The sequence below is a fragment of the Pseudomonas sp. NPDC089428 genome, assembly GCF_044749325.1.
Classification (GTDB): Bacteria; Pseudomonadota; Gammaproteobacteria; order Pseudomonadales; family Pseudomonadaceae; genus Aquipseudomonas.
Genome location: NZ_JBIVHT010000010.1, coordinates 145,177 through 193,192, shown reverse-complemented (window position 1 = coordinate 193,192; position 48,016 = coordinate 145,177). Strand labels below are relative to the sequence as shown.

General features: G+C 64.0%; 50 protein-coding genes (1 of these 50 cut by a window edge). 40 read left to right on the top strand and 10 right to left on the bottom strand.

Annotation, left to right across the window (positions count from 1 at the left end; all coding sequences use genetic code 11):
- The first annotated feature begins 218 nt into the window (after positions 1 to 218).
- The 22 genes from fliL to ACIPZ5_RS19300 all read left to right on the top strand — a co-directional run bounded on the left by fliL (position 219) and on the right by ACIPZ5_RS19300 (position 19,971).
- Positions 219 to 716 (top strand): flagellar basal body-associated protein FliL, encoded by a 498-nt coding sequence (gene fliL / locus ACIPZ5_RS19405; RefSeq protein WP_261943215.1) that lies wholly within the window; start codon positions 219 to 221, stop codon positions 714 to 716.
- Positions 717 to 725: 9 nt separating this feature from the next.
- Positions 726 to 1,694 (top strand): flagellar motor switch protein FliM, encoded by a 969-nt coding sequence (fliM, locus tag ACIPZ5_RS19400; RefSeq protein ID WP_027921190.1) that lies wholly within the window; start codon positions 726 to 728, stop codon positions 1,692 to 1,694.
- 47 nt (positions 1,695 to 1,741) lie between these two features.
- Complete coding sequence (gene fliN, locus ACIPZ5_RS19395) at positions 1,742 to 2,206, top strand: flagellar motor switch protein FliN (RefSeq protein ID WP_110636814.1); 465 nt, start codon at positions 1,742 to 1,744, stop codon at positions 2,204 to 2,206.
- Between the two features lie 12 nt (positions 2,207 to 2,218).
- A complete protein-coding gene (gene fliO / locus ACIPZ5_RS19390) occupies positions 2,219 to 2,665 on the top strand; it encodes a flagellar biosynthetic protein FliO (RefSeq protein ID WP_343596074.1) in 447 nt (148 codons plus the stop codon).
- Positions 2,665 to 3,444 (top strand): flagellar type III secretion system pore protein FliP, encoded by a 780-nt coding sequence (gene fliP / locus ACIPZ5_RS19385; protein WP_400810146.1) that lies wholly within the window; start codon positions 2,665 to 2,667, stop codon positions 3,442 to 3,444. The genes fliO and fliP overlap by 1 nt, the downstream gene beginning before the upstream one ends.
- Positions 3,445 to 3,465: 21 nt before the next feature.
- A complete protein-coding gene (gene fliQ, locus ACIPZ5_RS19380; protein WP_027921194.1) occupies positions 3,466 to 3,735 on the top strand; it encodes a flagellar biosynthesis protein FliQ in 270 nt (89 codons plus the stop codon).
- Positions 3,736 to 3,742: 7 nt separating this feature from the next.
- The gene (gene fliR / locus ACIPZ5_RS19375) at positions 3,743 to 4,519 is read left to right on the top strand and encodes a flagellar biosynthetic protein FliR (protein WP_400810144.1); all 777 of its coding nucleotides are present in this window, start codon (positions 3,743 to 3,745) and stop codon (positions 4,517 to 4,519) included.
- Positions 4,520 to 4,521: 2 nt separating this feature from the next.
- On the top strand, positions 4,522 to 5,664 hold the full coding sequence (gene flhB, locus ACIPZ5_RS19370; protein ID WP_400810142.1) for a flagellar biosynthesis protein FlhB: 1,143 nt from the start codon (positions 4,522 to 4,524) through the stop codon (positions 5,662 to 5,664).
- Positions 5,665 to 5,879: 215 nt separating this feature from the next.
- Positions 5,880 to 8,009, top strand: a complete 2,130-nt coding sequence (flhA, locus tag ACIPZ5_RS19365; protein ID WP_261943219.1) for a flagellar biosynthesis protein FlhA — start codon at positions 5,880 to 5,882, stop codon at positions 8,007 to 8,009.
- 11 nt (positions 8,010 to 8,020) lie between these two features.
- Positions 8,021 to 9,328: a flagellar biosynthesis protein FlhF gene (flhF, locus tag ACIPZ5_RS19360; protein ID WP_261943220.1), complete on the top strand. Its 1,308-nt coding sequence runs from the start codon at positions 8,021 to 8,023 to the stop codon at positions 9,326 to 9,328.
- Between the two features lie 93 nt (positions 9,329 to 9,421).
- Complete coding sequence (gene fleN / locus ACIPZ5_RS19355; protein WP_054884183.1) at positions 9,422 to 10,255, top strand: flagellar synthesis regulator FleN; 834 nt, start codon at positions 9,422 to 9,424, stop codon at positions 10,253 to 10,255.
- Positions 10,252 to 10,992 carry an RNA polymerase sigma factor FliA gene (gene fliA / locus ACIPZ5_RS19350; RefSeq protein WP_027921199.1) on the top strand — a complete coding sequence of 247 codons (741 nt, stop codon included), beginning with the start codon at positions 10,252 to 10,254 and terminating at the stop codon, positions 10,990 to 10,992. The genes fleN and fliA overlap by 4 nt, the downstream gene beginning before the upstream one ends.
- Positions 10,993 to 11,111: 119 nt before the next feature.
- Entirely contained in the window at positions 11,112 to 11,486 is a 375-nt protein-coding gene (locus ACIPZ5_RS19345) for a chemotaxis response regulator CheY (RefSeq protein WP_197891551.1), read from the top strand.
- Positions 11,487 to 11,505: 19 nt separating this feature from the next.
- The gene (locus ACIPZ5_RS19340) at positions 11,506 to 12,294 is read left to right on the top strand and encodes a protein phosphatase CheZ (protein ID WP_261943222.1); all 789 of its coding nucleotides are present in this window, start codon (positions 11,506 to 11,508) and stop codon (positions 12,292 to 12,294) included.
- 12 nt (positions 12,295 to 12,306) lie between these two features.
- On the top strand, positions 12,307 to 14,532 hold the full coding sequence (locus ACIPZ5_RS19335; protein WP_343596059.1) for a chemotaxis protein CheA: 2,226 nt from the start codon (positions 12,307 to 12,309) through the stop codon (positions 14,530 to 14,532).
- 47 nt (positions 14,533 to 14,579) lie between these two features.
- A complete protein-coding gene (locus ACIPZ5_RS19330) occupies positions 14,580 to 15,710 on the top strand; it encodes a chemotaxis response regulator protein-glutamate methylesterase (protein ID WP_400810139.1) in 1,131 nt (376 codons plus the stop codon).
- Entirely contained in the window at positions 15,710 to 16,450 is a 741-nt protein-coding gene (locus ACIPZ5_RS19325) for a flagellar motor protein (RefSeq protein ID WP_261943225.1), read from the top strand. The genes ACIPZ5_RS19330 and ACIPZ5_RS19325 overlap by 1 nt, the downstream gene beginning before the upstream one ends.
- Before the next feature lie 3 nt (positions 16,451 to 16,453).
- Entirely contained in the window at positions 16,454 to 17,311 is an 858-nt protein-coding gene (gene motD, locus ACIPZ5_RS19320; RefSeq protein WP_343596054.1) for a flagellar motor protein MotD, read from the top strand.
- Between the two features lie 67 nt (positions 17,312 to 17,378).
- A complete protein-coding gene (locus tag ACIPZ5_RS19315; protein WP_054884175.1) occupies positions 17,379 to 18,170 on the top strand; it encodes a ParA family protein in 792 nt (263 codons plus the stop codon).
- Positions 18,167 to 19,051, top strand: coding sequence for a chemotaxis protein CheW (locus ACIPZ5_RS19310; RefSeq protein ID WP_400810137.1), 885 nt, complete (start codon positions 18,167 to 18,169; stop codon positions 19,049 to 19,051). Before ACIPZ5_RS19315 ends, ACIPZ5_RS19310 begins: the two co-directional genes overlap by 4 nt.
- 43 nt (positions 19,052 to 19,094) lie before the next feature.
- Positions 19,095 to 19,574, top strand: a complete 480-nt coding sequence (locus ACIPZ5_RS19305) for a chemotaxis protein CheW (protein WP_016393802.1) — start codon at positions 19,095 to 19,097, stop codon at positions 19,572 to 19,574.
- A 1-nt stretch (position 19,575) separates the two neighbouring features.
- Positions 19,576 to 19,971, top strand: a complete 396-nt coding sequence (locus tag ACIPZ5_RS19300) for a DUF2802 domain-containing protein (protein WP_261943229.1) — start codon at positions 19,576 to 19,578, stop codon at positions 19,969 to 19,971.
- A gap of 36 nt (positions 19,972 to 20,007) precedes the next feature.
- Here the strand turns inward: ACIPZ5_RS19300 and ACIPZ5_RS19295 are convergent, their stop codons facing one another.
- The 3 genes from ACIPZ5_RS19295 to ACIPZ5_RS19285 all read right to left on the bottom strand — a co-directional run bounded on the left by ACIPZ5_RS19295 (position 20,008) and on the right by ACIPZ5_RS19285 (position 24,722).
- Positions 20,008 to 22,761 carry a dermonecrotic toxin domain-containing protein gene (locus tag ACIPZ5_RS19295; RefSeq protein WP_400810135.1) on the bottom strand — a complete coding sequence of 918 codons (2,754 nt, stop codon included), beginning with the start codon at positions 22,759 to 22,761 and terminating at the stop codon, positions 20,008 to 20,010.
- 66 nt (positions 22,762 to 22,827) lie between these two features.
- Positions 22,828 to 23,169: an EscU/YscU/HrcU family type III secretion system export apparatus switch protein gene (locus ACIPZ5_RS19290; RefSeq protein ID WP_343596045.1), complete on the bottom strand. Its 342-nt coding sequence runs from the start codon at positions 23,167 to 23,169 to the stop codon at positions 22,828 to 22,830.
- Entirely contained in the window at positions 23,166 to 24,722 is a 1,557-nt protein-coding gene (locus ACIPZ5_RS19285) for a flagellar hook-length control protein FliK (protein ID WP_400810133.1), read from the bottom strand. The genes ACIPZ5_RS19290 and ACIPZ5_RS19285 overlap by 4 nt, the downstream gene beginning before the upstream one ends.
- Before the next feature lie 132 nt (positions 24,723 to 24,854).
- On the opposite strand from ACIPZ5_RS19285, the gene ccmA reads away from it, so the two are divergent.
- From ccmA to ACIPZ5_RS19205, 16 genes are all read left to right on the top strand, one after another.
- Positions 24,855 to 25,487 carry a cytochrome c biogenesis heme-transporting ATPase CcmA gene (ccmA, locus tag ACIPZ5_RS19280; RefSeq protein ID WP_261943233.1) on the top strand — a complete coding sequence of 211 codons (633 nt, stop codon included), beginning with the start codon at positions 24,855 to 24,857 and terminating at the stop codon, positions 25,485 to 25,487.
- Positions 25,475 to 26,152, top strand: a complete 678-nt coding sequence (gene ccmB / locus ACIPZ5_RS19275; RefSeq protein ID WP_371263234.1) for a heme exporter protein CcmB — start codon at positions 25,475 to 25,477, stop codon at positions 26,150 to 26,152. The genes ccmA and ccmB overlap by 13 nt, the downstream gene beginning before the upstream one ends.
- Positions 26,153 to 26,195: 43 nt before the next feature.
- Positions 26,196 to 26,963, top strand: coding sequence for a heme ABC transporter permease (locus ACIPZ5_RS19270; RefSeq protein WP_343596035.1), 768 nt, complete (start codon positions 26,196 to 26,198; stop codon positions 26,961 to 26,963).
- Positions 26,960 to 27,136: a heme exporter protein CcmD gene (ccmD, locus tag ACIPZ5_RS19265; protein ID WP_261943234.1), complete on the top strand. Its 177-nt coding sequence runs from the start codon at positions 26,960 to 26,962 to the stop codon at positions 27,134 to 27,136. The genes ACIPZ5_RS19270 and ccmD overlap by 4 nt, the downstream gene beginning before the upstream one ends.
- Entirely contained in the window at positions 27,133 to 27,588 is a 456-nt protein-coding gene (gene ccmE, locus ACIPZ5_RS19260) for a cytochrome c maturation protein CcmE (protein ID WP_085677802.1), read from the top strand. The genes ccmD and ccmE overlap by 4 nt, the downstream gene beginning before the upstream one ends.
- An 11-nt stretch (positions 27,589 to 27,599) precedes the next feature.
- Positions 27,600 to 29,573 carry a heme lyase CcmF/NrfE family subunit gene (locus ACIPZ5_RS19255; protein WP_400810150.1) on the top strand — a complete coding sequence of 658 codons (1,974 nt, stop codon included), beginning with the start codon at positions 27,600 to 27,602 and terminating at the stop codon, positions 29,571 to 29,573.
- On the top strand, positions 29,570 to 30,106 hold the full coding sequence (locus tag ACIPZ5_RS19250) for a DsbE family thiol:disulfide interchange protein (protein ID WP_261943236.1): 537 nt from the start codon (positions 29,570 to 29,572) through the stop codon (positions 30,104 to 30,106). The genes ACIPZ5_RS19255 and ACIPZ5_RS19250 overlap by 4 nt, the downstream gene beginning before the upstream one ends.
- Positions 30,103 to 30,579 (top strand): cytochrome c-type biogenesis protein, encoded by a 477-nt coding sequence (locus tag ACIPZ5_RS19245; protein ID WP_343596030.1) that lies wholly within the window; start codon positions 30,103 to 30,105, stop codon positions 30,577 to 30,579. Before ACIPZ5_RS19250 ends, ACIPZ5_RS19245 begins: the two co-directional genes overlap by 4 nt.
- Positions 30,572 to 31,762: a c-type cytochrome biogenesis protein CcmI gene (gene ccmI, locus ACIPZ5_RS19240; RefSeq protein WP_313710706.1), complete on the top strand. Its 1,191-nt coding sequence runs from the start codon at positions 30,572 to 30,574 to the stop codon at positions 31,760 to 31,762. Before ACIPZ5_RS19245 ends, ccmI begins: the two co-directional genes overlap by 8 nt.
- Positions 31,763 to 31,774: 12 nt before the next feature.
- Complete coding sequence (locus ACIPZ5_RS19235) at positions 31,775 to 32,194, top strand: hypothetical protein (RefSeq protein ID WP_313710705.1); 420 nt, start codon at positions 31,775 to 31,777, stop codon at positions 32,192 to 32,194.
- A gap of 230 nt (positions 32,195 to 32,424) precedes the next feature.
- A complete protein-coding gene (locus tag ACIPZ5_RS19230; RefSeq protein WP_343596027.1) occupies positions 32,425 to 33,363 on the top strand; it encodes a 2-hydroxyacid dehydrogenase in 939 nt (312 codons plus the stop codon).
- Between the two features lie 45 nt (positions 33,364 to 33,408).
- On the top strand, positions 33,409 to 34,197 hold the full coding sequence (locus tag ACIPZ5_RS19225) for a PhzF family phenazine biosynthesis protein (protein ID WP_343596025.1): 789 nt from the start codon (positions 33,409 to 33,411) through the stop codon (positions 34,195 to 34,197).
- A gap of 78 nt (positions 34,198 to 34,275) precedes the next feature.
- A complete protein-coding gene (locus tag ACIPZ5_RS19220; RefSeq protein ID WP_343596023.1) occupies positions 34,276 to 34,683 on the top strand; it encodes a GFA family protein in 408 nt (135 codons plus the stop codon).
- A gap of 106 nt (positions 34,684 to 34,789) precedes the next feature.
- On the top strand, positions 34,790 to 35,128 hold the full coding sequence (locus tag ACIPZ5_RS19215) for an FKBP-type peptidyl-prolyl cis-trans isomerase (protein ID WP_343596021.1): 339 nt from the start codon (positions 34,790 to 34,792) through the stop codon (positions 35,126 to 35,128).
- Between the two features lie 508 nt (positions 35,129 to 35,636).
- Positions 35,637 to 36,299 carry a histidine phosphatase family protein gene (locus tag ACIPZ5_RS19210; protein WP_313710700.1) on the top strand — a complete coding sequence of 221 codons (663 nt, stop codon included), beginning with the start codon at positions 35,637 to 35,639 and terminating at the stop codon, positions 36,297 to 36,299.
- A 45-nt stretch (positions 36,300 to 36,344) separates the two neighbouring features.
- A complete protein-coding gene (locus tag ACIPZ5_RS19205; protein ID WP_400810130.1) occupies positions 36,345 to 37,538 on the top strand; it encodes a D-amino acid dehydrogenase in 1,194 nt (397 codons plus the stop codon).
- 133 nt (positions 37,539 to 37,671) lie between these two features.
- Here the strand turns inward: ACIPZ5_RS19205 and ACIPZ5_RS19200 are convergent, their stop codons facing one another.
- The 3 genes from ACIPZ5_RS19200 to ACIPZ5_RS19190 all read right to left on the bottom strand — a co-directional run bounded on the left by ACIPZ5_RS19200 (position 37,672) and on the right by ACIPZ5_RS19190 (position 40,926).
- On the bottom strand, positions 37,672 to 38,400 hold the full coding sequence (locus ACIPZ5_RS19200; RefSeq protein ID WP_343596016.1) for an aspartate/glutamate racemase family protein: 729 nt from the start codon (positions 38,398 to 38,400) through the stop codon (positions 37,672 to 37,674).
- Positions 38,401 to 38,416: 16 nt separating this feature from the next.
- Positions 38,417 to 39,949 carry an NCS1 family nucleobase:cation symporter-1 gene (locus ACIPZ5_RS19195; protein WP_313710697.1) on the bottom strand — a complete coding sequence of 511 codons (1,533 nt, stop codon included), beginning with the start codon at positions 39,947 to 39,949 and terminating at the stop codon, positions 38,417 to 38,419.
- Between the two features lie 539 nt (positions 39,950 to 40,488).
- On the bottom strand, positions 40,489 to 40,926 hold the full coding sequence (locus tag ACIPZ5_RS19190) for an Lrp/AsnC family transcriptional regulator (RefSeq protein WP_079230586.1): 438 nt from the start codon (positions 40,924 to 40,926) through the stop codon (positions 40,489 to 40,491).
- Between the two features lie 133 nt (positions 40,927 to 41,059).
- Between ACIPZ5_RS19190 and ACIPZ5_RS19185 the strand changes: the two genes are divergently transcribed.
- Together ACIPZ5_RS19185 and ACIPZ5_RS19180 are read left to right on the top strand one after the other, a co-directional pair.
- Complete coding sequence (locus ACIPZ5_RS19185; protein WP_400810128.1) at positions 41,060 to 41,956, top strand: DMT family transporter; 897 nt, start codon at positions 41,060 to 41,062, stop codon at positions 41,954 to 41,956.
- Positions 41,957 to 41,989: 33 nt separating this feature from the next.
- Positions 41,990 to 42,916, top strand: a complete 927-nt coding sequence (locus ACIPZ5_RS19180; protein WP_400810126.1) for a class I SAM-dependent methyltransferase — start codon at positions 41,990 to 41,992, stop codon at positions 42,914 to 42,916.
- Between the two features lie 121 nt (positions 42,917 to 43,037).
- Here ACIPZ5_RS19180 and ACIPZ5_RS19175 read toward each other — a convergent pair whose 3' ends face one another.
- The 4 genes from ACIPZ5_RS19175 to ACIPZ5_RS19160 form a co-directional block, all read right to left on the bottom strand.
- Positions 43,038 to 45,062, bottom strand: coding sequence for a mechanosensitive ion channel domain-containing protein (locus ACIPZ5_RS19175; RefSeq protein WP_343596006.1), 2,025 nt, complete (start codon positions 45,060 to 45,062; stop codon positions 43,038 to 43,040).
- A gap of 168 nt (positions 45,063 to 45,230) precedes the next feature.
- Entirely contained in the window at positions 45,231 to 46,232 is a 1,002-nt protein-coding gene (locus tag ACIPZ5_RS19170; protein WP_186603284.1) for a sulfate ABC transporter substrate-binding protein, read from the bottom strand.
- Positions 46,233 to 46,437: 205 nt separating this feature from the next.
- Complete coding sequence (locus tag ACIPZ5_RS19165; RefSeq protein WP_343596003.1) at positions 46,438 to 47,259, bottom strand: ion transporter; 822 nt, start codon at positions 47,257 to 47,259, stop codon at positions 46,438 to 46,440.
- A 45-nt stretch (positions 47,260 to 47,304) separates the two neighbouring features.
- Positions 47,305 to 48,016: the 3' portion of an urea transporter gene (locus tag ACIPZ5_RS19160; protein ID WP_313710692.1), read on the bottom strand. Its footprint extends 161 nt past the window's final position; 712 of the gene's 873 nt are visible here — the last part of the coding sequence; its start codon lies off the right edge, out of view — the gene reads right to left on this strand; its stop codon occupies positions 47,305 to 47,307.

Sequence of the window (48,016 nt, the reverse complement as noted above, 5' to 3'; positions counted from 1 at the left end):
GGCTGACAACCATGGCCTGACAGGCATGGCCACGTTGCAACAAATGTAGGAGCGGATTTATCCGCGATGCGCCGCGCGGGCGGCGCTCGATCTCATAGGCGCCACACCTCTCAATCCAGGCACTCTCAATCCAGGCACTCTCAATCCAAACCTGGCATAACACTTGCTCAAGCCACGTCATCCTCCTTTGAAACCCCGATGGACGACGGATTATTGGCATGGCGAAGAGCGACGCAGTGAAAGACCCCGCCGCAAAAGGCAAACTCAAGCTGATCCTGCTGCTGGTGCTGGCCCTGTTGCTGGCGGTCGGCCTGTCGGTCGGTGCCACCTGGTTCATCATGCACAAGAGTGAATCGGCGCCCGCCCCTGAAGCGGCTGCTACCAACGTCAAGGCTCCCGCGATCTACGTGCCGCTGGCCCCCGCCTTCGTGGTCAACTTCAACCAGAACGGTCGCCAGCGCTACATGCAGCTGAGCATCACCATGCAAGGCCGTAGCCAGGCTGACCTGGACGCACTCTCGGTGCACATGCCGGTAATCCGCAACAACCTGGTGATGATGTTCTCCGGGCAGGGCTTCGACACCTTGGCGGCCAGTTCGGTGGGCCAGGAGATGCTGCGTCAGAAAGCCACCGCGGTGGTTCAGGAAGTGGCGCAGAAGGAAGTCGGCAAGCCGGTGGTCGACCAGCTGCTGTTCACCAATTTCGTATTGCAGTAGGAGTCCGCAATGGCCGTACAGGACCTGCTGTCCCAGGATGAGATCGATGCCCTGTTGCATGGCGTCGACGATGGGCTGGTACAGACCGAGAGCGTTGCCGAGCCCGGCAGCATCAAGAGCTACGACCTGACCAGCCAGGATCGGATCGTACGCGGTCGCATGCCGACCCTGGAAATGATCAACGAGCGGTTCGCCCGCTACACCCGCATCAGCATGTTCAACCTCTTGCGGCGCTCGGCCGACGTGGCAGTGGGCGGCGTGCAGGTGATGAAGTTCGGCGAGTACGTGCATTCGCTGTACGTGCCGACCAGCCTCAACCTGGTCAAGATCAAGCCGCTGCGTGGTACCGCACTGTTCATTCTCGACGCCAAGCTGGTGTTCAAGCTGGTGGACAACTTCTTTGGCGGTGACGGCCGTCACGCCAAGATCGAAGGCCGCGAATTCACCCCCACCGAGCTGCGCGTGGTGCGCATGGTGCTGGACCAGTGCTTCGTCGACCTCAAGGAAGCGTGGCAAGCGATCATGCCGGTCAACTTCGAGTACATGAACTCCGAGGTCAACCCGGCCATGGCCAACATCGTCGGCCCGAGCGAGGCGGTGGTGGTGTCGACCTTCCATATCGAACTGGACGGCGGCGGGGGCGACCTGCATGTGACCATGCCGTATTCGATGATCGAGCCGGTGCGGGAAATGCTCGATGCCGGCTTCCAGTCTGACCTCGACGACCAGGACGAACGCTGGGTCAAGGCCCTGCGCGAGGACGTGCTGGACGTTTCCGTGCCGCTGACCGCCACGGTTGCCCGTCGCCAGTTGAAGCTGCGCGACATCCTGCACATGCAGGCCGGCGACGTGATCCCGGTGGAGCTGCCCGAGCACCTGGTGCTGCGCGCCAATGGCGTGCCGTCGTTCAAGGCGCGCCTGGGCTCGCACAAGGGCAACCTGGCCCTGCAGATCATTGACCCGATCGAACGCCGCTGACGGCGTGCCGGTCGCTCTTTACGAATTGAATGCCTGTCGAGGACATCATGGCTAACGAAAACGAGATCACTTCCCCGGAAGACCAGGCCCTGGCCGATGAGTGGGCCGCGGCCCTGGAAGAAACCGGTGATGCCGGCCAGTCCGACATCGACGCGTTGCTCGCCGGTGACAGCGGCAAGCCCGGTGCCGGTCGCCTGCCGATGGAAGAATTCGCCAGCTCCCCGCGGCCGAATGAGAACGTCAGCCTCGAAGGGCCGAACCTGGATGTGATCCTGGATATTCCAGTGAGCATTTCCATGGAAGTGGGCAGCACCGAAATCAATATCCGCAACCTGCTGCAGCTCAACCAGGGCTCGGTGATCGAACTCGACCGCCTGGCCGGTGAACCGCTCGATGTGCTGGTCAATGGCACGCTGATCGCCCATGGCGAAGTGGTCGTGGTCAACGAGAAGTTCGGCATCCGCCTGACTGACGTGATCAGCCCAAGCGAACGCATCAAGAAGCTGCGCTGAGTGAAAGGCACGATGCGGGCCGTGACGGCCTTGGCCGCGCTGTTGGCCAGTGAAGTGGCCATCGCGGCCGCCAACCCTGCTGCCAGCCCGGTTGCGGCGCCGGCGGCTGCGCCCGGCAGCCTCGGCGGGCAGCTGGCACAGATGGTGTTCGGCCTGTTGCTGGTGGTGGGCCTGATCTTCTTGCTGGCCTGGGTGCTACGCCGCATGCAGGGCGCCACGCCCAAGGGCGGGCAGGTGATCGAGATCGTCGGCAGCCGCACCATTGGCCCGCGTGACCGGCTGTTGCTGGTTCAGGTTGGCAAGGAGCAGATCCTTATCGGCCATGCCCCGGGCAGCATCGAGGCGTTGCATGTGCTGGCCGAACCCGTCGAAGTACCCGCCAGCGCGCGCCAGGCGACGCCGGAGTTTGCCCAGCGGCTGATGGAGCTGATGGGCAAGGACCAGAAGGACAAGAAGTGATGACCCGCGCCTTGCGCCTGCTGTTGAAAACGTCGTTGAGCACCTTGGTGCCGCTCGCCCTGCTGCTTGCTGCACCGCTGGCACTGGCCGCCGACCCGTTGTCGATTCCGGCCATTACCCTGTCCAACACTGCGGACGGGCAGCAGGAGTATTCGGTCAGCCTGCAGATCCTGCTGATCATGACGGCGCTGAGCTTCATTCCGGCGTTCGTCATCCTGATGACCAGCTTCACCCGCATCATCATTGTGTTCTCGATCCTGCGTCAGGCCCTGGGCCTGCAGCAGACGCCGTCGAACCAGGTGCTGACCGGCATGGCGCTGTTCCTGACGATGTTCATCATGGCGCCGGTGTTCGACCGGGTGAACCAGGATGCCCTGCAGCCATACCTGAGCGAGAAGATGACGGCCCAGCAGGCCATCGAAAAGGCCCAGGGGCCGCTCAAGGACTTCATGCTGGCGCAGACCCGGCAGAGTGACCTCGATCTGTTCATGCGCCTGTCCAAGCGCACCGACATTGCTGGCCCCGATCAGGTGCCGCTGACGATCCTGGTGCCGGCGTTCGTCACCTCGGAACTGAAAACCGCGTTCCAGATCGGTTTCATGATCTTCATCCCGTTCCTGATCATCGACATGGTGGTGGCCAGTGTGCTGATGGCCATGGGTATGATGATGTTGTCGCCGTTGATCATCTCGCTGCCGTTCAAGATCATGCTGTTTGTCCTGGTCGATGGTTGGGCGCTGATCATGGGTACCTTGGCCGGCAGTTTCGGCGGCGTCTGACGCCGCCAGGGAGAGCCCCGCATGACACCTGAAGTAGCTGTCGACCTGTTTCGTGACGCGCTGTGGCTGACCACCTTGATGGTTGCCGTGCTGGTGGTGCCGAGCCTGCTGGTCGGCCTGATCGTGGCGATGTTCCAGGCCGCCACACAGATCAACGAACAGACCTTGAGCTTCCTGCCGCGCCTGCTGGTGATGCTGGTCACGCTGATCGTTGCCGGGCCCTGGCTGGTGCAGAAGTTCATGGAGTACATCACCGGCCTGTACACCAGCATCCCGCAGCTGATCGGTTGAGCCTGCCATGCTGGAGCTGACCGACGCCCAGATCGGTACCTGGGTCGCCACCTTCATCCTGCCGCTGTTCCGGGTGACTGCGGTGTTGATGACCATGCCGATCTTCGGCACGCGCATGCTGCCGGCGCGCATCCGCCTGTACGTGGCGGTGGCCATCACCGTGGTGATCGTGCCGGCCCTGCCGCCGTTGCCGGAGTTCGACCCGCTGAGCCTGCGCGGCCTGCTGCTGTGTGGCGAGCAGGTCATCGTCGGCGCGTTGTTCGGCTTCTCCCTGCAGCTGCTGTTCCAGGCCTTCGTCATTGCCGGGCAGATCATTGCCGTGCAGATGGGCATGGCCTTTGCCTCGATGGTCGACCCGGCCAACGGGGTCAACGTCGCAGTGGTCAGCCAGTTCATGACCATGCTGGTGAGTGTGCTGTTCTTGCTGATGAACGGCCATCTGGTGGTGTTCGAGGTCATGACCGAGAGCTTCACCACCTTGCCGGTGGGCCACGCCCTGGTGGTCAATCAGTTCTGGGAAATGGCCGGCCGACTGGGGTGGGTGTTCGGGGCCGGCCTGCTGCTGATCTTGCCGGCGATCACCGCGCTGCTGGTGGTGAACATCGCCTTCGGCGTGATGACCCGTGCCGCGCCACAGCTGAACATCTTTTCCATCGGTTTTCCGCTGACACTGGTGCTGGGCATGGGCATCTTCTGGGTAGGGCTGGCCGATGTGCTTTCCCACTACCAGACGTTGGCCAGCGAGGCGCTGCAATGGCTGCGTGAGCTGGCAAGGGTGCGCTGAGCATGGCAGAAAGCGAGAGCGGTCAGGACAAGACGGAAGACCCCACCGACAAGCGCAAGCGCGACGCGCGGGAAAAAGGCGAGATCGCCCGGTCCAAGGAGCTCAACACGGTTGCCTCGACCCTGGCCGGTGCCGGCGCGCTGCTGGCCTTCGGCGGCAACCTGGCCGAAACCTTGATGAAGCTGATGCAGATGAACTTTTCCCTGACCCGCGAGGTGCTCACCGACGAGCGCTCGATGGGCATGTTCCTGCTGGCTTCGGGCAAGATGGCGATCTGGGCGGTACAGCCAATTCTCATGCTGCTGTTCGTCATCGCCTTCGTTTCGCCCATTGCCCTGGGTGGGTTCATTTTCTCGGGCAGCCTGTTGCAACCCAAGTTCAGCCGCATGAATCCATTGTCGGGTATCAAGCGGATGTTTTCGCTGAACTCGCTGACCGAACTGCTCAAGGCCATGGCCAAGTTCATGGTGATCCTGGTGGTGGCGCTGGTGGTGTTGGGCAATGACCGCCAGGCGCTGCTGGCCATTGCCAACGAGCCACTTGAGCAGGCGATCATTCACAGTGTTCAGGTGGTTGGCTGGAGTGCCTTGTGGATGGCGGCCGGTCTGCTGCTGATTGCCGCGGCCGACGTGCCATACCAGCTGTGGCAGACCCACAAGAAGCTGAAGATGACCAAGCAGGAGATCAAGGACGAGTACAAGGACAGCGAAGGCAAGCCTGAGGTCAAGCAGCGCATCCGTCAGCTGCAGCGTGAGGTGTCGCAGCGGCGCATGATGGCCGCCGTGCCCGAGGCCGATGTGATCATCACCAACCCGACGCACTATGCCGTGGCCCTGCAGTACGACCCCGAGAAGGATGGGGTGGCGCCGCTGCTGGTGGCCAAGGGCACCGACTTCATCGCCTTGAAGATTCGCGAGATCGGCGTCGAGCACAAGGTGCAGATCCTTGAGTCGCCAGCCCTGGCGCGGGCGATCTACTACTCCACCGAGGTCGAGGGAGAAATCCCGGCGGGGCTGTACCTGGCGGTGGCACAGGTGCTGGCCTACGTGTTCCAGATCCGCCAGTACCGCGCTGGTAAAGGCAAGCGGCCGGAGCCGCTCAAGGAAGACCTGCCGATTCCGCCAGACCTGCGGCGCGACAATTGATTCCAGCCTGTACCGGCCTCTTCGCGGGGCAAGCCCGCTCCCACAGGTACTGTGCACACTTAGGCCTGGTGATGTACCTGTGGGAGCGGGCTTGCCCCGCGAAGAGGCCGGTACAGGCAACATAAATCCTTAGCCGCACAAAGTTGGAAGGCTTCTTGCAAAGCCACGCCCAAGCGCCCCTTGGGCGTCAAAGTTTTGCATCAAGAGGACTCGCGGTGGATCGCACTCAGTTAATCAGCAACGCCCGCAACAACCTGGCCGGGCTCGGCCGGGGCAACCTGGGCGTGCCGTTGCTGCTGCTGGTGATGTTGGCAATGATGATGTTGCCGATACCGCCGTTCCTGCTCGACGTGTTCTTCACCTTCAACATCGCCCTGTCGATCGTCGTCCTGCTGGTCTGCGTGTACGCCCTGCGTCCATTGGATTTCGCCGCGTTCCCCACCATCCTGCTGGTGGCGACCTTGCTGCGCCTGGCGCTGAACGTGGCTTCCACGCGAGTGGTCATGCTTCATGGTCAGGAGGGCCACGGCGCTGCCGGTAAAGTGATCCAGGCCTTCGGCGAGGTGGTGATCGGCGGCAACTACGTGGTCGGTGCGGTGGTGTTCGCCATCCTCATGATCATCAACTTCGTGGTGGTCACCAAAGGTGCCGGGCGTATTTCCGAGGTGAGCGCACGCTTCACCCTCGACGCCATGCCTGGCAAGCAGATGGCCATCGACGCTGACCTCAACGCTGGCCTGATCGACCAGGCCCAGGCCAAGGCGCGCCGCGCCGAGGTGGCCCAGGAGGCCGAGTTCTACGGTTCGATGGACGGTGCCAGCAAGTTCGTCCGCGGTGACGCCATCGCCGGCCTGCTGATCCTGTTCATCAACCTGATCGGTGGCATGCTGATCGGTATGCTGCAACACAACATGTCGTTCAGCGATGCGGGCAAGGTTTACGCCTTGCTGACCATTGGTGACGGTTTGGTGGCGCAATTGCCATCACTGCTGCTGTCCACCGCTGCGGCGATCATGGTCACCCGAGCCTCGGGCTCCGAGGACATGGGCAAGCTGATCAATCGCCAGATGTTCGACTCGCCCAAGGCGCTGGGTGTGTCTGCGGCGCTGATGATCATCATGGGCCTGGTGCCGGGCATGCCGCACATCGCCTTCCTCAGCCTCGGCCTGCTGGCCGGGGGCGGTGCCTACCTGGTGTGGAAGAAGCAGCAGAAGGCCAAGCTCGACGCGCAGAAGGAGGCGCAGCGCCAGCAGGACCTACTGCCGTCGCCGCAGCGCGCAATGGAAACCAAGGAGCTGGGCTGGGACGACGTGACGCCGATCGACATGATCGGTCTGGAAGTCGGCTACCGGCTGATTCCACTGGTCGACCGCAACCAGGGTGGCCAGTTGCTGGCTCGAATCAAGGGGGTGCGCAAGAAGCTGTCCCAGGACCTGGGCTTCCTCATGCCGACCGTGCATATCCGCGACAACCTCGACCTGCAGCCGAGCGCCTATCGCCTGACGCTGATGGGGGTGATCCTCGCCGAGGCCGATATCTACCCTGACCGCGAGCTGGCGATCAACCCGGGGCAGGTGTTTGGTGTGCTCAACGGCATCGCCGCGCGCGACCCGGCATTCGGCCTGGAGGCGGTGTGGATCGACGTCGGCCAGCGTGCCCAGGCGCAGTCGCTGGGGTACACCGTGGTCGATGCCAGTACCGTGGTAGCCACCCACCTCAACCAGATTCTGCAGAAGCACTGCCATGAGCTGATCGGCCACGAAGAGGTTCAGCAGCTGTTGCAGGTATTGTCCAAGGCTTCGCCTAAACTTGCAGAAGAGCTGGTGCCCGGTGTCATTTCCTTGTCGGGGCTGCTCAAGGTCCTGCAAGCATTGCTGTCCGAGCAAGTGCCGGTGCGTGACATTCGCAGTATTGCCGAGGCCATCGCCAACAATGCCGGCAAGAGTCAAGATACCGCCGCGCTGGTGGCGGCGGTGCGCGTCGGATTGTGTCGTGCCATTGTCCAAAGCATTGTCGGCGTTGAGCCCGAGCTGCCTGTGATCACCCTGGAGCCAAGGTTGGAACAGATCTTGCTCAATAGTTTGCAAAGGGCCGGGCAAGGTCAGGAAGACGGTGTTCTTCTTGAGCCGAGCATGGCCGAAAAGCTGCAGCGTTCGTTGATCGACGCCTGCCAGCGCCAGGAAATGCAAGGCCAGCCGGCCATTCTCCTGGTAGCTGGCCCGATCCGTGCCATGCTGTCGCGCTTCGGCCGCCTGGCTGTACCGAATTTGCATGTTCTGGCGTATCAGGAAATACCGGATAACAAGCAAGTCACCATCGTTGCCACAGTGGGCCCCAACGGCTGAGGTAGTGGGTTATGCAAGTCAAGCGTTTTTTCGCCGCCGATATGCGTCAGGCCATGAAGCTGGTCCGTGATGAGCTGGGCTCCGATGCCGCCATCATCGGCAACCGCCGCATCGCCGGTGGTGTCGAGCTGACCGCCGCGCTGGACTACAAGCTGTCCGCGCTGGCCCCACGCGTGCCCAATGCCGAGCTGGAAGAAGAGCTGCGCAAGACCCAGTCGCGCATTGCCACTGCCCAGGCCGAGCTGGACAACCGTGCCGAGGCCAGCGAAGGCAACCGCCAATTGTTCGCCGGCCAGTCGCTGACGGCGGCCGAGCCGCTGATCGAACCGCACGTCGATGTGCCGGCCCCGGCGCCGGCGCCGGCGCAGCCAGCCGTCGATCCGCGCCTGTTCGATGCCATGCGTTCGGAGCTGTCGGGCCTGCGCGAACTGCTCGAAGTGCAGCTCGGCTCGCTGGCCTGGAACCAGCTGCAGGGCAGCAAGCCGGCCCAGGCCAACCTCTGGCGTCGCCTGCAACGCATCGGCCTGTCCGGCCCGATCGCCCGCGAGCTGCTCGACCTCACCAACGAGATCGAAGAACCGCGCCAGGCTTGGCGGATGCTGCTGGCGCACCTGGCACGGATGATCGAAGTGCCTCAGGTCGAACCGATCGAAGAGGGGGGCGTGATCGCCATGGTCGGCCCGGCCGGCATGGGCAAGACCACCACCCTGGCCAAGCTGGCGGCGCGTTATGTGCTCAAGTACGGCCCGCAGAACCTGGCCCTGGTGAGCATGGACAGCTTCCGCATCGGTGCCCAGGAGCAGCTCAAGACCCTGGGGCGCATCCTTAACGTGCCCGTGACCTACGTCGATCCGGGCCAGTCGCTGGCAGCGGCGCTGGAGCCGCTGCTGCGCAAGCGCGTGGTGCTGATCGATACCGCCGGCCTGCAGGCCAGCGACCCGGCCCTGCGCATGCAACTGGAAACTCTGGCCGGGCGGGGCATTGCCGCGAAGAATTACCTGGTGCTGGCCACCACCAGCCAGAAGCAGGTGCTGACCGCCGCCTACCACAGCTACAAGCGCTGCGGCCTGGCCGGCTGCATCCTGACCAAACTCGATGAAACGGCGAGCCTCGGCGACGTGCTGAGCCTGGCCATCAGTCATGAACTGCCCGTGGCCTACCTCACCGATGGTCCGCGCATTCCTGACGACCTGCACCTGCCGCGCCCGCACCAGTTGGTGACCCGCGCGGTGAACGTGCAGTTGCAGGACGAGCCCAGCGAAGAGGCGATGGCCGACATGTTCGCTGATCTCTACCACAACCCGCGGCGCGCGGGTTGAGGATGAAGCGTATGCAAAGTACCTACATTCCGGGGCTGGCAGTGTCGCCCCGCGTGTGGCTTGGGTCCAAGCGAGACAAGGTAAACAACGAACATGGGTAGCATGCATCCCGTACAGGTGATCGCCGTCACTGGTGGCAAAGGTGGCGTCGGCAAGACTAACGTTTCAGTGAACTTGTCCCTGGCGCTGGCCGAGCTCGGCCGTCGGGTGATGTTGCTGGACGCCGACCTTGGCCTGGCCAATGTCGACGTGTTGCTGGGCCTTACCCCGAAACGCACCCTGGCTGATGTCATCGAAGGGCGCTGCGAGCTGCGTGATGTTCTGTTGCAGGGGCCGGGCGGTGTGCGCATCGTGCCGGCTGCTTCGGGTACCCAGAGCATGGTGCATCTGGCACCGGCCCAGCATGCCGGGCTGATCCAGGCTTTCAGCGAGATCGGCGACAACCTCGACGTGCTGGTGATCGACACCGCTGCGGGTATTGGTGACTCGGTAGTCAGCTTTGTTCGCGCAGCCCAGGAAGTGCTGCTGGTGGTATGCGACGAGCCCACCTCGATCACCGACGCCTACGCGCTGATCAAGCTGCTCAACCGCGACTACGGCATGAACCGTTTCCGCGTGCTGGCCAACATGGCCCAGAGCCCGCAGGAAGGGCGCAACCTGTTCGCCAAGTTGACCAAGGTCACCGACCGCTTCCTCGACGTCGCCCTGCAATACGTCGGCGCCGTGCCGTACGACGAGAGCGTGCGCAAGGCCGTGCAGAAGCAGCGCGCGGTGTATGAGGCGTTCCCGCGCTCCAAGTGCGCCCTGGCCTTCAAGGCCATCGCGCAGAAAGTCGACAGCTGGCCGCTGCCCGCCAACCCACGCGGGCATCTTGAGTTCTTCGTTGAACGCCTGGTGCAACCCACCAGCGCAGGGCCCGTGCTATGAACGCGAGCGGCTTCAAGATGTACAGCAAGGCGTCGAAAGACGCCCAGTTCGAGCTGGTGGAGCGCTACGCGCCGCTGGTCAAGCGCATTGCCTACCACCTGCTGGCACGCCTGCCCGCCAATGTTCAGGTCGAGGACCTGATCCAGGCCGGCATGATCGGCCTGCTGGAAGTGGCCAACAAGTACGACGCCAGCAAGGGTGCCAGCTTTGAAACCTACGCCGGCATCCGCATCCGCGGGGCGATGCTCGATGAGGTCCGCAAGGGCGATTGGGCACCGCGTTCGGTGCACCGCAATACGCGCATGGTCAGTGACGCGATGCGCGCCGTGGAAGCAAGAACCGGTCGCGACGCTAAAGATCATGAAGTTGCTGCCGAACTCCAATTGAGTCTCGATGATTACTACGGGATCTTGAACGATACCCTGGGGAGCCGCCTGTTCAGTTTCGACGACCTGTTGCAGGACGGCGAGCACGAAGGGCTGCACGAGGACGGCGCCAGTGGCCAGATCGAGCCGTCGCGCGATCTGGAGGACGAGCGCTTCCAGGCTGCCCTGACCGATGCGATCGCCAACCTGCCGGAGCGTGAGCGGCTGGTGTTGGCGCTGTACTACGACGAAGAGCTGAACCTCAAGGAAATCGGTGAGGTACTGGGGGTCAGCGAGTCGCGTGTCAGCCAGTTGCACAGCCAGTGTGCCGCGCGCCTGCGCAGCCGCCTGGGGGAATGGCGGGCGCGTTGAGCCCGGGGGTCGTTGCAGTCGTTTTCCACGTGTTTTCCATGTTGCACCGAATTGAATGAATACGCGTGCTCGCAGCCGAGCGCGTTTGAGACTGCTTGGAGGTCTACTTGAACAAAGACATGAAAATCCTCATCGTTGACGACTTTTCGACGATGCGGCGGATCATCAAGAACCTGTTGCGTGACCTGGGCTTCACCAACACCGATGAAGCCGATGACGGCACTACCGCGCTGCCGATGCTCGAAAGCGGCCATTACGACTTCCTGGTGACCGACTGGAACATGCCCGGCATGTCCGGTATCGACTTGCTGCGCAAGGTGCGTGCCCACGATCGCCTGAAAAGCATGCCGGTGCTGATGGTGACCGCCGAAGCCAAGCGTGACCAGATCATCGAAGCGGCCCAGGCCGGGGTCAATGGCTACGTGGTCAAGCCGTTCACCGCTCAGGTGCTCAAAGAAAAGATCGAGAAGATCTTCGAACGCGTCAACGGCTGAGTCACGTCAGGGGGGCGCTATGGAATCAACACAGACGTCTTTGGGGGAGTTCGAGACGACCCTGAAGAAACATGCTCAGGAGCTGGTCGAGAGCCTGGAGCGGGGGCGCTTCGGCGAGGCGGTGCAGCTGATCCATCAGCTCAACCAGACCCGCGATCGCGGCCTGTACCAGGAAGTCGGCAAGCTGACCCGTGAGCTGCACAGCGCGATCGTCAGCTTCCAGATCGACCCGCGCATGCCGCAGGCTGAGGAAGTTTCGCAGATCACCGACGCCACCGAGCGCCTGTCCTACGTGGTCAAGCTCACCGAAGGCGCTGCCAACCGCACCATGGACCTGGTGGAGGAGAGCACCCCGGTGCTCAACGACCTGTCGGCCGAGGCACAAAGCCTGAGCGTCGACTGGCAGCGCTTCATGCGCCGCGAAGTCGCAGCGCCGGAGTTTCGTGAGCTGGTCAAACGCGTCGACAGTTTCCTGACGCACAGTGCCGAGGGGAACCGCAAGGTTGCCGGCCATCTCAACGACATTCTGCTGGCCCAGGACTATCAGGACCTGACTGGCCAGGTGATCAAGCGCGTGACCGCGCTGGTGACCGAAGTGGAAAGCAATCTGCTCAAGCTCGTGCTGATGGCCAGTCAGGTCGACCGCTTTGCCGGTATCGAACATGACCACCAGCAGCTGCGCGCTGAAAAAGATCAAGAAAAACATCCGACTCGGGGTGAAGGTCCGCAGATTCATGCCGATAAGCGTGAAGACGTTGTGTCCGGTCAGGACGACGTCGACGATCTGCTGTCCAGCCTGGGTTTTTAAGGAGCACGTTTAATGAGCTTCGGCGCCGATGAAGAAATCCTTCAGGATTTCCTGGTAGAAGCCGGCGAAATTCTTGAGCAACTGTCCGAGCAACTGGTCGAGCTGGAAAGCCGGCCCGACGATGCCGACCTGCTCAATGCGATCTTTCGCGGTTTCCACACTGTAAAAGGGGGCGCCGGCTTCCTTCAGCTGAACGAGCTGGTGGAGTGCTGCCACATCGCTGAGAACGTGTTCGACATCCTGCGCAAAGGTGAGCGCCGGGTCGACGCGGAACTGATGGATGTGGTGCTCGAGGCGCTGGATACGGTCAACAGCATGTTCGGCCAGGTGCGTGAGCGCAGTGAAGTGACCCCGGCCACTCCGGAGCTGCTGGCGGCCTTGTCGCGCCTGGCGGAGCCTGCCAGCGCCGACGCCCCGGCCGCAGTGGTCGAAGCTGCGCCGGAGCCAGTGGCGGCAGAGGCGGACATTACCGACACCGAGTTCGAACAACTGCTCGACTCGCTCGACGCGGTCAAGGCCGAAGCGGCCGCCTTCGACGCGCAGCTGCAGGGCGAGACCCTGAGCGGCTCGGGTGACGAGATCACCGACGCCGAGTTCGAATCGCTGCTCGACCAGTTGCATGGCAAGGGCCAGTTCTCGCCTGAAGTGGCCGCCGCCGAAGCGGTGGTCGACGCCAGTGCGCCTGTGAGCGACGAGATCACCGACGAAGAATTCGAGTCGTTGCTGGACCAGTTGCACGGCAAGGGCACCTTCCAGGCCGATGCCTTGCCAGCTGCCGCAGCTGCAGTGGAAAGCGCTGCCGCGCCAGCCAGCGGTGACGAGATCACCGAGCACGAGTTCGAAGCGCTGCTCGACCAGCTGCACGGCAAGGGCAAGTTTACCGGTGAGGCCGCTGTTGCCCAGGCGCCTGCCGCCGTGGCCGCGCCGGTTGCAGAAAAGGCTGAAAGCAAGCCGGTCGCCAGGCCTGCTGCTGCCCCGGCCGCTGCTGCACCTGGCAACGTCACCGCAGCCAAGCCTGCCGCGCCAGCGCGCACCCCGGCCGCAGCCGCGGAAAAGCCTGCCAGCGAAGCGGAGACCACCGTACGCGTCGACACCGCGCGCCTGGACGAGATCATGAACATGGTCGGCGAACTGGTGCTGGTGCGTAACCGCCTGGTGCGCCTGGGCCTTAACAGCGGCGACGAGGCCATGTCCAAGGCCGTGTCCAACCTCGACGTGGTCACCGCCGACCTGCAGACCGCGGTGATGAAGACCCGCATGCAGCCGATCAAGAAGGTCTTCGGGCGCTTCCCACGGCTGGTTCGCGACCTGGCGCGGCAGCTGAAGAAAGAGATCAACCTGGAACTGGTCGGTGAAGAGACCGACCTCGACAAGAACCTTGTCGAGGCCCTGGCCGACCCGCTGGTGCACTTGGTGCGCAACGCCGTCGACCACGGTGTCGAGATGCCCGACGAGCGCGAAGCTGCGGGCAAGGCGCGCACCGGCCGCGTGGTGCTGTCGGCCGAGCAGGAAGGTGACCACATCCTGCTGTCGATCTCTGACGACGGCAAGGGCATGGACCCGAGCATCCTGCGCGCCAAGGCCGTGGAAAAGGGCCTGATGGACAAGGACGCCGCCGACCGTTTGAGCGAATCGGACTGCTACAACCTGATCTTCGCCCCGGGCTTCTCGACCAAGACCGAGATTTCCGACGTGTCCGGCCGCGGCGTCGGCATGGACGTTGTGAAGACCAAGATTTCCCAGCTCAACGGCTCGATCAACATCTTCTCGGCCAAGGGCCAGGGTTCGAAGATCGTCATCAAGGTGCCGCTGACCCTGGCGATCATGCCGACCCTGATGGTGATGCTGGGCAACCAGGCGTTCGCCTTCCCGCTGGTCAACGTCAACGAGATCTTCCACCTCGACCTGTCGCGTACCAACGTGGTCGACGGCCAGGAAGTGGTGATCGTGCGCGACAAGGCGCTGCCGCTGTTCTACCTCAAGCGCTGGCTGGTTCAGGGCCAGGTGCACGAGGAGCAGCGTGAGGGCCATGTGGTGATCCTGTCGGTCGGTACCCAGCGTATCGGCTTCGTGGTCGACCAGCTGGTGGGCCAGGAAGAGGTGGTGATCAAGCCGCTGGGCAAGATGCTGCAGGGCACGCCGGGCATGTCCGGCGCCACCATCACCGGTGACGGCCGCATCGCGCTGATTCTCGACGTGCCGAGCATGCTCAAGCGTTACGCGGCACGGCGTATCTGATTTTCGGCGGCGCACCCTGGCAGGTTGCGCCGCCTAATGGAGTGTTTATGGCAGTCAAGGTCCTGGTGGTGGATGATTCCGGTTTCTTCCGCCGCCGCGTTTCGGAAATCCTCTCGGCGGACCCGACCATCCAGGTGGTTGGCACCGCGACCAACGGCAGGGAAGCGATCGACCAGGCACTGGCGCTCAAACCCGATGTCATCACCATGGACTACGAAATGCCCATGATGGATGGCATCACCGCAGTGCGGCACATCATGCAGCGCTGCCCGACGCCGGTGTTGATGTTCTCCTCGCTGACCCACGAAGGTGCCCGCGTCACCCTCGACGCGCTGGATGCCGGTGCGGTGGATTACCTGCCGAAGAACTTCGAAGACATCTCGCGCAACCCGGAAAAGGTCAAGCAACTGCTGTGCGAGAAGGTGCATACCATCTCGCGCAGCAACCGCCGTTTTGGCAGCTACGCCAGCCACGCGCCGGTCACCGCGCCTGCACCGGCCAGCAGCCATGCACCCGCCAGCAGCCTGGCCAGCACCGCGCCGGTACGCACTGCCGCGCCTGTTCGTGCGCCGGCACCGGCGCCGGCCGCAGCGCATTCCCCGGCGCCCAAGCGCAAGCCTTACAAGCTGGTGGCAATCGGTACGTCCACTGGCGGCCCGGTGGCCCTGCAGCGTGTGCTGACCCAGTTGCCGGCGAACTTCCCGGCGCCGATCGTGCTGATCCAGCACATGCCGGCGGCCTTCACCAAGGCCTTTGCCGAGCGCCTCGACAAGCTGTGCAAGATCAGCGTCAAGGAAGCCGAAGACGGTGACATGTTGCGCCCGGGCCTGGCGCTGCTGGCCCCTGGCGGCAAGCAGATGATGATCGACGGCCGTGGCGCGGTGAAGATCCTGCCGGGTGACGAACGCCTGAACTACAAGCCGTGCGTGGACATCACCTTTGGTTCGGCGGCCAAGTCCTATGGCGACAAGGTGTTGTCGGTGGTGCTCACCGGCATGGGCGCCGATGGCCGTGAAGGCGCGCGCCTGCTCAAGCAGGGCGGCAGCACCGTGTGGGCCCAGGATGAGGCCAGCTGTGTGATCTACGGCATGCCCATGGCTATCGTCAAAGCCAACCTGGCCGACGCGGTGTACAGCCTGGATGAAATCGGCAAACACCTGGTCGAGGCTTGCGTCTGATGGATGTGCTCAGCCTGATTGGCCTGATCCTGGCGTTTGTCGCCATCGTTGGCGGCAACTTCCTCGAAGGTGGCCACGTCGGTGCCTTGCTCAATGGCCCGGCCGGCCTGATCGTGCTCGGTGGCACCCTGGCGGCAGCATTGCTGCAGTCGCCGCTGTCGGCCTTCAAGCGCGCGCTGCAGATCCTGCGCTGGATCTTCTTCCCGCCGCGGGTCGACCTGGCCGGGGGTATCGACCGGGTGGTCAACTGGAGCCTGGTGGCACGCAAGGAAGGCCTGCTCGGCCTGGAAGGCGTGGCCGATGCCGAACCCGACCCGTACGCCCGCAAGGGCCTGCAACTGCTGGTCGATGGCGCCGAGCCGGAATCGATCCGCAGCATCCTCGAAGTCGACTTCCTGACCCAGGAAAGCCGTGATATCCAGGCTGCCAAAGTGTTCGAGAGCATGGGCGGCTATGCCCCGACCATCGGTATCATCGGTGCGGTCATGGGCCTGATCCACGTCATGGGCAACCTGGCCGACCCGTCGCAACTGGGTAACGGCATCGCCGTGGCCTTCGTCGCCACCATCTACGGCGTGGCCAGTGCCAACCTGATCCTGCTGCCGATCGCCAACAAGCTGAAGGCCATCGTCATGCGCCAGTCGCGCTACCGCGAGATGCTGCTCGAAGGCCTGCTGTCGATTGCCGAGGGCGAGAACCCGCGCTCGATCGAGCTGAAGCTGCAAGGCTTCATGGAGTAAGCCATGCGCCGTCGCCGTCATACCGAGGAGCACGAGAATCACGAACGCTGGCTGGTGTCGTACGCCGACTTCATCACCTTGCTGTTCGCCTTCTTCGTGGTCATGTATTCGATCTCCTCGATCAACGAGGGCAAGTACAAGGTCATCTCGCAAGCGCTGCTCGGGGTGTTCAACGACCCTGAGCGGAGCATGAAGCCGATCCCGATCGGCGATGAGCAACCGCTCAGCGTGAAACCGGCTGAACCTTTGATCAAGGACAGCGAGCAGACCGACGCGGGCCTGGCGCAGACCAGCGTCGACCCGCTGAAGAGCATCAGCGACGACGTGCGCGATGCCTTCGGCGACCTGATCAAGTCCGACCAGATGACCGTGCGCGGCAACGAGCTGTGGGTGGAAATCGAGCTCAACTCGTCCCTGTTGTTCGGCAGTGGCGATGCCATGCCCAGTGACAAGGCGTTCGCCATCATCGAGAAAGTCGGCAGCATCCTCAAACCGTTCGCCAACCCGGTGCATGTCGAAGGCTTCACCGACAACCTGCCGATCCGTACGGCACAGTACCCGACCAACTGGGAACTGTCGGCGGCGCGGGCGGCGAGCATCGTGCGCCTGCTGGCCATGGAAGGGGTCAACCCGGCGCGCATGGCCTCGGTGGGTTACGGCGAGTACCAGCCGGTGGCCAGCAACGACAGCGCCGAAGGGCGTGCGCGCAATCGCCGGGTAGTGCTGGTGATTTCCCGCAACCTCGAAGTGCGTCGCAGCCTGACCGGCTCGGGCAGTGCCAACGCCACCCCGGATGCGGCGCTGCGCCGTGCTGGCACACAAAGTGCACCGCCAGCCCCAGCAGCGACGGCGGCGAAGTGAGCCGTCAATTCTCCGTCACCGCATGCCCTGTGGGAGCCGGCGACACCCATGAAACAAGAGTTGTCCTATGAGAGTCTGGGCAGTAGCCAATCAAAAAGGTGGCGTCGGTAAGACCACCACCACCATTGCCCTGGCCGGCCTGCTGGCCGAGGCGGGCAAGCGCGTGGTCGTCGTCGACCTCGACCCGCATGGCTCGATGACCAGCTACTTCGGGCATAACCCGGACGCCCTGGAGCACAGCTGCTACGACCTGTTCCTGCACAAGGGCAGCGTGCCCGAGGGCCTGCCGGGGCAGTTGTTGCTGCCGACCAGCGATGAGCGCATCTCGTTGCTGCCGTCGAGCACTGCACTGGCTGTGCTGGAGCGCCAGTCGCCAGGGCAGAGTGGCCTGGGCCTGGTGATCGCCAAGAGTCTGGCGCAGTTGTGGCAGGATTTTGATTTTGCCTTGATCGACAGCCCGCCGCTGCTCGGTGTGCTGATGGTCAATGCCCTGGCTGCCAGCCAGCAGCTGGTAATTCCGGTGCAGACCGAATTTCTCGCGGTGAAGGGCCTGGAGCGCATGATCGGCACCTTGGCCATGGTCAACCGCTCGCGCAAGCAGGCACTGCCTTACCAGATCGTGCCAACCCTGTTCGACCGCCGGACCCAGGCTTCGCTGGGCACCCTCAAGGTGTTGCGCGATACCTATGAACACCAGGTGTGGCAGGGTTATATCCCGGTCGACACGCGCCTGCGCGACGCCAGCCGCAATGGCGTCACGCCGTCCCAGTTCGACGGCAAGAGCCGCGGCGTGATCGCCTACCGGGCACTGCTCAAGCATATGCTGACCTACAAACCGGCCGCGCAGGTGGCTTCATGAACCGGCCCGTGGGCACCAAGCCGCAACTGGCCCTGCAGTCGTACCTCGATGGGTTGTTGCAGGAGGCCACCGAGACCGAGGATTTCCTCGAACTGCCAACGCCGGCTGAAGCGGTCGAGGCCAGTGATGAGTTCGCCGCTGCCGTGCGCGAAGAACAGGCGCGCGATGCTCGCCAGCCAACACCCGCAGCCCGGCCTTTTGCCGAGCCGCAGGTGAAGGTGCTGCCAGCTGTACTGCCGGTCGAGCAGCCGCTGGTGGCAGTGGTCGACACTGAAGTGGTGGCTGAAGCCAGCATCCCGGTGCTCACCGAGGTGTCGACGCCGGAGCCGGTTGCACCCTTGGTGGAAGTGCACCTGCCAGCGGCAAGCATGGCAGACACGCCGGCACCGCCGGCCAGCGTCGATGGCCGGCCGGCCTGGGCTGCCGAGCCATTCGAGTGCCTGCTGTTCGACGTCGCCGGGCTGACCCTGGCGGTGCCGCTGGTTTGCCTGGGCTCGATCTACAGCCTGGAGGGCCAGGAGCTGACGCCGCTGTTCGGCCAGCCGGACTGGTTCCTTGGCATTCTGACGTGCCAGGCGGGCAACTTGAAGGTGCTGGACACGGCGCGCTGGGTGATGCCCGACCGCTACCGCGATGATTTCCGCCAGGGCCTGAATTACGTGATTTCCGTGCAGGGCTACGAGTGGGGCCTGGCGGTGCATCAGGTCAGCCGTTCGCTGCGCCTGGATCCGGCCGAGATCAAGTGGCGCAGCCAGCGTGGCCAGCGGCCATGGTTGGCCGGCACGGTTATCGAACACATGTGTGCACTGCTCGACGTCGCCGAACTGGCCGAGCTGATCGCCAGCGGCGCGGTCAAGCAGTTGCATGCCAAACAGAAATGACACCGAACACAACCGCCAACAGCGGATTTAGAGGGCTAGGGGAATGAAAAAGTCGTCTGCGCAAGGTTCTGAAGATCCGATCCTGCAGTGGGTAACCTTCCGTCTGGACAACGAGTCCTACGGCATCAACGTCATGCAGGTGCAGGAGGTGCTGCGCTACACCGAGATCGCACCGGTACCGGGCGCGCCAAGCTACGTGCTGGGCATCATCAACCTGCGCGGCAACGTGGTGACGGTGATCGACACCCGCCAGCGCTTCGGCCTGATGCCGTCGGACGTGACCGACAACACCCGTATCGTCATCATCGAGGCTGACAAGCAAGTGGTCGGCATCCTGGTCGACAGCGTCGCCGAGGTGGTGTACCTGCGCCAGTCGGAAATCGAAACGGCGCCGAACGTGGGTAACGAAGAGTCGGCCAAGTTCATTCAGGGCGTGTGCAACAAGAACGGCGAACTGTTGATCCTGGTCGAGCTGGACAAGATGATGACCGAGGAAGAGTGGTCCGAGCTGGAGAACATCTGAGTTGATCTTCGAGGTGGCGGTAATCTTCCTGGCGCTGCTGTGGGCCCTGAGCCTGTGGTTCTTCCTCAACTACAGCAAGCGCCAGCGCGAACTGGCCGCGCAGCAGGCCGTGGGCGATGCCCTGCGCGACCAGCGCATCAAGGACCTGGCCAAGCGCCTGGACGACTACCAGAACGGTACCGTGCGCATGGGTGAGGCCCTCCATGAGCTGCGCGCCACCGTCGCCCCGCTGCCGGAGAAACTCCAGCAGCTGGAGCAGCGCGACCCCAACAGCGTCACCTTCACCCAGGCCGCCAAGCTGGTGGGCATGGGCGCCAGCGTATCGGAACTCACCGAAACCTGCGGCTTGACCCAGGCCGAGGCGGAGCTGATGAGCAAGCTGCACCGCGGCGGATAACCCCGCCAACTGCACAGGCTCCGCCCGGCCTCTGGGTCAGGTGCTGCTCCAGGAGTGATTGCCGCCGACCTTGGCGAACCGGTTGAAGGGCAATAGCGCGTGCATGGTCTCCTGGGCGCGGGGCAGGTCGACGAACTGATAGGCGTTGATCCGGGGCATGGCGTAGAGGTTGACGATCTGCCGCAAGGTGCGCAGTGCCGGCAGCTGGCGGTCGATCACGTCGCTGAGCAAGCCTGGGCCGGTGAGGTGGCTCAGGCGCCTGGCATAGCGGTAGAAATTCGCCGGGTCGTCGGCCAGGCTGGGCTTGCTGTCATAGAAGTCCTGGTTGGTCTGGTAGCGCGCCAGCATTTCGTCGGCAATCGCTTCCAGCGTTGGGTTGCCGGCGTGGCTGCCGATCATGCTGGTGTTGTACAGGCAGTTCATCGCCAGTTTTTCATTGGACATCGGCGGCGCCAGCAGCAGGCCGTCGGTGGTGGTGCGCAGCTCGACCTGGTCGATGGCTTCGGCGGGGTTGCCATGTGGCTGCCCATCGATGACCTGTGGATGCTCGCCAGCGGCCAGCAAGGTGTCGTCGACATCCATGTACAAACCTCCCTCGTGGTGCAGCATCGGATAGCGCAGTACGTCCGATGCCGAGGCGTAGTTGGTGGCGATGCCGCCGTTGCCATCCAGGGCGGCGTCGTACTGTGCGTAGTACCTGCTCTGGCGAAAGGCCCGGAAGAACGCTTGCTCTTCCAGCGGCAGCACCTGTAGCCCCGGTGCCTGCTCGGCCAGCAGGCGCAGGTTTTCGGCGTAGACCTGCGGGTCGGCCTTGGACAGGAACAGGCGCATGGCATATTCGCTGTCCTTGAGCCGGGCCGCATTGTTGCCCAGGTTGCTCAGCAGTTCGCCGGTGATGACTTTGTCACCTACCCAAAGGCAGGAGATCTTTTGGGGTATCGGGAAACTGTTGGGGGCCGGGGTCGGGATGTTCACCGGCAGCGGCAGATCGACGCCCAGTGCACGCAGGCTGCGAGAGCGCATGGCATCGGTGACGACCCGAGAGGCTGGGGCGGGTATCAGGTTCATGCTGGCGGGGGTTGCCAGGTAGCCGAGCGGCTCGACGTCGTTGAGGTCGTCTTCGCTGATGAACACATCCCGCTGGAGGTCGTAGACCACGCGCACGTTGTAGCCGCCGATACTGGCATCGAGGTTGTCCACATCGCCGTCATAGCGCGGCGTGCGAAGCACCGCAGCGGCGATGGTCTGGTCGCCATCCGGTAGCGGCTCGATTGGCTCGGGGTAGTGGAAGTAGCGAACACCTTCGGGTTCCGGAAAACGGGGTGCGGTGACCGGGCTCAAGGGGTAGCCGATCTGCCCGTTGAGCCGTTTCGGCAGGACGAAGCCATCGCGCTTGTACATGAACAGGGCCTTGGCCCGGGTAACGCCGCCGATTGCCAGGGGCGCGGCATTGAACAGCCCCCAGGTGATGTTGCCAACCCCCGCGTGCTTCTCCTGCAGCGACTTGCCATTGATTGCCTGGTCCAGCCCCAGGCCGAACTGCACGATGCCGCCCGCCGCCAACAGAGGTGCCAGGCCCGGGACGACCAGGCACAGCGGTGCCAGCAGGTTCAGCGTCGTGCTCAGGTAGCCCAGCCAGCGCGTCTTGCTGACCTGGCTGTCGCGGGTGATCAGGAAATCGGCATCGTCGTAGCTGCGCTGGCGCTGTCGTTCGGCCAGTGCCTGGAACAGGTCACCGTCGATCCTGGGGTTGTATTTGCCAGGGCGGTAATTGACATAAGTGCGCGGCGGCCAGGTGCCGTCGTCGTTGAAATAGCCGTGTTCAGGCGGCAAGCGATGGCGGTTGGGGTAGTCGGCCAGGCCCTCGAGCGCCGTATCCAGGCCACTGAAGTCAAGGCCTTGAGGGCGGTCGGCGAGGCGAAAGTGCTGCTTCAGGGCCTGGCGCCTGGCGGGGTCCTTGCACTGCTGGCCTATCCAGTCCTTCAGCAGCATTTCGCTGGCGAACTCCAGCAGGGGTGAACTGTTGCCGGGCATGTAGAGCAAGGTCAGGTCGCTGCTCGGGTCGTTCAGGTACAGCAGGTCGGTCGCCGCATAGCCATAGATGTTCAGCGTGCTGAGCCGCAGCGTGGCGGCACCGGGTATCAGCCCGGCGGCTTGCCAGGCCAGCTTCCTGGCGGCCTCGCTGAGGCTGCCTTCGCTGACCTGCTTGTTGCAGGCGGCGATGAAATTAAGCCTGCTGGCCAGGCGGTGGCTGTGCAGGTGCGCGTTCCAGTAGCGGTCCAGCTGGGCTTTGAAGGGGGTGTGGAAGTCCAGGTCGTGGATGAAGCGCTGGAAGGCTTCGGCTGCTATTGGCAGGTGGGTGGACGCGTCATAGCGTTGCGGCGTGGTTCGGCGGAACAGCCCGTTGAACACTGCGTAGGTGGCGCCGTAGTGGTTGAAGGGCGGTGCGGGAAGGGTCTCGACCAGTCGCAGCGGGCCGCTGGGCAAAAGCCCGGCCCATGGGGCTTGCAACAGGTCGCCGAGCAGATTGTTGGCGGATTCCCCCTGCCAGTTGCTCAACACCGCCTGGGGCAGGCTCAGGCGTTGGCTGACGGCCACCAGATGGCCGCCTGAGTGCTCGGGGCGGTAGTGCAGGGTGATGACGTCGACCTGCTGCGGATCGACATCATGGCCCTGTTGCCGGAGCCATTGCCCGATGGCCTGGCTCGCGGCGTGGTCGGGGCGGGGGACGTGGCTGAGGTGGGCGCGGACGTACTCTATGCCTGCAGCATTGATGTGGCGTGTGGGCATGGTGTTCACCTTGCTGTGAGGAAGCGGCAAGGCTGAACGGCCAGTGCTCAAACTGGCGGTAGATATTTAGCGCTGCCCGGGCTGCGGCAACAACGGTGTCTGTGGCGTGATATCCCGCGGCGCAGCGGCTTCGTCGTTGAAGCCGACGGGCACCTTGCCACGCAACTGCCAGGCAAAGGCAATGATTTCGGCAATCGTCAGGTACAGCGCCGGCGGAATCTGCTCGCCCAGCTCCAGGCGCGCCAGCAGGCGTACCAGTTCGGCGTTCTCGTAGATCGGCACCTCATGTTCACGGGCCAGGGCCAGGATCGCCTCGGCCAGTTCGTCATCACCTTTGGCGGTAAGGGTCGGGGCTTGCTGTCCATCGTAGTTGAGGGCGATGGCCTGGCGGGGTTGCTTGTCGGTCATGCGGTTTCATCTACCCAACGTTGTTCCACCCGTGTGCGCGGGCCCTGTGGTGGAATGCCGGGGTGGCATTCCAGGTCGCCCACTTCCAGGCCGCGAGCCAGCAGGCGTGCGCGCAGCTCGCCGAGCTGGCTGTCGATCAGTCGTGCGGTCGGTTCATGCTCGGCCCACAACTGGCCGGACAGGCGCCCCTGGATCAGTTGAGCCTGAACCTGCAGCGGGCCCAGCGGGGCGAGGTCGAAAGCCAGCTCGATACGCCACAGCGCTTGCTGCGGATCTTGCTGCTCGTGCTGGCGCTCGGCCTGCTGTTCCGGGGTTTCCTCGCGCTGCAGCTTCACTTGCAGGGGGATGAATTCCTGGCCGTGGCGCACCGGGATCTCGGCCTGCCAGGTGGTCTGCAGGTTGCCGTTGTCCAGCGTGCCGGACTGTTGCAGGCTGCTCAGGGCATGGCTCTGCAGGCGCGAGATGGCGGCGGCGGCCAGGCGCAACAACTGTTGCAGGTCACCTTCGTTTTCCATCGCCTGCAACAACCTGGAAGGTAGTGGAAACGCGCCAGGCGGCGATCTGGGGGTGACCCGGTCGAGCATGCCCAGCGCGCCGCGTGCCAGGGCTGGCAAGGCCTGGGCCAGGCCGGTGGCAGCGACCACCGGGCTGGCCGGCGCACTGAGCGTGGCCTGGGCCACCAGCCTGACCAGCTGTGCCTTGAGGTCGGTGGCCACGTTGGCTCCCAGCCCACCCAGCAGCTTTGCCTCGAGGAAGACACCACTGTTGTTCAGTGCCTGGGCCACAGCCTTGCCGTCACTCAGCTGGCGGGCGTCCGGCAGGCTGGCCAGCAGCGTGCTGGCGACCGTGCGCAACTCGCCCTCGCTGGCAGGGCTGCTGGCAATCTGCTGCAGGGCGCTTAGCAGGCCGGGCAGGGAGGCCTGGCGGCCTTGCTGGGTGAGCAACTGCTGGGCGATGTTCAACTGTTCCTGGCGACCGCTCAGGGGCACGAAGCGCAGCGACTGGTCGCCTTGCACCAGGGCGCTGAGCAGGCTGCCGATCGGCAGCGGGCGCGGGCTGTCGATGGTCAGCGTGGCGCCGGCCAGGGCGGTATTGAGCAAGCTGACCAGCGAGCGGAAGCTGGCCGCTGCGCCTGCAGCCTGGGGCAGCGCCTGATTGGTCAGTACCTTGCCCTGCAGCAGGGTGCCCACCGGCACCTTGCTGGTGTCGAGCTGGGTGAGGGTGGCGACATTGCTGGCGCTGGCCTGCTGCAGCATCACGGCCAGGCGGTTGCTCTCAGGCTGACTGACGGTGAGCTGGCTACCCTGTGGAATCGGCTGGTTGGCACTGGCCTGGACCTGGGTCTGGCTGCCATTGGCCTGGATCACCTGCAGCAGCAACTGGAAGGTACTGCCGCTCTGGCGCATTGTCAGCACTTCGGCCTGAGCGGTTTCACCCGGTTTGAGCAGGCCGGGTTGGGCCTGGGTCAGGTTGAGCAGTTCGCCGGTCAGCTGGGCCTTGATCGCCTGCGGATTGATCGCGGTTTGTGCGCCGAGACTATTGATTTCAGTCATGATTGTATACAACCTGTGGAACCCGCCCTCTTGGCAGCGTGGCAGCACATGTAATAATGCCTGCCGCCTGTCACTGCCAGTATAACGGCAGCGAGGTGGGCGACTTGAGAAGCATCTAGATAAGGCGAATCCGTGACCCTTCACCTCCAAGCCGTGGGCCTGGCCTGCGAGCGCGACTGGCGCCTGTTGTTCGAGCACCTCGATTTCGAGCTGCGCCCCGGTGACATGCTGCAGATCAGCGGCCCCAACGGCAGCGGCAAGACCAGCCTGCTGCGCCTGTTGGCTGGGCTGATGCAGCCGACCGCCGGGCAGATCCTGCTGGCTGGCCAGCCGCTGAGCGAACAGCGCCATGCCTTGGCCAGCATCCTGCTGTGGATCGGCCACGCCGCCGGCATCAAGGACCTGCTCACCGCCGAAGAGAACCTCACCTGGCTCTGCGCCCTGCATCAGCCGGCCAGCGCCGAAGCGATCTGGGCGGCGCTGGCGGCGGTCGGCCTGCGCGGTTTCGAAGACGTCCCTTGTCATACCCTGTCCGCCGGCCAGCAGCGCCGTGTGGCCTTGGCCCGGCTGCACCTGAGCAGCCCGCCGCTGTGGATCCTCGACGAACCCTTCACCGCCCTCGACAAGCAGGGTGTGGCCCAGCTCGAAGCGCACCTGGCAACCCACTGTGAACAGGGCGGCACGGTGGTGCTTACCACGCACCACACCCTTGAACGCAAGCCGTCCGGCTACCGCGAACTGAACCTGGGGCAATGGGCGGCATGAGCGTATTCATCCTGTTGCTGCGCCGTGAAGCGCGCCTGCTGTTCCGCCGCCCGGCCGAGCTGGCCAACCCGCTGGTGTTCTTCGCCATCGTCGTGGCCCTGTTCCCGCTGGCGGTTGGCCCGGAAAGCCAATTATTGCAAACCTTGTCGCCCGGGCTCGTCTGGGTTGCGGCTTTGCTGGCTGTGCTGTTGTCACTGGATGGCTTGTTCCGCAGTGATTTCGAGGACGGTTCGCTGGAGCAGTGGGTGCTGTCGCCGCACCCGCTGGCCATGCTGGTACTGGCCAAGGTGCTGGCACACTGGATCTTTTCCGGGCTGGCGCTGGTATTGTTGGCGCCATTGCTGGCGCTGATGCTGGGATTGCCGAGCCACTGCCTGCCGGTGCTGCTTGGTTCGCTGCTGTTGGGCACGCCGGTACTGAGCTTGCTGGGGGCGGTCGGCGCTGCGCTGACGGTCGGTCTCAAGCGCGGTGGTTTGTTACTGGCGTTGCTGATTCTGCCGTTGTATATCCCTGTATTGATCCTGGGCAGTGGTGCGTTGCAGGCGGCGTTGCAGAATATGCCCGCCACCGGCCATCTGCTCTGGCTCGCCAGCCTGACGGCCCTGGCGGTCACCTTGGCACCCTTTGCGATAGCGGCCGGCCTGAAGATCAGCGTCGGCGAATAACGAGTCCCGGGCTCCCAAGCCCGGCTAATACCGGATGTACCTGATGAAAATGAGCTGGACGTGGTTCCACAAACTGGGTTCGCCGAAATGGTTCTATGCCATCAGCGGCCGCATGCTGCCATGGCTGGCCATCTCTGCTGTCCTTCTGCTGGTCACCGGCGTGGTCTGGGGCCTGGCGTTCGCCCCCGAGGACTATCAGCAGGGCAATAGCTTCCGCATCATCTATATCCACGTGCCGGCGGCGATGCTGGCGCAGTCCTGCTATGTACTGCTGGCCGTGTCCGGCGCGGTGGGGCTGGTGTGGAAGATGAAACTGGCCGATGTCGCCCTGCAATGCGCAGCGCCGATCGGCGCCTGGATGACGGCCGTGGCGCTGGTCACCGGGGCCATCTGGGGCAAGCCGACCTGGGGCAGCTGGTGGGTCTGGGACGCGCGGCTGACGTCGATGCTGATCCTGCTGTTCCTGTACTTCGGCATCATCGCCCTGGGCCAGGCCATCAGCAACCGTGACAGCGCGGCCAAGGCCTGCGCGGTGCTGGCCATCGTCGGCGTGATCAACATCCCGATCATCAAGTACTCGGTAGAATGGTGGAACACCTTGCACCAGGGCGCCACCTTCACCCTCACCGAAAAACCGGCGATGCCGGCCGAGATGTGGCTGCCGCTGCTGTGCACGGCGCTGGGCTTCTACTGTTTCTTCGGCGCCGTGCTGCTGCTGCGCATGCGCCTTGAGGTGCTCAAGCGCGAGGCGCGCGCCAGTTGGGTCAAGGATGAAGTGTTGAACAGCCTGGGGCGGAGGGCCGCGCGATGAGTTTCGCTTCCTTCGGCGATTTTCTCGCCATGGGCCACCATGCCCTGTATGTCTGGTCGGCCTATGGCATCTGCCTGGCGGTGCTGGCGCTGAATGTCGCCGCACCGGTGTTGGCCCGCCGTCGCTACCTGCAAGATGAGGCGCGCCGTTTGCGCCGGGAGAACAACCTGTGAATCCGCAGCGCAAGAAACGCCTGTTCCTGATCCTCGGCCTGCTGGCCGGGGTTGCGGTTGCCGTCGGCTTTGCCTTGAGCGCCCTGCAGCAGAATATCAACCTGTTCTACACCCCCACCCAGATCGCCAACGGCGAGGCGCCGCTGGACACCCGCATTCGTGCGGGCGGCATGGTCGAGAAGGGCTCGGTACAGCGTTCCTCCGATTCGCTCGACGTGCGTTTCGTGGTCACCGACTTCAACAAGTCCGTGCCGATCACTTACCGCGGCATCCTGCCGGACCTGTTCCGCGAAGGGCAGGGCATCGTTGCCCTTGGCAAGCTCAACGGCGACGGTGTGGTGGTCGCCGATGAGGTGCTGGCCAAGCACGACGAGAAGTACATGCCGCCCGAGGTCACCAAGGCCCTGAAGGAAAGCGGCCAGGCGGCCAGCGGCGCGGAGGCCAAGCCATGAACGCGGCACTGGTGATCCCCGAACTCGGCCAACTGGCGATGATCCTGGCAATCTGCTTCGCCGCCGTGCAGGCCACGGTGCCGCTGCTCGGTGCCTGGCGCGGTGACAGCCTGTGGATGAGCCTGGCGCGCCCGGCAGCCTGGGGCCAGTTCACCTTCCTGGTCTTCGCCTTTGCCTGCCTGACCCACGCGTTCATGACCGACAACTTCTCGGTCGCCTACGTGGCCAGCAACTCCAACAGCGCCTTGCCGTGGTACTACAAGTTCAGTGCGGTCTGGGGCGCCCACGAGGGTTCGCTGCTGCTTTGGGCATTGATCCTCGGTGGCTGGACCTTTGCCGTGTCGATCTTCTCGCGGCAGCTGCCGCAGGTGATGCTGGCCCGTGTGCTGGCGGTGATGGGCATGATCAGCGTCGGCTTCCTGAGCTTCCTGATCATCACGTCCAACCCGTTCCAGCGCCTGTTGCCCCAGGTGCCGACCGATGGCCGTGACCTCAACCCGCTGTTGCAGGACTTTGGCCTGATCGTCCACCCACCGATGCTGTACATGGGCTACGTGGGCTTCTCGGTGGCCTTCGCCTTCGCCATCGCCGCGCTGCTCGGCGGGCGCCTGGACGCAGCCTGGGCGCGCTGGTCGCGGCCCTGGACCATCGTCGCCTGGGCCTTCCTCGGCGTCGGCATCACCCTCGGCTCGTGGTGGGCCTACTACGAACTGGGCTGGGGTGGCTGGTGGTTCTGGGACCCGGTGGAAAACGCCTCGTTCATGCCCTGGCTGGTGGGCACCGCGCTGATCCACTCGCTGGCGGTGACGGAAAAACGCGGTGTCTTCAAGAGCTGGACCGTGCTGCTGGCAATCGCCGCGTTCTCGCTGAGCCTGCTGGGCACCTTCCTGGTCCGCTCCGGCGTGCTGACCTCGGTGCACGCGTTTGCGGCCGACCCGGCGCGTGGCGTGTTCATCCTGATCTTCCTGTTGTTCGTGGTCGGTGGCTCGCTGACCCTGTTCGCCCTGCGCGCCCCGGTGGTCAAGAGCCAGGTCGGCTTTGCCCTGTGGTCGCGTGAAACACTGCTGCTGGCCAACAACCTGGTGCTGGTGGTGGCGGCTTCGATGATCCTGCTCGGTACCCTTTACCCGCTGGTGCTCGATGCCCTGACCGGGGCCAAGCTGTCGGTAGGCCCGCCATACTTCGATGCCCTGTTCCTGCCGTTGATGGCATTGCTGATGGTGGTGCTGAGCCTGGGTGTGGTGGTGCGCTGGAAAGACACCCCGGTCAAATGGCTGGTCGGCATGATGACCCCGGTACTGATCGGCAGTGCGGTGCTGGCGCCGGTCGCCGGCTTCTTGGTCGACGACTTCGACTGGCCGGTGCTGAGCGCCTTCGCCCTGGCGGCCTGGGTGGTGCTCGGTGGCCTGCGTGACATCGTCGACAAGACCCGCCACAAAGGCCTGGCCAAGGGTGTGCGTGGCTTGACCCGCAGCTACTGGGGCATGCAGCTGGCGCACCTGGGCCTGGCGGTGTGTGCCCTGGGCGTGGTGCTGTCGAGCAACAACAGCGCCGAGCGCGATCTGCGCATGGCGCCGGGCGAAAGCGTCGAGCTGGGTGGCTATCACTTCCTGTTCGAAGGCGCCAAGCACTTCGAAGGGCCGAACTTCATTTCCGACAAGGGCACCATCGTGGTCACCCGCGACGGCCGTGAAGTGACCACCCTGCACCCGGAAAAGCGCCTGTACACCGTGCAGCAGTCGATGATGACCGAAGCCGGGATCGATGCCGGTTTCACCCGTGACCTGTACGTTGCCCTGGGCGAGCCGCTGGAAAACGGCGCCTGGGCGGTGCGCGTGCATATCAAGCCTTACGTCCGCTGGATCTGGCTGGGCGGTCTGCTGACCGGCCTGGGCGGGTTGCTGGCGGCCTTCGACCGGCGCTATCGCGTCAAGGTCAAGACCCGGGTGCGTGAAGCCCTGGGCGTGTCTGGAGCTGCTGCATGAAGCGTTGGATCATGGTCGTGCCACTGGCGGTATTCCTGCTGATGGCGGTTTTTCTCTACAAAGGGCTGTTCCTCAAGCCTGACGAGCTGCCGTCGGCGATGATCGGCAAGCCGTTCCCGACGTTCGCCCTGGCTTCGACCCAGGGTGACCGCAACCTGACCCAGGCCGACCTGCACGGGCGGCCGGCACTGGTCAACGTGTGGGCCACCTGGTGCCCGTCGTGCAAGGTCGAGCACCCGTACCTCAACCAGCTGGCCCAGCAGGGCGTGGTGATCCACGGCATCAACTACAAGGACGACAATGCCGCCGCGCAGAAGTGGCTGGCCGAGTTCCACAACCCCTACCAGCTGGATATCCGTGACGAGCAGGGCAGCCTGGGGCTGGACCTGGGCGTGTATGGCGCGCCGGAAACCTTCCTGATCGATGCCAAGGGCATCATCCGTTACAAGCACGTAGGCATCGTCGATGCCAGCGTGTGGCGCGAGCAGCTGGCGCCGCTGTACCAGGGCCTGGTCGACGAGGCCAAGCCATGAAGCGCTGGCTGGCAGCCGCCGTGCTGGGCATGAGCCTGGCCGGTGTGGCCAAGGCGGCCATCGATACCTATCAGTTCCGTGACGACGCCGAGCGCGAGCGTTACCAGCAGTTGACCAAGGAACTGCGCTGCCCCAAGTGCCAGAACCAGGACATCGCCGACTCCAACGCACCGATCGCCGCCGACCTGCGCCGCGAGATCTTCCGCATGCTCGGCGAGGGCAAGAGCAACCAGCAGATCGTCGACTTCATGGTCGACCGCTATGGCGACTTCGTGCGCTACAAGCCGGCGCTCAGTGGCCGCACCTGGTTGCTGTGGTTCGGCCCTGGCATCCTGCTGGCCGGTGGCTTCGTGGTGCTGGCGGTGATCGTCCGTCGTCGCCGTGGCCCGGCGGCCCAGGCTGAACAGCAACTGTCCGTCGAAGAACGCGAGCGTCTCGCCAAACTGCTGGAAAAAGAACACACCCATGACTGAATTCTGGCTTAGCGCGGGCCTGTTGCTGCTCGCCGCCCTCGGCTTTCTGCTGATCCCGATCCTGCGTGGCCGTCGCCAGCAGCAGGAAGAAGACCGCACCGCCCTGAACGTCGCCCTGTACCAGGAGCGCGTTGCTGAACTCGCCGCCCAACAGGCCGCAGGCGTGCTCGACGATGCGCAACTGGCCAAGGGCCGTGACGAAGCCGCTCGCGAGTTGCTGGCCGACACCGAAGGTGCCGAACCTGCGCGCCAGGGCCACCTGGGCAAGGCCCTGCCATTGCTGGCGGCAGTGCTGGTGCCGGCCCTGGCACTGGGGCTGTACCTGCACTTCGGTGCGGCGGACAAGGTCGAGCTGACCCAGGAATTCGCCGCTGCGCCGAAGACCATGGACGAAATGACCACGCGCCTGGAGCGTGCCGTGGCGGCCCAGCCGGACTCGGCCGAAGGCCTGTACTTCCTTGGCCGGGCCTACATGGCCCAGCAACGTCCGGCCGACGCCGCGCGTGCCTACGAGCGCGCCGTGGCCCTGGCCGGTCGCCAGCCCGAGCTGCTTGGCCAGTGGGCCCAGGCGCTGTACTTCGCGGCGGACAAACAGTGGAGCGCCCAGGTGCAGGCCCTGACGGATGAAGCACTCAAGGCCGACCCGAACGAAGTCACCAGCCTTGGCTTGCGGGGTATCGCCGCTTTCGAGGGCGAGCGTTATCAGGAAGCCATCGACTACTGGAACCGTCTGCTGGCGCAACTGCCCGAGGGTGATGCCTCGCGGGCAGCGCTGCAAGGTGGCATCGACCGCGCGGCTGAGCGCCTGGGCGGCAGCAGCGCCAAGCCGCAGGCCACTGCGGCCGCCCGCCTGAAGGTGCGGGTGGAACTGGCGGCGGCGCTCAAGGACAAGGTCAAGCCAGACGACACCGTGTTCATCTTCGCCCGTGCCAAAAATGGCCCGCCCATGCCATTGGCGGCCAAACGGGTGACGGTGGCGCAGTTGCCGCTGGAAGTGGAATTGTCCGATGCTGACGCTATGCTGCCGCAGATGAAACTGTCCCAGTTCGCCGAAGTCCAATTGGTTGCACGTGTATCCCGCGCCGGCCAGCCGACCCACGGCGAATGGATTGGCCAGGGTGCACCCCTGGCCAATACCACCCAGGCCACCCAGCACCTGACCATCGACAGCCCCGACCAGTAAGAGAACAACACCATGCATAGCACCGTCCGCCTGACCCTGATCACCCTGGCCCTGGGTTTGTCCGCGTGTACGGTGCACGAGCCGTACGAGCAGCCGTCGCCGCCAATCGAGAAAGTGCCACCGCACCAGGGGCCAGCGGTGAAGCCGTTGCCGGGTGGCCAGCCGTCGACACAGCCGAGCAAGCCAGCGTCGATCCCCAAACCGATGCCGCGCACCTCCGCCAGCTTTGCGCCACCGCCCGGTGGTGCCAGCCATTGGGATCCTAAGCTTGGGGTGTATGTGCTGGAGAACAAGACCAATGTCTTTTACCGGCAGCGTACCTACTACCGCTATGACAATGGCTGGAGCTGGTCGCTGAACCCGGATGGGCCATGGCAGGAGACCGACAGCAGCGGTGTGCCCGGGGGGTTGGGGCGCGCTTACGGGCAATGAGTTTGTTGAGGCTTGCGGGTGTTCGCCGTTAGATGTTTGGCGCCTGGGAGATCGAGCGCCGCCCGCGCGGCGCTCGATCTCCCAGGCGCCGAACATCCAGCGGCGAACACCTGTAAGCCCGGACACACCACGAAGCGCGACCCATACAGTACAATTCCTTGCTGTTTTTCCGATTGACTGTACCGGCCAGTTACTCCGCATAATGCCCCTCTGATATTCAAGGAGGTGGCATGAGCAAGACAGTCCTGGTACTGGTTGAAACCGTCGACGAGTATCTATCCATACTCGAAAAGGCCGGCTACCGCCTGATTCGTGCACCCTCTGCGCAAATGCGCGCCGACGCCATCCAGCGCCATGCCGGCGAGATCGACGCCGTGCTGACCCGTGGCCCGTTGGGCCTGACCGCCGCTGAAATTGCCGCCTTGCCCAAGCTGCGGATCATCTGCGTGATCGGTGCCGGCTACGAGCAGGTCGACCTGGCCGCCGCTGCCGCCCGTGGCATCACTGTCACCAATGGCGCCGGCGCCAATGCCGCGGCAGTCGCCGACCACACCCTGGCCATGCTGCTGGCGCTGTTGCGCGACATTCCCCGTGCCGATGCCAGCACGCGCCGTGGCGAGTGGAACCGGGTGATCAGCCCTTCTGTCAGTGGCAAGCGCCTGGGCCTGCTGGGCCTCGGCGCGGTCGGCCAGGCCATCGCCAAACGCGCCAGCCTGGGCTTTGACATGAACATCAGCTATCACAGCCGTACCCCGCGCCAGGACCTGCCTTACACCTGGTACGACAGCCCGAAGCACCTGGCCGAGGCCGTCGATATCCTGGTCGTTGCCACGCCCGGTGGCGCCAATACCCGCCATCTGGTCGATGCCCAGGTACTCGAAGCGCTGGGCGCGGAGGGTTATCTGGTGAATATCGCCCGAGCCAGCGTGGTCGACACCCAGGCGTTGGTATCAGCCCTTGAACAAGGCCGGCTCGCCGGCGCCGCGCTCGATGTGTTCGATGACGAACCCGCCGTGCCAGATGCCCTCAAGGCCCTCGGCAATACAGTACTCACGCCTCATGTGGCTGGCCAGTCGCCCGAGGCCGCACGCGACACCGTGGCCTTGGTGCTGCGCAACCTGCAGGCCTTCTTTGCCGGCGAGCCGGTGCTCACGCCGGTGCGTGCCTAACCTTTTCAATAGCCCCGGCATTGCCCGGAGCACAAGGAGCGTTTGATGCAACTCGAAATCTTCCAGGTCGATGCCTTTTCCGCTGAGCCCTTTGGTGGCAACCCGGCAGCGGTGATCCCGCTGCAAAGCTGGCTACCGGACGTTGTGCTGCAACGCATCGCCGAAGAGAACAACCTGTCGGAAACCGCGTACTTCGTGCGCAATGGCGAAACCTTCGACCTGCGCTGGTTCACCCCCACCGTCGAAGTCGACCTGTGCGGCCACGCCACACTGGCTTCGGCCTACGTGCTGTTCGAACAGCTGGGCGAGCAAGCCGAAGTGCTGCGCTTCAATACCCGCAGTGGCGAGCTGCGGGTCAGCCGTGGCGCGGACGGCCTGCTGGCCATGGACTTCCCGGCCAAGCAGCCGCAAGCCGTGGACGTGCCGGCCGGGTTGCTCGAGGCGCTGGGCCTGAGCGCGGCCGAGGCGGTCTACCGCTCCGACGACTACGTGGTGGTGGTCGATGATGCAGCGCTGCTCGACCCGCTGAAGCCCGATTTCGTCGCCTTGTCGGCATTCGACGTGCGTGGCATCGCGGTCACTGCCGCTGGCCGTGGCTTCGATTTCGTCACCCGTTGGTTCGGCCCGCGGGTTGGCGTCAATGAAGACCCGGTTACCGGCTCTGCACATACCTCGCTGGCGCCAGTGTGGGCCGAGCGGCTGGGCAAGTCGTCGCTTAGCTGCGAGCAGGGCGGGGCGCGCAAGGGGCAGTTGCACTGTGTAGTGCCTGGCAATGGCCGGGTAATCATCAGCGGGCGTGCGGCGCTGTACCTGCGCGGTAACGTGTTCATCTGATCGAACGGGTGGGGCAGCGGGCTCTGTGGTGTGGGGCCCGATCTATACTTGCTGGCCCAACCTGCAAGGAGCCCGATCATGACCCTGGAAAAAACCGGCAGCTGCCTCTGCGGTGAAACCCGCCTGCGCGCCACTGTCGACAATACCCACATCAGCGCCTGCCATTGCAGCATGTGCCGCAAATGGACTGGCGGTCCGCTGCTGGTCGTGGACTGCAGCAAAGCGCCGGTCTTCGAGGGGCGGGCGCCGGCTGTCTACGACTCGTCCGAGTGGGCCCAGCGTGGTTTTTGCAGCCGTTGTGGCACCCACCTGTACTACCGGCTCAAGGACAAGGATCATTATGCGGTCCCTGTTGGGCTGCTGGACGGCGATGAGTCCTGGGATTTCGACCTGCAGATCTTCGTCGAGCAGAAACCCGCCTGGTATTGCTTTGCCAACCAGACCAAGGAATTGACCGGCCAGCAAGCGTTCGAGCAGTTCGGCTGAGCCATGCCTGTGGTCGATGCGTCAGCATGGAACACCTCGCGAACTTGCCAAACCTGTGCATTCCTGAGAAAAGGGCGGCCTTGAATTTCAGCGTTGGAGCATGCCCATGAGCAGCGAACTGCAGATCACCGACCTCGTCGAAGGCAACGGCAAAGCCGCCGTCAAAGGCGCCCTGATCACCACCCAGTACACCGGCTGGCTGGCCGACGGCAGCGAGTTCGACTCGTCGTGGTCACGCGGCAAACCTTTCCAGTGCGTGATTGGCACCGGCCGGGTCATCAAAGGCTGGGACCAGGGGCTGATGGGCATGCGCGTGGGCGGTAAACGCAAGCTGCAGGTGCCGGCGCACCTGGGGTATGGCGAACGTAGCGTGGGGGCGATTCCGCCCAATTCGGACCTGACTTTCGAGATCGAACTGCTCGAAGTGCTGACGCGGGATGATTGATTGCGGTGGGGTTGGAAGGGGTTCGCCTTGGGATTTGCAGCGCCTGTGAGATCGAGCGCCGCCCGCGCGGCGCATCGCGGATAAATCCGCTCCTACATTTGTTGCAACGTACCGAACCTGTAACGCCATGGTTACCAGCCTTGGCGCATGTCTCAAGTCTTGCAAACAAGGCTGGCAACCATGGCCTGACAGGCATGGCCACGTTGCAACAAATGTAGGAGCGGATTTATCCGCGATGCGCCGCGTGGGCGGCGCTCGATCTCAAGAACGCCTCAAAACTCAAGTCGAACACCAGACAGCCTAAATATCTCTGCAACACAGCTGCACTAACGTAATCCTCGCCCAGGGAACGGCATCCACACTCAGGGAGGAACCAAACGGGTTGAGGGCACTCTGAGTCCTGCTCGTTGCCACGGATGGCAATCACCAACACGGATGCCCTTCGGCATAGGCCGCAGGGCAATGTGGCGGGTATCCAGATACTTTTTGCCACAAGAGCCTGCCCCCCATGAAGTTGCCCTCTTTCATTCGACGTCGCCGCCACCTGGTGCTCAGCCTGGCCCTCGTCGCCGCGGCTGTGCCGCTGGCACTGGAAGTGGTCGAAAGCCGCGCCCAACCGGTCGACGGTACCCAGACGCTGGTATTCCTGCGCCATGCCGAAAAACCCGGCGAAGGCCTGGGGCAACTCAACTGCCAGGGGCTCAACCGCGCGCTGGACCTGGCCACGCTGCTGCCGGAGCGTTTCGGCAAGGCCGACTACGTGTTCGCCGCCAACCCCTCGCGGCATGTCGAGGAAGGCAGCCAGGACCAGAGCTACAGCTACATCCGCCCGCTGATGACCATCACTCCGAGCGCCATTCGTCTGGGTTTGCCGGTCAACATCGATTACAGCGCCAACGACACCGACGCCCTCGCCGACGAGCTGGTCAGCGATAAGTACCGCAATGCCACGGTCTATACCGCCTGGTCCCACGGCTACCTGCCGGAACTGATCAATGCCGTGGCCGGCAAGGCGTTGGGCGATGAGCGAGTGATCACCGAAGACTGGAATGGCGACGATTTCGATACCCTCTACGTCCTCACCCTGACCTGGCACGACGGCAAGGCCAGCCTGCTCAGCCGCAACGTCCGCCAGGGCCTGAATGGCGGCGCCCATAGCTGCCCGACCTGATGCGCTGTTACTGTCTTGGCAGGGAAGCCATGACAGGGAAGCACAATGACGCAACGGGTGACGGTAATCGGTGGTGGCGTGGTCGGCCTGGCGACGGCCTATGCGCTGGTGCGCGAAGGCCTGTCGGTGGTGTTGGTCGAGGCACGAGACCAACTGGCCTCGGCGACCAGTTTTGCCAATGGCGGGCAACTTTCCTATCGCTATGTGGCGCCGTTAGCCGATGCCGGCGTGCCGTGGCAGGCGCTTGGCTGGTTATTGCGCGGCGACTCGCCGCTACGCCTGCGCTTGCGCCTGGACCCTGCTCAATGGCGCTGGTTGCTGGCGTTCGTGATGGCGTGTCGCAGCAGCGTCAATCGTCGTAACGCCGCACAGTTGCTGACGTTGGCCTTGCACAGCCAGGCTGCCCTGAAACGCTGGCGTGAAGACGACGGCCTGAGCGATTTTGCCTGGCGGCAGAACGGCAAGCTGGTGGCATTTCGCAGTGAGCGAGCGTTCGCCCATGGCCGGGAGCATCTGCTCGATCCCGATCATCAACAGGTGCTCGGTGCCAGCGAAGTCAGGGCGCTGGAGCCGGCGTTGGCGGATGCGCCCTTTATCGGCGCCGTGCTGACTGCGGATGAAGAGGTCGCCGATTGCCATCGTTTTTGCGAGCGGCTGGCAGAGCGCTTGCGTGCGTCCGGGCAATGCCGGTTCCTGTTGGGCAGCCCGGTCACGCGGCTGATCACCCGTGATGATCAGGTGGTGGCGCTGCAACTGGGGCGTGAGCAGCTGGACATCGAGCGCCTGGTGCTGTGCGCCGGCCACCGAAGTGCCGGGCTGGCGCTACCGGGGCTGCGGCTGCCGGTCTACCCGCTCAAGGGGTACAGCCTGACGGCACCGATTGCCGCGGCGCATCGAGCACCGGAGCTCAGCATCACCGACTACGAGCGCAAGGTCGTCTACGCACGGCTTGATCAGCAGCTGCGGGTGGCGGCGATGGTGGATATCGTTGGCTACGACGAAGCGGTGGATGCGCGCAGGCTCGCCAGCATGCGTCGGCAGGCACTCGAGACCATGCCGCGGGCTGCGGATTACGCAGCGGCGGTGGAGTGGGCGGGGATGCGGCCGGCGACGCCGGCCGGGGTGCCCATCGTGGGGGCTTGCGGCTATCGCAACCTGTGGCTGAACCTGGGGCATGGGGCCTTGGGGTTCACCTTGGCTTGTGGCAGCGGCGAGCGGCTGGCTCGATTGCTGTGTTGACTGTAACGGCCTCTTCGCGGGCAAGCCCGCTCCCACAAGTCAGTCACTGTGCCTGAAAGCAGTTCAGTACCTGTGGGAGCGGCGGTTCGGCGCCCCGATTCACCCGCGAAGAGGCCGACCAGGCGAAGCAGTATTACCGTCCGAACTTCATCGGCCAGCCCACCACCTTCTTCGCTCGCGGTGTGGCGTAGGTTCGCACTTTGGAGGTGCTTAGCCCCATCCGCACCAGCGACTCGGCAATGGTCACCGCCGCGCTCACCCCATCGACCACCGGCACGCCGGTGCGTTGGCGGATCTGTTCATCCAGCCCGGCCATGCCGCCGCAGCCCAGGCAGATCACCTCGGCCTTGTCCTCGCGCACGGCGCGTTCGGCCTGCTGCACGATGGCTTCCACGGCGCGCTTCGGGTCTTCTTCCAGCTCCAGCACGGCCAGGCCACTGGCGCGGACCGAGGCACAACGGTCATACAGCCCGGACAGTTTCAGCCGGTCCTCGATCAGCGGCACGGTACGGTCCAGGGTGGTTACCACCGAGTAGGCATGGCCCAGATACATCGCCGTGCTGGCAGCGGCATCGGTGATGTCCACCACCGGCACGTTGAGCAACTCCTGCAGGCCTTCGCGGCCATGTTCGCCGTAGCCGGCCTGGATCACGGCATCGTAGGGGCCGTCGTAGGCCAGCACGCGGTCCATCACGGCAATCGCAGCCAGGTAGCTCTCGAAATTACCCTCCACCGACTCGGCGCCGAACCAAGGGGTGAGGCCGATGATTTGCGTGCCGGGCGCGGCGACGCTGCGCGCCTGCTCGGCAATGGCTTCGGTGATGGCTTCGGTGGTGTTGACGTTGGCGATCAGAATACGCATGGGCAGTCTTCCTTGATCAATGGCTGCTGTGGTCGACGGCGATGCACTCGCCGCTGACATCGTGGTATTGGCGGTTACGCGGGGCGATCAGCAGGTACACCGCGGCGGCGATGCCGGCGCCGATCAGCCAGGAAAACGGCGCGATACCATGGAAGTTCGGCACCAGGGCCAGGATGATGGCCAGCAGTGCCGCCGGTACGAAGGCGGCCACGGCGCGCAGGTTGATGCCTTTGCTGTAGTGGTAGGCGCCCGTCGGGTGTTCGGTGTACAGCTCGGGCACGTTGATGCGGCCTTTGCGCAGCAACCAGTAGTCGGCCATGATCACGCCGTACAGCGGGCCGAGCAGGGCGCCCAGGCCGGACAGGAAATAGACGATCACCAGCGGGCTGTTGTAGAGGTTCCAGGGCAGGATCAGCACTGCCAGGGTCGCGCTGATCAGCCCGGCGCGGCGGAAGTTGAGGTGGCGTGGCGCCAGGTTGCTGAGCACGAAGGCCGGGGCCACGAAGTTGGCCATGATGTTCACCGCCACGGTGACGATCAGGAACGCCAGGCAGCCGAGCACCAGGAACGGCGTGCTGGGGATGCTGGCGACGATCTGGGTCGGGCTGTCGATGATCTGGCCGTTGATCTGGAACTGCGCGCCGCACAGCACCACGGTGATCATCGCGAACACCAGGATGTTCACCGGCAGGCCCCAGAAGTTGCCGACGCGGATGGTCTTGCGGCAGGGCGAGGAGCGGGCGAAATCACAGAAGTTCAGCACCAGGGTGCCGTAGATCGCCAGCCACAGTGCGCCGCCGGCAAAGATGTTGCGCCACATTTCGTAGCCGGTCAGTGGCTCGGCGACCGACCAGGCGATGCGCGCGTCGGCCTTGAAGTACATGAACACTGCCAGGGCGGCAACGGTCAGCAGGATTACCGGGCCGGCGAAGGCCTCATAGCGGCGCACCATCTCCATGCCGTAGGCAAGGATCACCAACTGCACCAGCCAGATCGACACGAAGCACACCCAGCCCAGGCTCGACAGGCCGAGGATGCTGTCATGGTCGTAGGCTGCCATTTGCGGCCACACGGCGGTGAGCAGCACGCGCAGCACCACCGAGGCCAGGTAGGTCTGGATGCCGAACCAGGCGATGGCGATCACCGCACGGATCAGCGCCGGTATCTGCGCGCCATGGATGCCGAAGGCGATGCGGCTGATGACCGGGAACGGCACCCCGGTCTTCTGCCCCATGTAACCGGACAGGTTCATGAAGAAGTACACCAGTGCCGCGCCGATCGCCAGCGACAGCAGGATCTGCCAACCACCCAGGCCAAGGGCGAACAAGCCCATGGCGAAGGAGTAGTTGGCAATGTTGTGCACATCGTTGGTCCACAGCGCAAAGATGCTGTAGCGGCCCCAGCGGCGGCCTTCGGTACGGGTGGGCGCGAGGTCGCGGTTATGCAGGCGCGGGCTCAGTGCGAGTGGCGGCATATCGCCTGCGAGGGTGGAAGAAGGGCTGGTGCTGGCGACGGATAGTTCAGGGGCAAGGTCGAGGCTGGTACTCATTCCGGCGGGCTCCTGATGCACGTGGACTGCGATGAGCGGGCATGCGCACGGGCTCGCCATCTCGTCGGTGCAGCTTGGCATCACTGGGTTCTGGGCGCGGCGGCCGGTGTTGGGCCGGTGCCGCGAGTTCTTGTGTATTTATGTTTTGTTGAATTTGTATACAAAACACGAACACACAAAAGCGAGTTCCATGCCAGGGAAAAATGAGAGTTAGATGGCCACTACTTTGAATCTAAGCAGTTGAAAATTAAGTTCATGAAATGAATCGAATATAAGTTGACCGAATGAACAGGTTAATTTTTTTAGTTGGCTTTTTAGTTGATCGTTTGGTCAGAATTAGTTGATCGATGCATGTAACGTATTGGGGCGTTACCGGGAAAAGTGCACACAAAAATGGCACCTATGGTGACATTCTTGTGTACAAAAAATAGTCAGCTTTTTCAGGCCTGGCCTCTTCGCGGCAAGCCTGCTCCCACAGGTGAGGGCGCGCAGATCTCAAGTGCTCTGGAGTAGCCGCCAAGAGGCCGGTGCAGGAATACTCAATCCATCGGTGGCAATCGCCGTTTCACCGGGCTCTTCTTGATGATCGCGGTGTTGGTCTCGGCCAGCACATTGATCCGGTCGAGCAGGGTATCGAGCTGCTCCATCGAGCGCACATGCAGCCGGGCGATGAAGCAGTCCTCGCCGGTCACCTTGTCGCACTCGGTGAACTCGGGGATGGCGATGATCTGCCGCTCCACCTCCTGCAACTGCCCTGGCAGCGGGCGAATGCGCACGATGGCCTGCAGCTGGTAGCCGAAGCTGCGTGGGTCTATATCCACGGTGTAGCCGCGCAGCACGCCGCGTTCTTCCAGGCGGCGCAGGCGCTCGCTGACGCTGGGAGCAGAGAGGCCGCTGATCTGCGCCAGTGCCTTGAGCGAGCGGCGCGAGTCTTCCATCAAGGCGTTTATCAGCAGTTGGTCAATGGCGTCGGTCATGCGCACCTCATCAGGCAATTCAGGGAAATTGCCTTGATATTAAAGGTGAACCGGTAGATATGCCTTGGTTATCCGCTGGAAGGTGCACGGCGACCCCCCGCATACTATGGCCATCATCCAAGGGAGGTGTGAGATGGACAGTTCATTGCGCCGTGGCTCGCTGGAAATGGTTGCCGCCATGCTGATTTCCGGAACCATCGGCTGGTTCGTGCTGGTGTCTGGGCAGCCGGTCCTGGACGTGGTGTTCTGGCGCTGCGTGTTCGGTACCGGCACTTTGCTGGTGATCTGCGCGGTGTTCGGCTTCCTCAAGCCTGGCGTGATAACCCGGACTGCATTCCTGCTGGCCATCGCCAGTGGGGTGGCCATCGTCGGCAACTGGGTGTTGCTGTTCGCCTCCTACTCGAGGGCGTCGATTGCCATCGGCACTGCGGTGTACAACGTCCAGCCGTTCATGCTGGTGGGGTTGGCAGCGCTGTTCCTGGGCGAGAAGATCACCGCCGCCAAGGTTACCTGGCTGAGCGTGGCGTTCCTTGGCATGCTGGCGATCGTCAGCGCCCACGGCGCGGGGCAGGCCAGTGGTGATGACTACTTGCAGGGCATTGCCCTGGCGCTGGGTGCGGCGTTTCTTTATGCGATTGCCGCCTTGATCATCAAACGCCTGAAAGGCACGCCACCTCACCTGATCGCACTGATCCAGGTCGCCACCGGGGTGCTGCTGCTGGCGCCGTGGGTGACGCTCGGCGGATTGCCTGGCGAGCCGTCGGCCCTCGCCAGCCTGGTGACCCTGGGCATGGTCCACACCGGGTTGATGTATGTGCTGCTGTACAGCGCCATCCAGCGCCTGCCTACGGCGTTGACCGGTGCGCTGTCGTTCATCTACCCGATTGCCGCAATCCTGGTCGACTGGGTGGCCTTCGGGCACCGCCTGGCGCCTTTGCAGTGGCTGGGGGTGGCGTTGATTCTGCTGGCGGCAGCGGGTATGCAGCAGGGCTGGTGGTTCCGTTCTGCACAAGTGCCAGCCAAGGGGTAGAATGGCGGCCTTTTCACTTGCTTGCGACCCGCCATGACTTCGCCGATCCACACCCTCGAACAGCACCTGCTTGCTGCCCTTGACCCTGCTCCCGCCGAAACCCGCCGCCTGTTCCACGGGCGCGGCCGTTGCTGGGAAGGCCTGGAGCAGGTCACGGTGGACTGGCTCCAGGGTGTGCTGTCGGTGGCGCTGTTCCGCGAACCGCCCGAGGGCCAGCTGGCCGAACTGGAAGCCATGCTGCGCAACCTGGCCGAGCACCCGCAATGGGCCGGCCAGGCGATCCTCATCCAGCACCGTTACCTGCCCGACAGCCCGGGCCAGTGGCTGCTGGGCGAACCCTGCCAGCAACGCGAGGTGGTCGAAGATGGCCTGACCTACCTGCTCGACCTGGGCGTGCGGCAGAACAACGGCCTGTTCCTCGACATGCGCTACGGCCGGCGCTGGGTGCGTGAACAGGCAGCGGGCAAGCGGGTGCTGAACCTGTTCGCCTACACCTGCGGTTTCTCGGTGGCGGCGATTGCGGGCGGTGCCGAGCAAGTGGTCAACCTGGACATGGCCAAGTCTGCGCTATCGCGCGGGCGCGACAACCATCGCCTCAATGGCCATGATGCTTCGCGGGTGGCGTATCTGGGGCATGAGCTGTTCAAGTCGTGGGGCAAGGTGCGCAAGTACGGGCCTTACGACCTGATCATCATCGACCCGCCGACCTTCCAGCGTGGCAGCTTCGTGCTGACCCAGGATTACGCCAAGATCCTGCGACGCTTGCCGGAGTTGCTCAGTGAGGGCGGGACGGTGCTGGCCTGCGTCAACGACCCGGGCATCGGGCCGGAGTTTCTGATCGAGGGGATGGCCGAGCAGGCGCCTGGGCTGGCATTTGTCGAGCGGCTGGAGAACCCGCCGGAGTTTCCTGATGCGGACCCGGCGGGGGGACTGAAAGCTCTGGTATTCCGCCAGGTGTGATGTTGCCTTTACCGGCCTCTTCGCGGGGCAAGCCCGCTCCCACAGGATTACCTCTAATTCGAATGTTCCACAGGCTCTGTGGGAGCGGGCTTGCCCCGCGAAGAGGCCGGTACAGGCAACATCAGGCCGGGATCCTGCTCACCGGCAGCGGATACACCTGGGCAAAGCTCACATTCTCGGTCTGGTCCACGCGCTTCTTCAGCCGCTCGTTGAACGCCCGGCTCACCGCATACTGCCCGCCGGAAATGGTGCGGAACTGCGCCGTCAGCACGAACCCGTTCAAGTCCATCCGGTCGACCCCGAACACCTGCAGCGGCCCCTGCAGGTTGATGCGCAGCAGTGGGTCTTGGCTGATCGAATGCCCCACCTCATGGATCAGCCCAAGCGATTCGTCGACGTCGCTGTCATAGGTGAACTGCACGGAAAAGAACGCATAGGCGAACTGCCGCGACTGGTTGGTGACAGCCTTGATCTGGCCGAACGGCACCGAGTGCACGAAGCCCTTGCCATCGCGCAGGCGCAGGGTGCGGATGGTCAGGCTTTCGACGGTGCCGGCATGGCCGGAGTCGAGTACCACCCAGTCGCCGATCGAGATGGTGTCCTCGATCAGGATGAACAGCCCGGTGATCACGTCCTGCACCAGTTGCTGCGAGCCGAAGCCGATGGCCAGACCAATCACCCCGGCACCGGCCAGCAGCGGCGCTACGTTGATGCCCAGGTTGGCCATGGTGGTGATGGTGCAGATGACGATCAGGATGACTTTCACCGCATTGCGCAACATCGGCAGGATGGTCCGCACCCGGGTACTCGGCTGGCGCGAGGCACGGCGCCCGACGGCGGGCTTGAGTGCCTCCTGGATGGCGGTATCGAGCACTACCCAGAGCAGCCAGGTGACCAGCAGGATCAGGCCGATGCTCGACAGTGAATTGCTGATCGCCTGGCCAAGGCTGTTGCTCAGGGCGAAGTCGATCACCGAGAAGCCCCAGATGCGCCCCAGCAGTTCGATAAAGGCCACCGCCATGGCAATGCGCAGCAGCGCATGGGCCAAGCTGCGCAGCAGCTCTCTGTAGGGGCGCATGCGTTGCGCCGCATCGGCATCGTGTGGTGCCAGCACATGTTGCAGCAGGGTGCTGAGGAACACCGTGGCCACCAGCAGTACCGTGGTCAGCAGGGCTTTCTGCAGGGCCTTCTGGCTTTCTTCGCCAGCGCCGAGCAAATGGATTGCCGAGACCAGGATCATCAGCAGGATGGGCAGGTACCACACTGTCGAGAAGATGCGCAGGGTCTCCTGCACGGCACGGTGCTGCACGCGGTCCTTGTAGTCACGGTTGCGAATCAGGTGGGCGACCGGGCGGCGCAGTCGGATGACCAGGCTGGCAAAGATGAAGGTAGCAGTCAGGCCAGTGATCACGGCGACACTGGCGGTGATGTTGCCGCCCAGTTGCCGGGCGATCTGCGGGCTGGTCAGGGCATCGCTCCAGGCGGCGAGAAAACCGATCAGGAACAGCGGCCGCGGCGCCAGGCGCTTGATCGCCGCCACCGCCGCGCGCTTGTGGCCTGCATCGAACAGTGTGATCAGGCAGAGGATGATCGAGGTCGAGAACAGGCCGCTGCTGGTCGCGTAGGCCAGGCTCAGGCCGAGGGCGCGGGCGATCGACGGGTCGAGGAAGCGGCTGACATACAGCGTCAGCGGCAGGCTGGCGAGGGCCGGCAGTGTGTATGGCAGCAGGTAGCCGAGCAGGCTGCTGGCGCGTTTGCGTGCACTTAGCCATGGGGTTCTGGCCAGGCGTTTGGCGAGCCAGCGGCCAATGCTTGTGAGCAAGGCGAAGCTGGCGGCCCAGGTCAGCGTCAGCAGGATGAAATTTCCGGCCAGTTGCAGCGAATCGTTGGCCGAGTGGCGGTCGACCAGGCGTTCCACTTCCTGGGCGGCGCGGTCGGTGCGCAGGCGCCAGGCATCGACCAGGTGTGCGTCGAGGTCGAGTTGTTGGGCGGCGCTGTCCAGGCCGTCGGCCAGGGCGCCGAGCAGGCCGCCTTGCAGTACCGGTTCCGGCTCGGCGGGTTGTTCTTCGGCGGGGGCGGGGTCTGCGGCCAGCAGGTGGGTGCTCAGCAGGCAGCCAAGCAGCAGGGTGGAGAGGTAGCGCAGCACTGGAGTACTCCTTGGGCCGGGGCGAGCGGGGCAGGGTTACTCAAGGAACTGATTGTGATCGTGGTGGGAAAGTTCGAATAAGTGCGTCGTCAGTACTGGCCCTTCGCGGCTGAAGCCGCTCCTGTAGGAGCGGATTTATCCGCGAGAGGCCGGTCCTGCTTACATCAATTACTGCTGGTTGGTATAGATCTGGTCGAACACACCACCATCGTTGAAGTGGGTCTTCTGCACGGTACGCCAGTCACCGAAGGTCTTCTCCACCGACAGGAAGTCGACTTTCGGGAAGCGGTCGGTGTACTTGGCCAGCACGGTTGCATCACGCGGGCGCAGGTAGTTCTGCGCGGCAATTTCCTGGGCCGCTGGCGACCACAGGTATTTGAGGTATTCCTCGGCCACGGCCTGGGTGCCTTTCTTGGCGACCACCTTGTCGACCACGCTTACCGGCGGCTCGGCTTCGGCCGATACGCTTGGGTAGACCACTTCGAACTGGTCGCGGCCGAACTCGCGGGCGATCATTTCGGCTTCGTTTTCGAAGGTCACCAGCACGTCGCCAATCTGGTTGGTCATGAAGGTGGTGGTGGCGGCACGGCCACCGGTGTCGAGCACCGGTGCCTGCTTGAACAGCTTGCCGACGAATTCGCGGGCCTTGGTTTCATCGCCGCCCTGCTTGAGCACGTAGCCCCAGGCCGACAGGTAGGTGTAGCGGCCATTACCCGAAGTCTTGGGGTTGGGCACGATCACCTGCACGCCGTCCTTGAGCAGGTCGGGCCAGTCTTTCAGCGCCTTGGGGTTGCCCTTGCGCACGATGAACACGGTGGCTGAAGTAAACGGGGCGCTGTTGTTCGGCAGTCGGGTTACCCAGTTGTCCGGCACCAGCTTGCCGTTGTCGGCCAGCGCATTGATGTCCGTGGCCATGTTCATGGTAATGACATCGGCGGGCAGGCCGTCGATCACCGCACGCGCCTGCTTGCTCGAGCCGCCGAAGGACATCTGCACATTGACCTTCTCGTTGTGCTCGGCTTCCCAGTGTTTCTGGAAGGCCGGGTTGTAGTCCTTGTAGAAGTCGCGCATCACGTCGTAGGAAACGTTGAGCAGGGTCGGGGCGGCTTGGGCGAGGTTGCCCAGCGCCAGGCCGGCGGCGAGCAGTGAGGCGGTGAAGAGCTTTTTCACGTTGCGTCCTTGATATCGATGGCAGTTTGCCTGCGACTATAGCGGGCGGGTTTGTGGGGGTTAAAGAACAAAAAAGACTTTGGTTATGCCGCAGGCTGCACCGGCTCAATAGCGGCCCCCGCTCGCTCAGGTGCGGTGCAATGCTCAGTTCTGCGGCGATCCTGTGGGAGCGGGCTTGCCCGCGAATGGGCCGGAGCAGGCAACATCATTGCTTGCGAAACAGCGCACTCCCACACCGGGAACAGAACGCTGCGGCATGCTCATGGGTTTTCTTGCTGCAGGTCGGGCAAGCGTGCTGCAGCTGCTCGCCGCGCATCGCATTGGCCAGTTCTGCTGTGAATATACCGGTCGGCACGGCGATGATCGAATAACCGGTGATCATCACCAGCGACGACAGCACCTGCCCCAGCGGTGTCTTCGGCACGATATCGCCAAAGCCCACCGTGGTGAGGGTGACGATGGCCCAGTAGATGCCTTTGGGGATGCTGGTAAACCCATGCTCCGGCCCTTCGATCACATACATCAAGGTGCCGAACACGGTCACCAGGGTCGAGACGGTGACCAGGAACACGATGATCTTCTGCTTGCTACCGCGCAGTGCCTCCATCAGGTAATGCGCTTGCTTGAGGTACGGGCTGAGCTTGAGCACGCGGAAGATCCGCAGCATCCGGATCACCCGGATGATCAGCAGGTACTGGGCGTCGCTGTAGTACAGGGCGATGATCCCCGGCACGATCGCCAGCAGGTCGACCAACCCATAGAAGCTGAAGGCATAGCGCAGGGGCTTGGGCGAGCAGTACAGGCGGGTGAGGTATTCGGCCAGGAAGATCGCGGTGAAGCCCCATTCGATGGCGGCCAGCAGGCCGGCGTAGCCCTGGTGCACAGTGTCGATGCTGTCGAGGATCACTGTGACCAGGCTGGCCAGGATGATCAGCAGGAGGATCTTGTCGAAGCGTCTTCCAGCCACGGTGTCGGTCTGGAAGACGATGACGTAGAGCTGCTCGCGCAGGCTCGCAGGGTTGTTCATTGGCTCGTTCCACGGTTGCGATGGGCTGAGCCTAGGGGCTGCGTTTCAGCTGTGCAAGCGGCTGGCGTTGCGCTGTCGGGGCTGGGCCAGGTGGCTGCCCAGATGCATCAGCCAGCAGGCGGCGACGAAGGGTGCGGTCAGACCGGCTACCGGCAATATCTTGAACAGAGGTTGCAGCAGCAGGGCCAGGGCAATCGCCAGTAACGTCACCCAAGGCTTTTCGCCCTGGCGGCTGAAGGCCAACGCAGCCAGCGCGGCATTGAAACCGAACAACCCCAGCCATGCAGCTTGCGCCTGGTCAGCCAGCAAGGCCACGCCGCCGCCAATGGCCGAACCGAGCACGGCCCAGGTTGCCGCATAGGGGTTGGCAATGAACATCCCGGCAGTGATCAACAACCCGGCCAGGGGGTGGTCGAGCAGGAAGATCTGCCCCACGCCCCGTGCCAGGGCATACAGCGGGTCGGCTTCGACGAAGCCGCTGGGCGCAGGGCTGGCGAACAGCAGGGCAACCCAACCGAGCAGCACGAATGGCGCGGTATAGGCCACCAGCAGCTTGCCACCTCGCTTGCGCCACTGGTGGGTGATGATGCTCGACAGGCCGCCGGCGGCGATGATCAGTGGCGGCAGAATCGCCGACCAGGGCAGCACGGCGCTGATCAGGATGCCGATCAGCACGCCGTTGTAGCAGTACAGGCCGGCTTGGCGGTCAGCGCGGTCGTAGCCGCGTTGCTGGGCGGTGAGCAGGCCGGCGAGGGCA

Bases quoted from the DNA above. Each gene is read 5' to 3' on its own strand.
- ccmI (WP_313710706.1), top strand. From the start codon at position 30,572: ATGACTGAATTCTGGCTTAGCGCGGGCCTGTTGCTGCTCGCCGCCCTC.
- ACIPZ5_RS19205 (WP_400810130.1), top strand. From the start codon at position 36,345: ATGACGCAACGGGTGACGGTAATCGGTGGTGGCGTGGTCGGCCTGGCG.
- ACIPZ5_RS19305 (WP_016393802.1), top strand. From the start codon at position 19,095: ATGAAAAAGTCGTCTGCGCAAGGTTCTGAAGATCCGATCCTGCAGTGG.
- ACIPZ5_RS19200 (WP_343596016.1), bottom strand. From the start codon at position 38,400: ATGCGTATTCTGATCGCCAACGTCAACACCACCGAAGCCATCACCGAA.
- ACIPZ5_RS19335 (WP_343596059.1), top strand. From the start codon at position 12,307: ATGAGCTTCGGCGCCGATGAAGAAATCCTTCAGGATTTCCTGGTAGAA.
- flhF (WP_261943220.1), top strand. From the start codon at position 8,021: ATGCAAGTCAAGCGTTTTTTCGCCGCCGATATGCGTCAGGCCATGAAG.
- flhB (WP_400810142.1), top strand. From the start codon at position 4,522: ATGGCAGAAAGCGAGAGCGGTCAGGACAAGACGGAAGACCCCACCGAC.
- ACIPZ5_RS19235 (WP_313710705.1), top strand. From the start codon at position 31,775: ATGCATAGCACCGTCCGCCTGACCCTGATCACCCTGGCCCTGGGTTTG.
- ACIPZ5_RS19295 (WP_400810135.1), bottom strand. From the start codon at position 22,761: ATGCCCACACGCCACATCAATGCTGCAGGCATAGAGTACGTCCGCGCC.
- ACIPZ5_RS19220 (WP_343596023.1), top strand. From the start codon at position 34,276: ATGACCCTGGAAAAAACCGGCAGCTGCCTCTGCGGTGAAACCCGCCTG.
- fliP (WP_400810146.1), top strand. From the start codon at position 2,665: ATGACCCGCGCCTTGCGCCTGCTGTTGAAAACGTCGTTGAGCACCTTG.
- fliR (WP_400810144.1), top strand. From the start codon at position 3,743: ATGCTGGAGCTGACCGACGCCCAGATCGGTACCTGGGTCGCCACCTTC.
- ACIPZ5_RS19210 (WP_313710700.1), top strand. From the start codon at position 35,637: ATGAAGTTGCCCTCTTTCATTCGACGTCGCCGCCACCTGGTGCTCAGC.
- fleN (WP_054884183.1), top strand. From the start codon at position 9,422: ATGGGTAGCATGCATCCCGTACAGGTGATCGCCGTCACTGGTGGCAAA.
- ACIPZ5_RS19230 (WP_343596027.1), top strand. From the start codon at position 32,425: ATGAGCAAGACAGTCCTGGTACTGGTTGAAACCGTCGACGAGTATCTA.
- ACIPZ5_RS19330 (WP_400810139.1), top strand. From the start codon at position 14,580: ATGGCAGTCAAGGTCCTGGTGGTGGATGATTCCGGTTTCTTCCGCCGC.
- ACIPZ5_RS19245 (WP_343596030.1), top strand. From the start codon at position 30,103: ATGAAGCGCTGGCTGGCAGCCGCCGTGCTGGGCATGAGCCTGGCCGGT.
- ccmB (WP_371263234.1), top strand. From the start codon at position 25,475: ATGGGCGGCATGAGCGTATTCATCCTGTTGCTGCGCCGTGAAGCGCGC.
- ACIPZ5_RS19180 (WP_400810126.1), top strand. From the start codon at position 41,990: ATGACTTCGCCGATCCACACCCTCGAACAGCACCTGCTTGCTGCCCTT.
- ACIPZ5_RS19340 (WP_261943222.1), top strand. From the start codon at position 11,506: ATGGAATCAACACAGACGTCTTTGGGGGAGTTCGAGACGACCCTGAAG.
- fliL (WP_261943215.1), top strand. From the start codon at position 219: ATGGCGAAGAGCGACGCAGTGAAAGACCCCGCCGCAAAAGGCAAACTC.
- fliA (WP_027921199.1), top strand. From the start codon at position 10,252: ATGAACGCGAGCGGCTTCAAGATGTACAGCAAGGCGTCGAAAGACGCC.
- ACIPZ5_RS19165 (WP_343596003.1), bottom strand. From the start codon at position 47,259: ATGAACAACCCTGCGAGCCTGCGCGAGCAGCTCTACGTCATCGTCTTC.
- ACIPZ5_RS19285 (WP_400810133.1), bottom strand. From the start codon at position 24,722: ATGACTGAAATCAATAGTCTCGGCGCACAAACCGCGATCAATCCGCAG.
- ACIPZ5_RS19290 (WP_343596045.1), bottom strand. From the start codon at position 23,169: ATGACCGACAAGCAACCCCGCCAGGCCATCGCCCTCAACTACGATGGA.
- ACIPZ5_RS19190 (WP_079230586.1), bottom strand. From the start codon at position 40,926: ATGACCGACGCCATTGACCAACTGCTGATAAACGCCTTGATGGAAGAC.
- ACIPZ5_RS19315 (WP_054884175.1), top strand. From the start codon at position 17,379: ATGAGAGTCTGGGCAGTAGCCAATCAAAAAGGTGGCGTCGGTAAGACC.
- motD (WP_343596054.1), top strand. From the start codon at position 16,454: ATGCGCCGTCGCCGTCATACCGAGGAGCACGAGAATCACGAACGCTGG.
- fliM (WP_027921190.1), top strand. From the start codon at position 726: ATGGCCGTACAGGACCTGCTGTCCCAGGATGAGATCGATGCCCTGTTG.
- ACIPZ5_RS19185 (WP_400810128.1), top strand. From the start codon at position 41,060: ATGGACAGTTCATTGCGCCGTGGCTCGCTGGAAATGGTTGCCGCCATG.
- fliN (WP_110636814.1), top strand. From the start codon at position 1,742: ATGGCTAACGAAAACGAGATCACTTCCCCGGAAGACCAGGCCCTGGCC.
- ccmD (WP_261943234.1), top strand. From the start codon at position 26,960: ATGAGTTTCGCTTCCTTCGGCGATTTTCTCGCCATGGGCCACCATGCC.
- fliQ (WP_027921194.1), top strand. From the start codon at position 3,466: ATGACACCTGAAGTAGCTGTCGACCTGTTTCGTGACGCGCTGTGGCTG.
- ACIPZ5_RS19250 (WP_261943236.1), top strand. From the start codon at position 29,570: ATGAAGCGTTGGATCATGGTCGTGCCACTGGCGGTATTCCTGCTGATG.
- ACIPZ5_RS19310 (WP_400810137.1), top strand. From the start codon at position 18,167: ATGAACCGGCCCGTGGGCACCAAGCCGCAACTGGCCCTGCAGTCGTAC.
- ACIPZ5_RS19325 (WP_261943225.1), top strand. From the start codon at position 15,710: ATGGATGTGCTCAGCCTGATTGGCCTGATCCTGGCGTTTGTCGCCATC.
- ACIPZ5_RS19215 (WP_343596021.1), top strand. From the start codon at position 34,790: ATGAGCAGCGAACTGCAGATCACCGACCTCGTCGAAGGCAACGGCAAA.
- ACIPZ5_RS19225 (WP_343596025.1), top strand. From the start codon at position 33,409: ATGCAACTCGAAATCTTCCAGGTCGATGCCTTTTCCGCTGAGCCCTTT.
- ACIPZ5_RS19345 (WP_197891551.1), top strand. From the start codon at position 11,112: ATGAAAATCCTCATCGTTGACGACTTTTCGACGATGCGGCGGATCATC.
- ACIPZ5_RS19195 (WP_313710697.1), bottom strand. From the start codon at position 39,949: ATGAGTACCAGCCTCGACCTTGCCCCTGAACTATCCGTCGCCAGCACC.
- ACIPZ5_RS19270 (WP_343596035.1), top strand. From the start codon at position 26,196: ATGAAAATGAGCTGGACGTGGTTCCACAAACTGGGTTCGCCGAAATGG.
- fliO (WP_343596074.1), top strand. From the start codon at position 2,219: ATGCGGGCCGTGACGGCCTTGGCCGCGCTGTTGGCCAGTGAAGTGGCC.